The 57671-nt window shown below is 58.8% G+C and carries 47 protein-coding genes and 1 tRNA gene (1 of these 48 running past the window's edge); 23 read left to right on the top strand and 25 right to left on the bottom strand.

The window, feature by feature from the left end:
• The 6 genes from C8D82_RS16570 to C8D82_RS16545 all read right to left on the bottom strand — a co-directional run.
• Positions 1-203, bottom strand: the 5' portion of a protein-coding gene (locus tag C8D82_RS16570; protein ID WP_116885403.1) for a type II toxin-antitoxin system Phd/YefM family antitoxin. It extends 67 nt beyond the left edge of the window; only the first 203 of its 270 coding nucleotides appear in the window; its start codon is at positions 201-203; its stop codon lies beyond the left edge, outside the window.
• 71 nt (positions 204-274) lie between these two features.
• Positions 275-1741 (bottom strand): TerL, encoded by a 1467-nt coding sequence (locus tag C8D82_RS16565; RefSeq protein WP_116885402.1) that lies wholly within the window; start codon positions 1739-1741, stop codon positions 275-277.
• 2 nt (positions 1742-1743) lie between these two features.
• Complete coding sequence (locus C8D82_RS16560) at positions 1744-2145, bottom strand: hypothetical protein (protein WP_116885401.1); 402 nt, start codon at positions 2143-2145, stop codon at positions 1744-1746.
• Between the two features lie 2 nt (positions 2146-2147).
• Positions 2148-2591, bottom strand: a complete 444-nt coding sequence (locus C8D82_RS16555) for a hypothetical protein (RefSeq protein WP_116885400.1) — start codon at positions 2589-2591, stop codon at positions 2148-2150.
• Positions 2592-2709: 118 nt separating this feature from the next.
• On the bottom strand, positions 2710-2892 hold the full coding sequence (locus C8D82_RS16550) for a hypothetical protein (protein ID WP_116885399.1): 183 nt from the start codon (positions 2890-2892) through the stop codon (positions 2710-2712).
• On the bottom strand, positions 2889-3113 hold the full coding sequence (locus C8D82_RS16545; RefSeq protein WP_116885398.1) for a hypothetical protein: 225 nt from the start codon (positions 3111-3113) through the stop codon (positions 2889-2891). The genes C8D82_RS16550 and C8D82_RS16545 overlap by 4 nt, the downstream gene beginning before the upstream one ends.
• A gap of 364 nt (positions 3114-3477) precedes the next feature.
• On the opposite strand from C8D82_RS16545, the gene C8D82_RS16540 reads away from it, so the two are divergent.
• Positions 3478-3813: a hypothetical protein gene (locus C8D82_RS16540; RefSeq protein WP_133245244.1), complete on the top strand. Its 336-nt coding sequence runs from the start codon at positions 3478-3480 to the stop codon at positions 3811-3813.
• Positions 3814-3834: 21 nt separating this feature from the next.
• Complete coding sequence (locus tag C8D82_RS16535; protein ID WP_116885396.1) at positions 3835-4905, top strand: tyrosine-type recombinase/integrase; 1071 nt, start codon at positions 3835-3837, stop codon at positions 4903-4905.
• A gap of 191 nt (positions 4906-5096) precedes the next feature.
• Here C8D82_RS16535 and C8D82_RS16530 read toward each other — a convergent pair whose 3' ends face one another.
• Genes C8D82_RS16530 through C8D82_RS16515 form a run of 4 tightly spaced genes read right to left on the bottom strand, consistent with a single transcriptional unit; the run spans position 5097 to position 10938 of the window.
• Positions 5097-6626, bottom strand: coding sequence for a sodium:solute symporter family transporter (locus C8D82_RS16530; protein WP_116885395.1), 1530 nt, complete (start codon positions 6624-6626; stop codon positions 5097-5099).
• 16 nt (positions 6627-6642) lie between these two features.
• Positions 6643-9294 (bottom strand): FG-GAP-like repeat-containing protein, encoded by a 2652-nt coding sequence (locus C8D82_RS16525; RefSeq protein ID WP_116885394.1) that lies wholly within the window; start codon positions 9292-9294, stop codon positions 6643-6645.
• Between the two features lie 4 nt (positions 9295-9298).
• Positions 9299-9994 carry a type II secretion system protein gene (locus C8D82_RS21360; RefSeq protein ID WP_165833142.1) on the bottom strand — a complete coding sequence of 232 codons (696 nt, stop codon included), beginning with the start codon at positions 9992-9994 and terminating at the stop codon, positions 9299-9301.
• Positions 9991-10938, bottom strand: a complete 948-nt coding sequence (locus C8D82_RS16515) for a dihydrodipicolinate synthase family protein (RefSeq protein WP_116885393.1) — start codon at positions 10936-10938, stop codon at positions 9991-9993. The genes C8D82_RS21360 and C8D82_RS16515 overlap by 4 nt, the downstream gene beginning before the upstream one ends.
• Before the next feature lie 224 nt (positions 10939-11162).
• Between C8D82_RS16515 and C8D82_RS16510 the strand changes: the two genes are divergently transcribed.
• From C8D82_RS16510 to C8D82_RS16490, 5 genes are all read left to right on the top strand, one after another.
• Positions 11163-12083 carry a helix-turn-helix domain-containing protein gene (locus tag C8D82_RS16510; protein ID WP_116885392.1) on the top strand — a complete coding sequence of 307 codons (921 nt, stop codon included), beginning with the start codon at positions 11163-11165 and terminating at the stop codon, positions 12081-12083.
• Positions 12084-12261: 178 nt separating this feature from the next.
• On the top strand, positions 12262-13641 hold the full coding sequence (locus C8D82_RS16505) for a GntR family transcriptional regulator (protein ID WP_116885391.1): 1380 nt from the start codon (positions 12262-12264) through the stop codon (positions 13639-13641).
• Positions 13642-14478: 837 nt separating this feature from the next.
• Positions 14479-15270 carry a prepilin-type N-terminal cleavage/methylation domain-containing protein gene (locus tag C8D82_RS16500; RefSeq protein WP_133245243.1) on the top strand — a complete coding sequence of 264 codons (792 nt, stop codon included), beginning with the start codon at positions 14479-14481 and terminating at the stop codon, positions 15268-15270.
• A 9-nt stretch (positions 15271-15279) separates the two neighbouring features.
• Entirely contained in the window at positions 15280-17688 is a 2409-nt protein-coding gene (locus C8D82_RS16495; RefSeq protein WP_116885389.1) for a right-handed parallel beta-helix repeat-containing protein, read from the top strand.
• A gap of 150 nt (positions 17689-17838) precedes the next feature.
• Positions 17839-18729: an Hsp33 family molecular chaperone HslO gene (locus C8D82_RS16490; protein WP_116885388.1), complete on the top strand. Its 891-nt coding sequence runs from the start codon at positions 17839-17841 to the stop codon at positions 18727-18729.
• A 25-nt stretch (positions 18730-18754) separates the two neighbouring features.
• Here the strand turns inward: C8D82_RS16490 and C8D82_RS16485 are convergent, their stop codons facing one another.
• The 7 genes from C8D82_RS16485 to C8D82_RS16455 all read right to left on the bottom strand — a co-directional run bounded on the left by C8D82_RS16485 (position 18755) and on the right by C8D82_RS16455 (position 29247).
• Positions 18755-20065: a radical SAM/SPASM domain-containing protein gene (locus C8D82_RS16485; RefSeq protein ID WP_116885387.1), complete on the bottom strand. Its 1311-nt coding sequence runs from the start codon at positions 20063-20065 to the stop codon at positions 18755-18757.
• A gap of 163 nt (positions 20066-20228) precedes the next feature.
• Positions 20229-21572, bottom strand: coding sequence for an NADP-specific glutamate dehydrogenase (gene gdhA / locus C8D82_RS16480; RefSeq protein ID WP_116885386.1), 1344 nt, complete (start codon positions 21570-21572; stop codon positions 20229-20231).
• Positions 21573-21915: 343 nt separating this feature from the next.
• Positions 21916-22197 (bottom strand): HPr family phosphocarrier protein, encoded by a 282-nt coding sequence (locus tag C8D82_RS16475; RefSeq protein ID WP_165833141.1) that lies wholly within the window; start codon positions 22195-22197, stop codon positions 21916-21918.
• Positions 22198-23546: 1349 nt separating this feature from the next.
• Complete coding sequence (locus C8D82_RS16470) at positions 23547-25427, bottom strand: helix-hairpin-helix domain-containing protein (protein WP_116885384.1); 1881 nt, start codon at positions 25425-25427, stop codon at positions 23547-23549.
• A gap of 22 nt (positions 25428-25449) precedes the next feature.
• Positions 25450-26559, bottom strand: a complete 1110-nt coding sequence (locus C8D82_RS16465) for a DUF362 domain-containing protein (RefSeq protein ID WP_116885383.1) — start codon at positions 26557-26559, stop codon at positions 25450-25452.
• A gap of 71 nt (positions 26560-26630) precedes the next feature.
• Positions 26631-27773 (bottom strand): aldo/keto reductase, encoded by a 1143-nt coding sequence (locus C8D82_RS16460; protein WP_116885382.1) that lies wholly within the window; start codon positions 27771-27773, stop codon positions 26631-26633.
• Between the two features lie 13 nt (positions 27774-27786).
• Complete coding sequence (locus C8D82_RS16455; protein ID WP_116885381.1) at positions 27787-29247, bottom strand: MGH1-like glycoside hydrolase domain-containing protein; 1461 nt, start codon at positions 29245-29247, stop codon at positions 27787-27789.
• A 246-nt stretch (positions 29248-29493) separates the two neighbouring features.
• Here C8D82_RS16455 and C8D82_RS16450 point away from each other — a divergent pair, with 246 nt between their 5' ends.
• Genes C8D82_RS16450 through C8D82_RS16430 form a run of 5 tightly spaced genes read left to right on the top strand, consistent with a single transcriptional unit; the run spans position 29494 to position 33929 of the window.
• Complete coding sequence (locus tag C8D82_RS16450; RefSeq protein WP_116885380.1) at positions 29494-30042, top strand: hypothetical protein; 549 nt, start codon at positions 29494-29496, stop codon at positions 30040-30042.
• Positions 30039-30563 carry a hypothetical protein gene (locus C8D82_RS16445; protein WP_116885379.1) on the top strand — a complete coding sequence of 175 codons (525 nt, stop codon included), beginning with the start codon at positions 30039-30041 and terminating at the stop codon, positions 30561-30563. The genes C8D82_RS16450 and C8D82_RS16445 overlap by 4 nt, the downstream gene beginning before the upstream one ends.
• Positions 30564-31691, top strand: a complete 1128-nt coding sequence (locus tag C8D82_RS16440; protein ID WP_116885378.1) for a hypothetical protein — start codon at positions 30564-30566, stop codon at positions 31689-31691.
• The gene (locus tag C8D82_RS16435) at positions 31667-33004 is read left to right on the top strand and encodes a hypothetical protein (RefSeq protein WP_116885377.1); all 1338 of its coding nucleotides are present in this window, start codon (positions 31667-31669) and stop codon (positions 33002-33004) included. The genes C8D82_RS16440 and C8D82_RS16435 overlap by 25 nt, the downstream gene beginning before the upstream one ends.
• A 52-nt stretch (positions 33005-33056) precedes the next feature.
• Positions 33057-33929 (top strand): class I SAM-dependent DNA methyltransferase, encoded by an 873-nt coding sequence (locus C8D82_RS16430; RefSeq protein WP_116885376.1) that lies wholly within the window; start codon positions 33057-33059, stop codon positions 33927-33929.
• Here C8D82_RS16430 and C8D82_RS16425 read toward each other — a convergent pair.
• Positions 33913-34233 (bottom strand): phage holin family protein, encoded by a 321-nt coding sequence (locus C8D82_RS16425; RefSeq protein WP_116885375.1) that lies wholly within the window; start codon positions 34231-34233, stop codon positions 33913-33915. The genes C8D82_RS16430 and C8D82_RS16425 overlap by 17 nt on opposite strands.
• Positions 34230-35021: a patatin-like phospholipase family protein gene (locus C8D82_RS16420; protein WP_116885374.1), complete on the bottom strand. Its 792-nt coding sequence runs from the start codon at positions 35019-35021 to the stop codon at positions 34230-34232. Before C8D82_RS16420 ends, C8D82_RS16425 begins: the two co-directional genes overlap by 4 nt.
• 81 nt (positions 35022-35102) lie before the next feature.
• Here C8D82_RS16420 and C8D82_RS21355 point away from each other — a divergent pair, with 81 nt between their 5' ends.
• Complete coding sequence (locus tag C8D82_RS21355; RefSeq protein ID WP_165833140.1) at positions 35103-35276, top strand: hypothetical protein; 174 nt, start codon at positions 35103-35105, stop codon at positions 35274-35276.
• Positions 35262-35335: transfer RNA gene (locus C8D82_RS16410), tRNA-Gln, on the top strand. The genes C8D82_RS21355 and C8D82_RS16410 overlap by 15 nt, the downstream gene beginning before the upstream one ends.
• Before the next feature lie 349 nt (positions 35336-35684).
• Here the strand turns inward: C8D82_RS16410 and C8D82_RS16405 are convergent.
• Both C8D82_RS16405 and C8D82_RS16400 read right to left on the bottom strand, forming a co-directional pair.
• A complete protein-coding gene (locus C8D82_RS16405) occupies positions 35685-36611 on the bottom strand; it encodes a homing endonuclease associated repeat-containing protein (protein ID WP_116885372.1) in 927 nt (308 codons plus the stop codon).
• A 223-nt stretch (positions 36612-36834) separates the two neighbouring features.
• Complete coding sequence (locus tag C8D82_RS16400; RefSeq protein WP_116885371.1) at positions 36835-37377, bottom strand: hypothetical protein; 543 nt, start codon at positions 37375-37377, stop codon at positions 36835-36837.
• Between the two features lie 200 nt (positions 37378-37577).
• Here C8D82_RS16400 and dapA point away from each other — a divergent pair, with 200 nt between their 5' ends.
• The 7 genes from dapA to C8D82_RS16365 all read left to right on the top strand — a co-directional run bounded on the left by dapA (position 37578) and on the right by C8D82_RS16365 (position 48908).
• Positions 37578-38453 (top strand): 4-hydroxy-tetrahydrodipicolinate synthase, encoded by an 876-nt coding sequence (gene dapA / locus C8D82_RS16395; protein ID WP_206212524.1) that lies wholly within the window; start codon positions 37578-37580, stop codon positions 38451-38453.
• Between the two features lie 75 nt (positions 38454-38528).
• Complete coding sequence (ybaK, locus tag C8D82_RS16390; RefSeq protein ID WP_116885370.1) at positions 38529-39020, top strand: Cys-tRNA(Pro) deacylase; 492 nt, start codon at positions 38529-38531, stop codon at positions 39018-39020.
• A gap of 48 nt (positions 39021-39068) precedes the next feature.
• On the top strand, positions 39069-40763 hold the full coding sequence (locus C8D82_RS16385) for an N-acetylmuramic acid 6-phosphate etherase family protein (RefSeq protein ID WP_116885369.1): 1695 nt from the start codon (positions 39069-39071) through the stop codon (positions 40761-40763).
• A complete protein-coding gene (locus tag C8D82_RS16380; RefSeq protein ID WP_116885368.1) occupies positions 40763-42286 on the top strand; it encodes an ArnT family glycosyltransferase in 1524 nt (507 codons plus the stop codon). Before C8D82_RS16385 ends, C8D82_RS16380 begins: the two co-directional genes overlap by 1 nt.
• A gap of 142 nt (positions 42287-42428) precedes the next feature.
• A complete protein-coding gene (locus C8D82_RS16375) occupies positions 42429-43511 on the top strand; it encodes a GntR family transcriptional regulator (protein ID WP_165833139.1) in 1083 nt (360 codons plus the stop codon).
• Positions 43512-43551: 40 nt separating this feature from the next.
• Positions 43552-44703 carry a prepilin-type N-terminal cleavage/methylation domain-containing protein gene (locus tag C8D82_RS22375; protein ID WP_116885409.1) on the top strand — a complete coding sequence of 384 codons (1152 nt, stop codon included), beginning with the start codon at positions 43552-43554 and terminating at the stop codon, positions 44701-44703.
• Positions 44700-48908, top strand: coding sequence for a glycoside hydrolase family 127 protein (locus C8D82_RS16365; protein ID WP_116885366.1), 4209 nt, complete (start codon positions 44700-44702; stop codon positions 48906-48908). Before C8D82_RS22375 ends, C8D82_RS16365 begins: the two co-directional genes overlap by 4 nt.
• Positions 48909-48929: 21 nt before the next feature.
• Here C8D82_RS16365 and C8D82_RS16360 read toward each other — a convergent pair whose 3' ends face one another.
• Genes C8D82_RS16360 through C8D82_RS16345 form a run of 4 tightly spaced genes read right to left on the bottom strand, consistent with a single transcriptional unit; the run spans position 48930 to position 53634 of the window.
• Positions 48930-50273, bottom strand: coding sequence for an HlyD family type I secretion periplasmic adaptor subunit (locus tag C8D82_RS16360; RefSeq protein ID WP_116885365.1), 1344 nt, complete (start codon positions 50271-50273; stop codon positions 48930-48932).
• Complete coding sequence (locus tag C8D82_RS16355) at positions 50270-52825, bottom strand: peptidase domain-containing ABC transporter (protein WP_206212525.1); 2556 nt, start codon at positions 52823-52825, stop codon at positions 50270-50272. Before C8D82_RS16355 ends, C8D82_RS16360 begins: the two co-directional genes overlap by 4 nt.
• Positions 52826-52870: 45 nt before the next feature.
• On the bottom strand, positions 52871-53203 hold the full coding sequence (locus C8D82_RS16350; protein WP_116885364.1) for an STAS domain-containing protein: 333 nt from the start codon (positions 53201-53203) through the stop codon (positions 52871-52873).
• A gap of 17 nt (positions 53204-53220) precedes the next feature.
• Positions 53221-53634, bottom strand: coding sequence for an ATP-binding protein (locus C8D82_RS16345; RefSeq protein ID WP_165833138.1), 414 nt, complete (start codon positions 53632-53634; stop codon positions 53221-53223).
• 305 nt (positions 53635-53939) lie between these two features.
• Here C8D82_RS16345 and rbr point away from each other — a divergent pair, with 305 nt between their 5' ends.
• Both rbr and C8D82_RS16330 read left to right on the top strand, forming a co-directional pair.
• Complete coding sequence (gene rbr, locus C8D82_RS16340) at positions 53940-54515, top strand: rubrerythrin (protein WP_116885407.1); 576 nt, start codon at positions 53940-53942, stop codon at positions 54513-54515.
• A 2496-nt stretch (positions 54516-57011) separates the two neighbouring features.
• Positions 57012-57611: a P-loop nucleotide/nucleoside kinase family protein gene (locus tag C8D82_RS16330; RefSeq protein ID WP_207776164.1), complete on the top strand. Its 600-nt coding sequence runs from the start codon at positions 57012-57014 to the stop codon at positions 57609-57611.
• Positions 57612-57671: the final 60 nt, after the last annotated feature.

Genomic DNA, 57671 nt, shown 5'->3' with positions numbered 1-57671 from the left:
ATTGATTTGCGCAGCCGTTCGGCATTGGCCGGATTCCGCAACAGGTAGTCCGTTTCCATCAAAGAGGAGTAGTCCGCCAGCGAAATCATCACCACTGCGCAATCTCTGTTCTTGGTGATAATCACCGGAGCATTATCCCGGCAAACCGTTTCCATTGTCTGCGCCAGCTCTTTGCGGGCCGTCGTATAATTCAACGCATTCATAAATGCCCCCTTTCTGTACAGGATAATGTACAATGTTCCGGCAAAATATCAAGACCGGAACATGAAATATGTCACAAATACCCGTTCCAGCCGTTGCCGCCGGGAAGCGGCGGGGCGGTAAAGCCGTTCATCCGGTCCCGCTGTTCGCGCAATGCGGGCATGACGGTTTTCAGCGCGGCGTATTGCAGCGCGTCATGGATGTGGCTGTACTGATTTTTCTCCGGCGTATCTTTGAACAGGGTGCCGTCCGAACCCGGCTTGCGGTTGAACCGGTAGCCGGAAATAAAACCCTTGCGCAATCGTTCGCAGCTCGGATCAAGAACCAGATTCGGAACGCCGCCCGGCCCCAGCTGCCCCAGCAGGTCAAGCACCGCCTGTCGCCGCGGCTGAAAGTCATTCGTCGGCGCAGGTCTGGCCGGAATGCCGTTCATCGCCAGAATACCGAAGCAGCTCAAGGTGTCGTCGGCCTGCGCCCGCTGGATTCCCGCCGGATCTCCGACCGCCTCCACCGGCAGGCCCGCAAACTCCGGGGAACGCAGCAGCGGAATCACATCCGACAACAGGAATTGTTTCAGGCCGGAATCATCGCTGAACCGCTCCCGCAGCACCCGGAGCTGTCCGCCGAGCTGCTGGCAGAATACGCAGGCCGGGGTCAGCCCGAAGTCGAATCCCAGCAACAGCGGCAGGTTCCGGTGAATTTCCAGCGGCCTTGCGGCCACGTGGATATTTTCCTTGAACGTCGTGTAGACCGGGCGGTCCGCCGACAACGTTCCGTATTGCGCCATCAGCATCACGCGGATGTAGTTCGGATCGACGCCCGGCTTCGCCTGGCGCAGGTAGTAGTCGTAGCCGAGCGGCAGATTCTCGATGTTTTCGGCCTCCGGGTTCGGCGCGTAGACCCCTTCGGCGACTTCGAGGATGCCGCCCGGCTGGCGGTAGAAGCTGTAGCCCTCCGGCTTGTCCAGTTCCGCCATCTTGTAATACCAGTGGTCGGTGTCCGGCGGGTTCGTATCCATGATCAGCCCAGCCCAGGTGGTGGGCGCATCGGCTTTCGGCGGGAAACGGCCCGTCCGGCCGAGAATGCCGTTCACGATGGTCAACGGCACTTCGCGCGCTTCGTTGATCCATGCGCCGGTACACTCCAGCGAAAGCAGCTTCTTCACGTCGTCAGGGCGGTCCAGCGCCAGAAACAGAAATTCCGCCTCATAGGTGGTGCCGTCATCCATCGGCCCCCATGCCGTGCCGCTGTACGGCGCTTCGGAACGAATCGGGCAGCATTCGGAAGGAACCCATTCGGAAAACGTCTTGATCGTCGTTTCCTTGAGTTCCGGGTAGGTGTTGCGGATGATCACCCAGCGCGACCGGCGCACCCCCTCCCGATTCGGAGCCTGCTCACGCATCCGGAACAGCAGTTCAAAGATGCAGGCCACCGATTTCCCGGAACCGATCGGCCCCATCAGACCTTTCACAATGGCGCGTTTGTCGGCGTGAAACTTCGCACCGGTCGGCGACGGAACGTAAATTTTGTGGATGTCCATAGTCATTTTACTCCTAAAACCTTGCTCAAGGGATCAACACTTTTGCGCACGGCGGGCGCGGGCTGCTTTTTTTCCTCGATCAGCAGCTTCATTCCCTTGCGTTTTTTGTCGTCGTCTTTCGGTGCCGTCGCCGCTTTGATCCCGGCGATGTCGGCGGCGACTTTCAGCATATCCACCAGCGCCACCGGTTCGACGGATACGATGTTTCCGTGGTTGCCGTATACGATCCGTTTGATCTTGTCGGTCTGCGTCGGCGCGAGGGTAGCCAGATAATCTGGATCGTTGCAGCGGGAGAGGTCCAGCGCGGAATCGACGGCGGCCATCAGGCGGCGTAACGCCCAGCGCCGGACAGTATCGGGATCATATTTGCCAGTCGCGGGGGATGTTTTCTCTTTGGCGGTCATGGTCAGCATCCTTTCTTCGGCGACAGTTCCCCGGATTTCAGGCGGGCGGCCAGCTCCGGCAGCGGCAGATTCAGCAGCCGCGCCAGATGGCGGACGGAACGGCTTCGGGCGGCGTCCATATCCGGCAGGCGGGAGAATTGGGCGACGATGTTTCCGTCATGGTGGATCTCATAGGTGTAGGCGTTGTTGCGCAGGCCGATGTAAACGGTATGATCGGCGGCGACAAGACGGGCTTTCACCAGTTCGTTGAGATTGTACTCCCACGGCAGCGAAGCCGCCTTGAGCCGAAACCGCACGGTACGTGGCGCTCCCCGGAAGCTGACCGGCGGGCGCGGTTGAAGCTGACTGACCCGGAGCCGTTCGCAGCGGGAACAGTATACCTGTTCCGCCGGGACGTAGACGGCATGGCAGCGGGCGCATTTTGAAAAAAATGTGATTTTCTGCATGGAACCTCCTTGACTTGAATTTTCATGGCGATACTTTCAGTCCAGAGGTCTGCAAAATGCGTGTGGAACTCCTGTTTTTCCTGAATGCTCCGGTTCGCGGCCGGAGCATTTTCTTTGATCAGACGTTTCTGTCCGCTTTCAGTAATTCCCGGCAGCGCCCGCACGTGACGCGCTCGCGGCGTTCGGTCAGCAATGGCGCATGGCCGTGGAATCCGGCGCATAACGGACGGCCCTCTTCCGTTTCAAAATGAATACGGCGGCTTGGGGAATGTTTTTCCCGCTTCCTGTAGTTGCGAATCATCGTCTTTTCTCCTTGATTTTGCGTTTGGCAACTGTGATGATATTCTGATCGACCAGGCTTTGAACCACAAAATAGAGTTCGTCGTCAAAGCGCATTCTGTATTTTACGGACTTCCGGCCCGGATACAGCAGCCGCTTGCCGTAGCGGACCGTCAGCCATACCCGTTCCGGCGCCAGACCGCGTTCTTCAATCCGGCGGATTGCGTGGGAGGTCAATTGCATGTGACTGCCCCTTTGAAAAGTGTTCAAGCTCCGTTTCGCCCAACCACAGGGTTTGGTTGGACCCCGCCGCAAACCAGCTCAGCCGGTAAAGCGGTTCCCCGCCGGAGAATTGTACCGCCGTCACCAAAGCCCGGATGTCCCCGGCGATGGTGATTTGGTCATGCAGGCCGTATTTACTGGAAAATCTCATCGCTTCTCATCCTCGTGAATGTTGCCGACAACCTCCAGCGAATCCCGGTCCATACCAATCATCGGTGAATTGTGGCAGTCAAGATAACGTGCCGTTTTGCTATCCCATACCCGGAACTTGAATCTATCGCAGTTCATTCTTTTCCTCCTACGGCGTTATCAGCTTGAGCAGGAGATGAAACAGCGCCAAGCAATCTTGGATCAACAAAGGCGGGAGTTTGAAGCAAGAAATGGAGGCCGAATTTCTGCACTTCCAATAAGCTCTCCTGATTTTAGAGAGGTTATTGGTTATACGGTTACCACCGTTGACACGGTGATGCAATGTACTGTTAGAGAGCGGAACCGAGTGCAGTATATTTTTATGAAATTGGCCAATGGAAATATTTGGCAAATCAAATATGCTCCTTTGCCCGATATTATCCCCGGAAAAACTCAGGTCATTATATTTGAGAAAAATAGTAAAGAAATCAAATTTTTGATTAATGGAATATTTCTTCAAGTTGCTCGATAACTTCCCGATAATGAGAATAAAATGGCCCTACGAAAGATCCACAACACCTACTACGTGTATTATCGCGACGTTGACGGCAAGCTGAAAACCCGTTCATTGAAAACGACCGACGCCACGCTTGCCCGGCGGCTGCATGACGATTACATTCTCCAGTTGCAGGCCAAGAAAGGGCGCGCGGTGATCATGCGGGATTTTCCTGAGCTGAAACCGCCGCCGGAGCTGCCTAAAACCGCCACCGGAGAACATCAGCGCGGCGGCATGAAAATTGCCGATATGCTGGAATGTGCTTTGTCAAAACGGGTATTAGGGAAAACTCACTTAGAGGTTTGGAAGAGGTTTGCAGATCGGATCGGAGTGAAATATGCGGATCAGGTGACACCGGATATTGCTCAGGCATATTTGCAGAAATACTATTCAACTGGCAATGGCAAGACTTACAACAATCAGAAATCTATCTTGAATACCATTTTTCGGTGTTGCTTGGTTGAAGCTAAACTTTCCGAATCTCCTTTCCGCCCGATTGTCAATAAACGTGTAACTCATGTAGATAGCCATAGGAATCTGACGCTGGCTGAATTTGACAAACTGATCGCTGCTGCTTCTCTCGATGTCAAGGTCATGGCAATGTTGTCGCGCTGGACCGCACAACGTCTTGAAACTTGTGCCGGGATTACTCCTGCCATGCTGGATTGGGATCGCAAGGTAATTGTCGTTTCGCCCGGGAAAACCCGGCGGTTTCATAAATGGGTGTGCTGTCCGATTATGCCGGAGCTTGAGGCGTTTCTGAATGGATTGGGAATAAATAAATTTCCTCCATCAGTTTCTATTGTAAAGAGCTGTGGATATCTGAATAATCGTGCATTCTCTGTTAAGTTTTCCAGATTGCTTGATAAGCTGGGGATACATGATACGAAAGATGGGAAAGCCAGTTTTCACTCTCTTCGCGGAACCGCCATTACTTGGTTCAAGGAGCATGGCATAAAAGGGGAAGAACTGCGGCAGATTACGGGGCATGAATCAGATGAAGTTGAAGATATTTACGCTCGTGATATTGCTTCTGTCAGCCGCATTGCCAAGTCTTTTTCTGAATAAAATTGTATGTGATATTGTATGTAATAGTGTTGATTTGTGCTTGTTTTATGGGTTCTCATCCCTGCAACTGGGGTTCGAATCCCCATGGGGATGCCATTTAGCATCTTTAGTCATAACCAGCTTCATTTCAAACTCGCTTTCGGGGTGTTTGTGCGAAAAAAGCAGCTCCGGTTCCCCGGAGCGCTGTTCTTTTAGTGTTTCCGGGGGACGGGGGAGAGCGTCCAGACGGTCAGGCCGGTGAGGCTTTCCGTGACCGAAGCGGGACGGACGAGCGAGTAGGCGAATGCCGCCGCCAGCATCACCAGATTGCAGACGGGGCCAGCCATGTAGATGTGGATGTTCCAACGCAGCGGTTCCGGCAGCCAGCCGAAGTAGTTCAGGATGTTGTAGAAGCTGAAAAGCAGCGCCGCGTACATCCCGAAGAGAATCGCCCGGTTGCCGATCCGCGTCGTGAAAAAGCCGAGCATGAAGGGCATCAGCCCCGCTGAGCAGAGCAGCGCCCCGAGGATGTTGCCGAGGTCGTAAACACTTTCGCGCGGAATCTGCGAGATCCCCCATGCGCCGGCGATCATTACGATTCCGGCGACGCCGGAGGCCAGTTTGGCGTTGAGCAGTTCAAAGTGGTCGTTCGCCTTATGGCGGATCAGCCGCAGGCAGTCCACGGTCCAGATGGTCGAAATCGCGTTGATTGAACCGGAAAGCGAACTCATCGCCGCTGCAAGGCACGCCGCGATGATTACGCCGCCGACGCCCGGCCAGATCCGGGTCAGGATGAAGTGAGGAAACACGTCATCCGGCTTCATCCGGGCAACCGCAGCGGAGGGGAATACCTGATAGAAAGCGAAAAGGCAGGTTCCCATGAACAGAAAGAGCAGCCAGGTCGGCACGCACATGAATGCGCATACCAGCGTCGCCTTGCGCGCTTCGCGTACCGTCGGGGCGGCGATGTAACGCTGTACCACCGTCTGATTGCAGGAGAACTCGGAGAGGGCGCTGAAAATTCCGATCAGTCCCATCACCACGATAGTACGTTCGTCGAAACTGAATTCCATCGGACCGAGGCTGAATTTGTCGTACTGCATGCCGATGTCGAAAATCTGGGGAAGGCCGCCGGGCATCTGGAACACCACCGCCAGAATGCAGACCAGCGCGCCTCCGAGCAGGATCAGTGTTTGCACCACGTCGGTCCAGATCACCGCCTCGATGCCGCCGAATACCGTGTAGAAACAGGTGATTACTCCGAAAAGCAGGATTGCCGTTCCTTCGCCGATATGGAGCAGTTCGGAGAGCGGCAGCACCACCAAATAGAGGATCAGCGCCAGCCGCAGCAACTGTCCCAGCATGGAGTAGACCGCCGCGTAGAGCCGGATGCCGGTGCCGTACCGTCCCTCCAGATATTCGTAAGCCGTGGTGATGCGGCTGCGGCGGAAGAACGGGATAAAGAGCCATACCGCGATCAGCGCCACGACCGGCAGTGCGAGATTCGGCGTGAACCAGCGGTAATCCAGCACATACGCGGCGGCGGGCAGCGCCAGGAACGTGATCGAACTGATCGCGTTCCCGACCATTGAGATTCCGAGCGCCCAGCCCGGGATCCGGCGCCCGCCGAGGAAATACGCCTCGGTGTCGCTGTTGCGTTTCATGAAGTAGACGCCCATGCCCGCCATCGCGAGCAAATAGAGGACGACTACGCAGAGGTTGGCGATCGTTGCGGTGTTCACTTGCGTTTCCCCTGCATCAGTGTTTGGTCCACTCGCCGACCTTGACCGGCTTGAGCTGGCTGCGGTAGAGATAGTAGACTTTGCCGTCCTCCGCGCCGACGATCAGGTCCTCTTTTCCGTCGCCGTCGAGGTCGGTCGGGAAGAGCGAACTGTTGTGGTTGCCGAAGGCATACCAGTTCCCATCCGGCTTCTTCAGTGCGTACAGGGTGCCGAAGTGCGGCTTCTCATTGGTGCCGGTATTCAGGAAACAGCAGAGCGTCGCGTCGCGGGGCTGTTCCGTCCCCTTCGGCCAGACCTCGCGGTAGGCGTTGGCGAGATGGCCCCACAGGATGTCCCATCTGCCGTCGCCGTCCCAGTCGGTGATGGCGAATTTCGCGCGTCCCCAGAGCTGGTTCACGCCGCTGACCGAAAGCGGTTTGCCGGAGCCGTCGGTCAGGCGCACGATTTCGGCGATCTTCGCAGAACCCTTTTTCTCGGGAATCGCGACCGACAAATAGCCGTTGAAGTCGAGAAAAAGCAGCACCGGCATATTTTTATTCGCATAGTTGTATTTTGCCGGAACGATCGCCGGACGGCTGCGCATTGCAGTGACGAGCTTTTGGCCGCGATAGGTGAAAAATTCGGATTTCACCTGATACGGGTCTGCCGCTGCGTGCCGGTAGAGTTTGAGTTCGCCCTTGATATCGTTGGTGATGATGTCGTTGCGTCCGTCGCCGTCCCAGTCGCCGAGTGTCGGCTGCAGATATCCCCACTGCCGTTCGGCGGGGCCCTGGATGGAGCCGGTCAGCCCGGCCCGGTGGCGGACGGGGTTGCCGTTTTCGCGCAAATGCCGCGGAGTGCCGTAGACCAGCGGATCGGCGGTGCCGGGCCAGCAGATCAAATAGCCGGAGGCGTCGCCGGTGATCAGATCCGGGTATTTGTCGCCGTTCCAGTCGCCGCGCGCGGGAGTCACCAGCGATTCGGCCTGCAGGCTGCCGCCCTGCTGCAGGACGGCGGCTTCGGTGAAATCGCCGGGCTTCGTGCCTTTATAGACGGTGATCCGGCCGGTGTTGCCTCCGGCGATCAATTCCTCGCGCCCGTCGCCGTCGATATCGGCGGCGCGCATGCTGCAGATGATGTAGTTGGTCGGCATTTCCGGAGAGGCCAGCAGCGGGTGGGAGTCATAGGCGCGGATTGTGCCGTTTCCCGTTTTGATGCGGACGCAGTAGAGCTTGTCCACGTCGCAGGCGATCGCGAGGAAACGTTCGCCGCCGATGTTCAGCACGGCCGGGGCGGAGGGGAACAGCAGGGCTTTCACCTGAAGCGGGGTTTCGGGATGGTGGGTGCCGTAGAAAATCTGCTGCGGTTTGCCGAAATTCAGTCCGTCGGGAGCGGCCTGGCCGCGCGCCCAGAAGAAGTAGTGGATGCTCTCGCGTCCGAGCCAGTTGCCGGTGATGTCGTAGCCGCGTCCGGGACCGGAGTTCCGGTAGCTGCGCCCGTCCCAGATGGGGGTGCGGTCGGGAATGCTGTTCAGGAAGGCGTCGTGCGGCTGGGTGCTGAATACCAGGTCGGGTACGCCGTCGCCGTCGAGGTCGCCGATATCCCAGATGGCGGCGGAGCGGTTGCCGATTTCACCCGGATAGAATTTTCCGCCGACCGTTACCGGCGTTGCGGCGTTGAAAACCGGCGCTCCCGGTTTGCCGCTGTTGCGGTAATAGATCAACTGGCCGCCGAGCGGCGTATTCGCGCCGTAGGCGATCAGGTCGAACAGGCCGTCTTTTCGGAGGATGGTTTTAAACTCGCGCCCGCTGAGGGCGATATCCTCGCCGGAGTCGAAGACCGGGCTGCCGTTTTCAGTACGGTTCAGATTGCGGTGGAGTTTGAGCTGATGCCCGAAGAAATAATGCCCGGTCGGGTCGCTCTGGCCGGAGAGCAGCAGGTCGCGCGTTCCGGGGCCGCTCCACGGCACGACTTCGGCGGTCTGCGTGATCGGGCCGGTGATCGGTTCGACGGCGTCATCGGCGATTTTGAGCTGCGCATAGGCGGGGAGCGCCTTTTCATGCTTCCACGGGATTTGCGAACCACCCCAGTTCTTATTGAAATCGGCGAACATCTCTTCGCGGCTCAGCGCCTTTTCGACCAGCCGGACCCGGGCGATTTCCCCGTTGAGGCGGCGCAGCGGCGCCATGCCGCGCCCCGCGATCAGCCGGGTGAAGGGTTTCGCCTGCGCCGGACAGCGGTTGGAGGCGGTTTCGATGCCGTCCACAAAGAGGGACATCCGGCTGCCGTTCCAGACGACTCCCAGTTCAAACCAGTGCTTGAGCGGCAGTCGGAGACGGCCGTCGGCGGCTTTTCCCTGCCGGATATCGCCGTGGGCGTAAAGTTCGGCGTAGCTGCCGCGGATGCGCAGTTCCAGTGCGCTCCTGCCGTCGGCGGAATAGAGTGAGGCTACGCCGCCCGGGCTGGTTGCGGTGAATGCCTCTGCCGGGTAAGCATTCAGCCGCAGCCGGATGAGCAGCGTGAACGGGCCGGAAAGCGGCTTTTCAAGCTGGACGATCCTCTCTCTGGCGCCGGTACGGCACTCCAGCATTGTATTCTCTTTTTCAAAGTCGAGGTCTACCGCTCCGGAAAGCGGCAGGCTGCCGAACAGGACAAGCGCCGGAATCAGGCGGGAAAATCCGATTGTCATTCTTTTAGTCTCCTATCTCTTTCAGGCCGAAGTTTCTGCGGGTCCCCGCATTGTAAATCGTCGGATTCGGAACGCCGGTCACGTGCAAGTCGCAGTAGAGGATGTTGGGGCCCCGGTTCCGGTAGTGCCTGCGCCCGGCACGTCCCATCGGATAACTGGTTCCGTCCGTCGCTACCCAGCCGGTCACGGAAAAACCGCAGCCGTTCAGGTTCTTAGCCGCTACCTGGTCGGCGACCAGCAGCACTTCGCTCGGATTAGCCAGCTGTTTGAAGGGAATCGTATAGGTGCCGATCTGCAGTTTCCCTGCGGAAGTGAGGTCGCCGACCAGGCTCCGGTTGATGCCGTAGTCGAAGGTATAGGACATATCTCCCCACGGCACCAGCACCGTTTTTTCCACATAATGCTCCGTGACCGAGGGGCAGTACCACAGTTTGCTGTGCTTGGTGTTGACGCCGCCGGCAATCAGCATCCGATACCAGTTGTGCAGCGGCGAAGGACCGGTGGAAGGGGTGGGATAACTGGCATAGGCGTCGATATATTGCGCCTGCGCCAGCCCGATCTGCTTGAGGTTGTTGATACAGCTGGAGGCTTTGGCCGTCTCACGCGCCTGGTTCAGCGCGGGCAGCAGCATACCAGCCAGAATTGCTATGATTGCTACCACGACGAGCAGCTCGATAAGGGTGAAACGACATGTTTTCATATTGCGGTTTCTCCTGTTAATTGGGGTTGACTGTTGCGGGCGAATGCCTGTACGCCGGTGTGAAAGGCGCGCAACTGGATCATCTGATCCCGATCCAGTTCGTCGCAGGCGACGCGGCAGAAATCAGTCAGCGGTACGCCGCATTCGCGCAGGAACAGTTTGGCCGAGCGCGGGTATTTGAATTCGACGTGACGCTGGACCAGATTGAAAAACTGCTGCAGCTCCCGCGCCCGTGCCGTATCGGAACGGAAGCAGGCCGCCTGCTCCGCCAACAATCCCGGATAGAAATTCGCTGAAGTGCCGCTGTATCCGGCGGCTCCGAGCTGCAGCGATTCGAGGCAGGTGGTCAGGTGGGCGTTATAGAGCTTGAGCGGGGTTCCGGTGCACGCTACGAGCTTGGCCGCGATGACGGCGGCGTCGCAGCAGGTGTCTTTCAGGAACGCGAGCCGCTCTCCCGCCAGCCGCGCGAGTTCGCCGAGCAGCGCGGGGGAAATCAGCCGGTGGTACGGATGGGGGCATTCATACAGCCCGAACCGGATGCCGGCAGTGCGGCCGAGCAGCGTTTCAAACGCGCGGCGGAATCCGGCTTCATCCGCCGTCTCCGGCACGAGCTGGCAGGCCGGAATCACCACCGCGTCCACGCCGGTGGCGGCCATGTCGAAGACCGACTGCATTTTTTCCGCCTCGCTGTTGCCGAGAAAGGCGGAAGCCACCACCGGAACCCGTCCGGCGGAAACCGCGACCGCTTCACGTGCCAGCGTCAGCCGTTCTTCCGGGGTCAGTTCATACAGTTCGCTGCTCATGCAGACCGCGAACAATCCGGCCACGCCGTTGCCGATATAATATTCTAGCAGGGCGCGGTAGGCGGTCATGTCGAGTCCGCCGTCCTCCCGGAACGGAGTCAGCACTACCGGCCAGACTCCATCTTTGAATACAGGTTTCATCACAAATTTTCTCCCGTCGGTTTGATCTGTTTATATTATGACATGAAAACGCCCGGCAGGCAAGGGGAGTTGGTTTGCAATATTTTTTATGATTTTGCAATTTCTTTCATTGTTTATCTGAAATAGCCTGTTTGAAATGGAAAAACAATTTTTTTTGCAAAAACAAATTGCAATTTCCGCAAACATCATCTATACTGGAAACCGGAATCACGCAGGGAAAGGGAATGACCGGTTTCAGTGAAGTCAAATACAGAGTCAGGCAGGCGGCGGGAAAGGTGGATGATCCGTCGAGCTACCTGTCTGGCCGCCGCGGCGGTATGCCGGAGGAACCGGACAACATTCTGCTGTTCCGGCGCTGCCGGGAGCGGAAGATCAATGCCGTGACCGAGCCGGACAAGCTCTATCACCGCCGTTATGTGCTGACCGTGAATCTCGCGGCGGAGGGGTTGATCTGTGTGAATGAGAAATCGTTTCCGCTGCCGGTGGATTATGCGGCTCTGGTCTATCCGTATCAGTCGCATCACTATCTGGTGGATCAGAACAACTTTTTCTGGCTGGTGATCACGTTTGAACTGCATCAGGGGGCGCGGATTCCGAACCTGATGTACCGCAGCTCCGGGCTGGAGGAAATCCACTGGCGGCTGATCGAACGGATGCTGCAGCTTTACCTTGCGCCGCCGGAGTCGGAACACGGCGTTTCCGCGCGGCTGCTGCAGCGTTATCTGGGCAGCTTCCTGCTGGAGCTGAGCGGATGTACGGAGCGCATCGACGCTGACCGCCATTTGAGCGCGGACAATGCGAGGCTCCGGCTGTTTGAGGAGATCAACGGATATATTTTCCAGAAACTTTCCGATCCGGGGCTGTCGGTCGAGGAAATTGCGCGGCGGCATGAGATTTCGCCGGTGTTTCTGTACCGTTTGTTCAACAATATGGCCGGATGCAATCCGGGCGAATACATCCGCTGCATCCGCATCCGGCAGGCGGTGAAACTGCTGGAGAGCCGTGAGCTGCTGGTGTCGGAGGTGGCGGACCGGACCGGCTTTTCATCGCTGCCGGTTTTCAGCCGTTGTTTCCGTCGGGTAACCGGTGTTTCTCCAAGCGAGTACCTGCACGAAGCTCGGCGTGGGGAAAGCCGCGGAGATTGAACAACTGTTCTGCTCCCGGTTCCGCATTGCCGGGCGCCTTTATGGAACCTCTCTGACTAGGTTAGTTTGGATGGCGAAGTTTTATTTTCGATTTATTTCGCTTTTTTATACTGATTGCTCTTGACAAGGTCAATTGTTTTTGTCATAATATTAGTGTAAGGAAGCTCAAGGAAAAACGATGGCGGATAAAATCACAGAGGTCAGGGAGCATATCCTCGGCGGTTTGGAGTCCGGAGAACTGGCGGGCGGCGACAAGCTGCCGGGCGCCCGGGAATTCTCCGAACGGATCGGGGTGTCGCTGGCAATCGTGCAGAGCGCGTTCACGTCGCTGGTCCGGGAAGGGATTCTCGAAAGCGTTTCGCGCAGCGGCACCTTTGTCCGGCACGACTGGCGGGAACGGATTCTGCCCGGCAGCTTCGTATCCTTCCGCCGCTTCTGGCCGAACCTGATCGGGGAGTTCCGGGAGGCGATTCCCGGAATCGAACCTCTGAACAGTTTTGAAAAGGGGATGTTCGAGGTCCGCGCCACTCTCGACGTGCAGCAGAACCGGGACGAATATCTCGATCTTGCCGGACTGTTCGATGCGGAATATCCGGAAAAGGGTTGTTTTTTTGAGGCCCCCTTCAAAAACTTCCGCACCGTCGACGGCAGGCTGTTCGGGATTCCGCTGATCTTCTCGCCGCGCGTATTCTGCTATAACCCGGAACTGCTGGCCCGTCTGGGTTGCCCGGAGCCGCACTCCGGCTGGAATTTCGACGAATTTCTTGACGATGTCCGCATCCTGCGCAGGTCGCTTCCTCCGAACCGGATTTTCAACTGGAGCAACTATTCATTCTTCTGGATCAATTTTATTTTCCGGGCGGGAGGAAGCATCATCGATGGCGGCAAGGTCATGATAGATCATCCGCGCACTCTCGCCGGAATCTTCTGCGTCAAAGCGCTTTACGAGGCGCTGGGCGTCAGGGAGCTGAAGGTGGGCTGGGATTATGCGGAACATTTCAATGCGGGAGAGTGCGCTTTTCTGTTCGCCGCTCGCGAGGAGGTCGATTTCAACGCCCGCTGCCGGTGGAAGAACGTGCCGATGCCGCTGATTCCGGGCGGGGCGGACCTGACCGCGCAGGCTACCGACCTGCTCTGCATCCGCCGTCACAACGGAGATATCGAGCTGGCCGGAAAGATGGTCAGAACCATGCTTTCGGAAACGTTTCAGGATCGGCTCGGGGAACTCCGTTACGGGATTCCGATCCGTAAAACTTCGGCGATCAACAGCTTTGACGCGAATGACCCGCGCGATCTGCTGTTCCTGTCGGAGATGACCAAAATTTCCGCCGGATACAACATCGATTCCCCGGAAATCAGCAACCTGATCAGCAACGGGGTCTGCGAGATTCTCTATAATGGAGCCGATCCGATCGAAGTGACCACGGAACTTGGGAATGTGTTGCGTTCCGTGTTGCGCCTCAGAGCCTTTACGCCGAAAGCAGTCAGGAAGAATTTGCAGGATAAGGAAAGAGAGGTGGTGTGCGCCGGAGCCGCCGGAGAATTTTCCGCGGTGTAAGGTCGATTTCGCATAATGCCCAGCATGTTAAGCGGGCGGCAAGGTAACCGCTGCCGGGTACGGCGGCAAGGTGCCGCTGCCGAGTGCGCGCTCTACGCCCTTCGGGGTCGCGCGGCGGCCAGTACAGGCAAGCGAAGGTTGGTTGGCAAAGCCATTATACAGTATAATAAGGCCGAATCGCCATTTACGCGGCGCACAACAAGCGCGGTAAGCGCCGCGGCGGCAAGGTGCCGCTGCCGAGTGCGCTCTCTACGCCCTTCGAGGTCGCGTGGCGGCCATTTACGCGGCGCACAACAAGCGCGGTAAGCGCCGCGAACGAATGTGAGGGAATTACTTGCGGCAGCAAGTAACGAGGAACGATAGTGACGAAGCCGAACGTAGAGAGCGAAGCCCCCCTGGCGTAGTGAGCGTAGCGAACGATGAAGGGTTGGCCGCCGCAGGCGGACAAGTAAGGCCCGCTAGGGCCGCCCGCGAATGGAAGTGCTTCGCAAGTCAACGGGAGTTCCGAGGCGAGCGGGGAGGTCCGGAGGGCGATTGGCCCTCCGGAGCCATCTGCATAAGACGCAGCAACCAGTTTGTGACCGGTAACGATACGGAAAGGCAAACTAAACTTAAGTATAATTACATGATCACGTGCGATTGGAAAGCGGAGATGAATCTTACTCCTGCAGAGCGGGAGCAAGCCCTTCGGGCTCCGCACTCCAAGGTTGACATCGGACGGCATTGGGCCGGACAAGTAAACATAATATAAAAGTTGTTGCCTGTAATGGCCCTTAAAAGAAACACGACCGACTTACAGCGGAGGTAAAAATGCGTAACAAGATAAAGGACAAGCAAATGCAACGAGGAAAGCTGGCAGGGTACATCAGCAGGGCTGGCACGATGCGGCCAAAATTCACCCTTATTGAGCTGCTCGTGGTAATCGCGATCATCGCGATTCTGGCGGCGATGCTGCTCCCGGCTCTGAATCAGGCGCGCGAGAAGGCGAAAAGCGTCCAATGTATCAGCAACCTCAAACAGCATGGCACCTGGATTGCGCTTTACGTCGGCGACTTCGACGGATTCATTCCTGCCTGTGAGTTCCCCAATGTGACCACTTGGGACGGGTTTCCGCACAGCCATCCGTGGCAGAAATTTTTCATGGCGGGCTATATCAACCGCCAGACCTACTATACGCGGTCGAGAAGCAAGGTGACGTTCTGTCCGGCCTATGACAGCTTCAAGGGGACGCCTCCGTCGGATATCGGGCAGATCAGCCTGCCGGAATCCGGCGATCCGCTGACGCTGGGAACCTATGGATTCGCGGCGCGGGTGCTGGGATACAGCGCGGGCAAGACCAACAATAAGCAGATTCCGAAGATCGGCCGTTACCGGGCACCGGCGACCAAGCCGGGATTTCTGGATACCTATGTCAACAGCAACCAGATATTCGGCAACCACAGCAGCCTCTCTTTCTGGGGGCGGAGCGACTGGATCAACAAAGCTTCGCTGTATATCAACAACTGTCACGGACAGGGCCGGGCGAATGCGGCGTTTCTGGACGGACATGCCGCGAGCTTCAATATCTATGATTCGGATGACGTGCTGCTTCAGATGTTTCCGACCAATATCAACAATATGTTCCAATAGGCGGTCAGCATGAAAAAGAGCGTGGTTCTGCCGCTTTTTCTGGCGGCGCTGGGAAGTGCGGCGTTTGCAGCGGAGGTGAAATTCCAGAGCGGTTTCGAGAAGGGCCTCGAAGGCTGGGAGCTGCCGAAAAGCCGGGCGGAGGTCGGAGTCTCGGCGACGGCCGCTTCTGGAAAGCAGGCGGCGGAAATCCGTTTCGACCCTGCCGGAAAGCCGGAAAAGCGGCACAGCGGCGTACTGTGGTCGAAAAAAATCCCCGTGACCCGCGGCATCTATCGCGTGACCGGCAAAATCCAGCTTGCCGAGGGATACGGCGCCACGGTCGGAATCGAATTTTATAATGCCCAACACCGCAAGCTCGGCAACAACGGCTATCATTTCGGCAGTGCTCCTCCGGCAAAGGATGCGTGGCTCAATGTCGATTTCAAGGGGGCCGCTTTTTCGGATGAAACCAGCTACGCGATGGTGAAGCTCTATATTCCGTACGGAGTCAAGCAGCTGATCCGGCTTGACGACATCCGGCTTGAAGCGCTGCCCGTCGATCCGGCGCCGCCGCCGTGGGAGCCGCAGTACAAGCTCCGGCCGGAGGAGAAGGCGAAGCTGACTCCGGCGGACATTCCGGGGCCGGACGGCATCGTCTACCCGGATTTCACCTATGCCGGAGCGCGGGCCGACGTGCTGAAACAGGCCGGGAAAACCGTCGTCCGGCTGAAGGCGAAAGAGGGCGACGACATCTCCCTGCCGCTGCGCCGGGCCGTCGATTCGCTGCCCGATGACGGCGGCACGGTCGAGATTCCTGCCGGAAATTTCAAAATGAGGAATATGCTGCTCATCACGAAGGATTTTGTGACGCTCAGGGGGGCGGGAAGCGACAGGACCCGGATCGATTTCAACTATGACGCCGGCGACAACCGGGTTGACCTGTACGGGATCAGGAACGGCGACCGGATCGCGCCGAAACAGGCGGTCCACATCTACGCCCGTCCGGCGGGGCTGCGTTCGCTGAAGCTTGAAGTGGACGGCAGGGAGTTCGGTAAATTCACCCGCAGCCTGCACTCCGGCAACGCATCGCTTTACGCGAAGAACCTGCCCGGCTCCGTGAAGCCGGGAAAGCACCGGCTGCGCGGCACCGCCGAATATCAGGACGGCAGGAAGTTCACGGTGGAAGCCGAAGTGACCGTCGACGCCGCGGTCAGGCCGACCCTGCCGGAACAGGCGGCGGGCAGCTTTATCGCGTTTCGCGGCAGGGGATTCACCTACAGGGACTACCGGATTGCGCAGGACGGCGTGCGCGGCGAATCGTCGGTGGTGCTTCAGGATAAGAACCATCCGTTCAAGGCGGGCGATATCGTGGTCCTGCGGGCGCTGGAAACCCCGGAGCGCCGCGCCGTGACCGGCAACGCCTGCAACTGGGGCAATTTCCGCAGCACCCATCTTTTCATCAGGGAGGTGCAGGGGACGAAGCTGACTTTCAACCAGCCGCTGCGGCTCGATTACCCGGTGGCGGATAAATCGTTCGTGCGGAAGTTCGACATCGTGCGCGGCGGCCGGGTTGAGGGGATGACGCTCGAAACGAAATACGACTACTGGCTGAGCAGTGTGACCTTTGAATACGCTTCGGACTGCGTGGCGCGCGACCTCAAGGTGATTCAGTGCGGCCGCAATCCGGTCTATGGAGGCCACGCGAAGTTCTGTTCGATCCTCGACTGCGAATTCGACGGGAGCTGGTTCAACGGCGGCGGCGGAACGGCCTATGTCGGCTGGGACAACTGCTCGGACTGCCTGATCGACGGCGTGGTTGCCCGCCGGATGCGCCATGCGCCGGTGGTGCAGTGGGGGGCCTCCGGCAACGTGATCCGCAACGGCAGGTTTTACAACTGCGATTCGCAATGGCACGCCGGCTGGAGCACCGAAAACCTGTTCGAGAACTGCGTCGTGATCAGCGACACCAAAGAGTTCGGCGGCTACGGGAACGCGTTCTGGGCCTCGTCGCCGGAGGATGGCGCGCACGGGCCGAACGGGCCGCGCAACGTGGTTTACAACTGCGACGGCTATTCGATCTCCGACGCGGTCTACCTCGGCGGCATGAACGAAAACTGGGTTTTCGCCTGGAACCGGCTCCGGGCGAAGCAGGGCGTCGGGTTCTTTTTCAAGACCGCCAGTTTCGATCACATCCTGAAAGGCAATGTGGTGATTCTTGAGGATAAAAACTCTCCTTTTATCCTGTTTGCCACGCCTGATTGCGGCGGCGTGGAGCTGATCGGCAACACCTTTTCCGGCGGCAACGGCAAGCTGTTTTCGGGCCTGCACCGGCCGCTGGTGGAAAAGGATAACCGGATCATTCCGCTCGACACGAAACTGCCGCGCCCACGGCCGCAGGTTCCCTCGATCTACGAGTGGCAGCTGAAACATAAACGCTGAAGGAAGGGATTGCCGCCGTAAACCGGAAAACCTGTCGTTCGGGGTGTTGAAAAATTTTGTTTTTCGATTATAGTATTATTAGGATACTTTAATCAAATCCGGAGGCGTCGCGCCTCCGGAACAGCCCCAAGGAGAGAGAGGAGCGACAACATGGTGATGCGGGTGGAACCGGATTATCTGACCCGGGCGGTGGTGAAGACTCCCGCGATTCGCTTGGCGATCGGCAGCTTCAAAGATTTGACTTCGGAAGGTTTGATCCGGCACGACACCGACCCCGTCGCGGGGCGGTTGCTGGCGGGAGCGTTGAGTTCCGCCGCGCTGATGAGCGTGCTGCTTGACGATAAGGAAAAATATTCGATCCGCATCGACTATCCCGGCCCGGTGCGCGGGCTGCTGGTCGATGCCAATGCGGACGGACGTGTCCGCGGGTTGATCCGCAATCCTCATGTAATGGAGTCGGCGGATTCGGTGGAGGTCGCCTGCGGCGACGCCGACGCGACCGTGGCGGTGACCCGTTCCTGCGAGGGGCGCATCCTGAATTCCGGCGAAGTCAGGACCGCATTCATCATGCCGTCCGCCGCGCTCGGCTACTTCCTGTCGGTCAGCGATCAGGTCGAGAGCGAAATCCGCTGTGAAATCCAGCTCCAGCCCGACCCGAAAGCGCCGGTTCGATCCGCGTTCGGCGTGCTGATTCAGGCTTTGCCGGGGTGCGATGCGGAGGAGTTCGACGGAATCCGCAACCGTCTGCTGGCGCCGGAAGCCGGCAAAATCCTGCAGGATGCGATGCTGCTGGCCGATGAAAAGCTCCGCACGTTGCTGATGTGGCTGCTGGCAACCGCCGAAGTGCCGGAGTATGCGGCCTATCCCGTGGCCCCCGCGAAGTTCTCGTGCAACTGCAGCCGGGAGCGGATGCGCGATATGGCGCTGCAGATGCTCGGCCGGGACGACCTGCGCAAACTGTTCAGCGAGAATCCAAATCCGGCGGTCCGCTGCCAGTTCTGCCGCAACGAGTATCACCTTTCCGCCGAAGATGTGAAGTAACCGGGGACCGGGGATTTCGAAGCGGTTATTTTGAGAGAGTGGTGGTTTGGCCGGTCACCATCCGGAAGTAATCGGGCAACGTGCCGAAACCGGCTTCCCGACAGAGTTCGCAGCTGTGTTGAGGGGAGAGCGGATATTCTCCTGTTTGCTGCACTTTGGCGTTGATCGCGCCGGCGTGGCGGCGGATGAAGCAGTCGCGGCGGGGTTCGCCGAGAGCGTCGTTCATCCGCCGCCAGACGGTGGAGAGGGCTTCCCGCCGCAGGTTGCCGAAGCTGAGCGGAGTGAAGTCGCAGGGACATACTTCGCCGGCGCTGTCGACGTAGAGGTGCTGGGTTCCGCCGCCGCAGCCGAACAGCTCCGGGCTTTCGATCCGGTTGAAGGCGCAGACCTTGGGACGCGCGCCGCGCCGGTTCATGGTGCAGTGGAAGTCGCGGAGGAGTTCGATTTCGGCATCGGTCAGGAAAGCGCCGGAGTCGGCTCCGCGCATCCGGCCGCACGGCATCGGTTCGACGATCCGCAACTCTTGGACGCCGAGTCCGGCGGAGAGAGCGTGAATCTTTTCATACATGCGTTCTTTGACCAGCTCCGGCGAGGCGACGCAGCAGGTCATGGTGTAGAATTTGTGCCGGACCGCGAGCTTCGCCGCGCGGGTTACCAGATTGAAAGCGTCGGGATGGCCGCGGAATTGATTGAATTCGGCGGGATCGACGTGGTCGAGGCTGAGGCCGAGCGCCCACAGTCCGGCTGCCTTCAGCTCGGCGGCTTTGGCCTCGGTCAGTTCGCTGCCGGAGGTGAAGAGGATGGTGGCGGCGCCGCCGTCGGCGGCGAATTTCACCAACTCCGCCAGATCGTCGCGCATCATCGGTTCGCCTCCGGTAAAGCCGATGATCCCGACATCAAGTTCCAGCAGCTGCGAGATGACCGATTTCCAGAATCCGGTGGGAAGCCGGGCCGTCGGCCGCCCTTTCGCGCTGCAGTGTACGCAATTGAACCGGCACTCCGCGGTGACCGCCAGAAAGGCGGAGACCGGGCTCAGGCGGCGTCCGCTCAGCATCGCTTCAAACATCCGCTCGTACGCCCGGGACGGGAAGGGGGGCAGAAAGGAGTTGAGCACCCATCGGCGGTTGTGGCGCGTCAGGTTTTCGCCGTCGAGCCAGCGCGCCGCATAACGCAGCGTCCGCAGCCCCGGAATCCCGGCGGCGACCTCCCGGTCCACCTTTTCCGGCAGCCGCCGCTTCCCCGCGCGGCGCAGAGCCGCCAACACCCGCACCGGCACGCGCGTCACCTTCGGATCGGCGGCCAGGCGCAACAGATTGATCCACTGCATCGGACGCATAGGCTTCCCTCCCTCGGTTTTAAGTACGGTTTACCTTAGCACGGATGACGCCGGAATGCAATTCCGGCACCGGAAAAGAGGCAAAAAAAACGGACCGGAGAGGTATCCGGCCCGTTCGCTTGTTTCCATTTCACCGGCGCAGTTGCGCCGCATGAGCGGAAGATCAGATGCCGAGGTCGATCATCGCGTCGGCGACCTTGCGGAAACCGGCGATGTTCGCGCCCATCACGTAGTTGTCCGGCTCGCCGAATTCGGCGGCGGCGTTGCGGGCGGCGTTGTGAATGTTGATCATGATGCCGTGCAGCTTTTCGTCGACTTCTTTGGCGCTCCAGGAAAGACGCATCGCATTCTGGCTCATTTCGAGGCCGCTGGTGGCGACGCCGCCGGCGTTGGAGGCCTTGCCGGGGGAGAACATCACCTTGTTGCCGAGGAAGTAGGTGGTCGCGTCGAGGGTGGTCGGCATGTTGGCGCCTTCGCAGACGCAGAAACAGCCGCCGGCGACCAGCGCCTTGGCGTCGTCGAGGTCAAGTTCATTCTGGGTGGCGCAGGGCATCGCGACGTCGCACTTGGCGAGCTGCCACGGACGCTGGCCTTCATAATATTTCGCGCCGGTGAACTTCGCGGCATATTCCTTGATCCGGCCGCGCTTGACGTTTTTCAGGTCCTGGATGAACGCGAGCTTTTCAGCGTCGATGCCGTCCGGATCGATGATGCTGCCGTTGGAGTCGGAGACCGAAAGCACCTTCGCGCCGAGCTCGGTCGCCTTCTTGACCGCGTACTGCGCGACGTTGCCGGAGCCGGAGATCAGCACCTTGCGGCCCTCGAAGCTCATGCCGCGGGTCTTGAGCATTTCGGCGGCGAAGTAGACGGCGCCGTAGCCGGTCGCTTCCGGGCGGATGAGGCTGCCGCCCCAGTTCAGGCCCTTGCCGGTCAACACGCTGTCGTAGCTGTTCACGATGCGCTTGTACTGGCCGAACAGATAACCGATTTCGCGCGCGCCGACGCCGATATCGCCGGCCGGAACGTCGGTCGAGGGACCGATGTGGCGGTAGAGTTCGCGCATCAGGCTCTGGCAGAACGACATCACTTCGCGGTCGCTCTTGCCTTTCGGGTTGAAGTCGGAGCCGCCTTTGCCGCCGCCCATCGGGAGCGTGGTCAGGCTGTTCTTGAAGACCTGTTCGAAGCCGAGGAACTTCAGGATGCTGAGGTTCACCGACGGGTGGAAGCGCATGCCGCCTTTGTAGGGACCGATCGCGCTGTTGAACTGCACGCGGTAGCCGGTGTTGACCTGGATTTCGCCTTTGTCGTCGACCCACGGAATCTGGAAGACGATTGCGCGTTCCGGCACGACCATGCGTTCGAGGATCTTGTTCTTTTCATATTTCGGCTGCGCGTCGAGGAGCTTGCCGAGCGAAGCCAACACTTCGGTTACGCTCTGGATGAATTCCTTCTCATTGCCGTTGGTCTGCTGGAGATTCTCCAGCACGCGCTGTGCGTAGCTGTTCATAGCGGAAACCTTTCTTATCCTATTTGTAAAGTTGGAACATGTCTGAAGACAAAAATCCGTTCCATAAAGTCCAGCACAAAGCGTGCCAATCAATTCAATTGCCGGATTGGCAATGGATTAGGAGGATTCACCCGAATGATTCCTGTCGCCGCGAGTTACAAATTTGTTATTTATGGAATCAAAAGTTACATAAATGTAATTTATAAGGTTTCTTTATTTGAATTTTTCGCGAGGAAAATAGATTTTCATTCGGTATTGTTACAATTTTGTAATATCCATTGCCGTACACCCCTCCCGGCTCCATGTCGGCGGGGCGGGAGTGCGGACGGCGGCTGCGCCGGAATTACCGCGGCGGGAAATCGAATTCGTGCTCGAAAAGATCGCCGATCCGGTTGACGGCGGCATCCTCATCGGGGCCTTCCACCCGCAGCACCGCTTTGGAGCCGACCGTAAGGCCGAGCGAAATCAGCGTCAGAATGCTGTTCAGTTCGGTTTCCTGCCCGTCGCTGGTCTCCACCCAGAAGTGATGGTAGGGAAACTCCTTATTGATCGTATTCAGAATCACGCTGGACGGACGACAATGAATTCCCGCTTTGTTACGGACCGTGAAAACTCGCTCCTTCATCAGCATACCCCCTCAATTATCGTGAATATTATCGATTGTTGTTCTCAAAATACCACATATTCCGCAGGAAAGCAAACCCCATGCTCAATATTTTTCGATTTCCCCCTCAAAATCAGCATTGGCTTTTGCGACCGGGATGCCTCCGGCGGCGGGTACGGTTTTGAATTTTTACTGCGTAAAAATTACAAAACCGGGTTTATTATCTATCAGTTTATTTGCTCTATCGGCGGAACTCCGCCCCGGCACGTTGCCGGTCGGGTTGCAAGGGAGAAGCGCCTTGCCCGTCGGAGACACTTTGTGCGCTACTGCGCCCAGCTACCGGAGCCTGATTGAAAATCAGGCCGCGTAGCGCACAAGGTCTGCCGCCCAAAGGGCGGGCAGACCCGCCTGCCTTTAAAACGGCAGGCTTCCCCGGAGGCTTGCCTCCGGCGGCCGGTGGCGCTTCGCCCGCCGGTCCCCCCGACCGGGATGCCTCCGGCGGCGGGTACGGTTTTGAATTTTTACTGCGTAAAAATTACAAAACCGGGTTTATTATCTATCAGTTTATTTGCTCTATCGGCGGAACTCCGCCCCGGCACGTTGCCGGTCGGGTTGCAAGGGCGAAGCGCCTTGCCCGTCGGAGACACTTTGTGCGCTACTGCGCCCAGCTACCAGAGCCTGATTGAAAATCAGGCCGCGTAGCGCACAAGGTCTGCCGCCCAAAGGGCGGGCAGACCCGCCTGCCTTTAAAACGGCAGGCTTCCCCGGAGGCTTGCCTCCGGCGGCCGGTGGCGCTTCGCCCGCCGGTCCCCCCGACCGGGTAGCACCCGGCGGCGGGTACGGTTTTGAATTTTTACTGCGTAAAAATTACAAAACCGGATTTATTATCTATCAGTTTATTTGCTCTATCGGCGGAACTCCGCCCCGGCACGTTGCCGGTCGGGTTGCAAGGGCGAAGCGCCTTGCCCGTCGGAGACACTTTGTGCGCTACTGCGCCCAGCTACCGGAGCCTGATTGAAAATCAGGCCGCGTAGCGCACAAGGTCTGCCGCCCAAAGGGCGGGCAGACCCGCCTGCCTTTAAAACGGCAGGCTTCCCCGGAGGCTTGCCTCCGGCGGCCGGTGGCGCTTCGCCCGCCGGTCCCCCCGACCGGGTAGCACCCGGCGGCGGGTAGGGTTTTGAATTTTTACTACGTAAAAATTACAAAACCGGATTTATTATCTATCAGTTTATTTGCTCTATCGGCGGAACTCCGCCCTGGCGGCGGGAGTGTTGCTGTATGGTATTCTGCCTGTAAGGGCCGGGCCGATTGGAAAGCGGAGAGGAATCTCCGTACTCCCAAGACTGTTGCCGCAGTCAGGCGAAACTCTCTTAAATCCCCAGCGACAGCTGACCGTCCGCCTCTGCAATCGGCGCGGAAGCGGGGGACAGCATGGACAGAAATTCGTCGAGCGAAACCACTTTGACGCCGAGTCTGGCGGCCTTTTTGAGCTTGCCGCTGTTTTCGGCGGGATCGGCGGCGACGAGCAGCGACAGCGAGGAGGTTACATCGTCCGCGCTCCGGTAGCCGTGGGCGGTGGCGAGCTTCTCGTAATAGGAACGCTTCTCCGGCATTTTCCCGGTGAAGCAGACGGTCGGGATTTCGGCGGCGGGTGCGGCGGCGTGGATCAGCCGGACCGCGCCGAGCAGTTCGTCGAGGTATTCCGATTGGGCGGCCAGCTCCGAAACCAGGGCTTTGGCGCGTTCCGGGCCGATGCCGGGGATGGCGCTGAGCTCCTCCTCCGACATCCGGCGTAGGCCGGCGAAGTCGGTGTGGCTGAAGATCACCTTGGCGACGTTGGCGCCGATGTTCGGGATATTCAACGCGGCAAGAAGCTGGTAGTCGTTGACGATCCGGGCCTTCTGAATCTCCTCGATCAGGTTGGCGGCGGATTTGGCGGCGAAGCCGTCGAGCCTGAGCAGGTCCATCGCGGTCAGCTCGAAGAGGTCGCCGAGGTGGCGGACGCCGGAGTTTTCCATCAGCTTGCGCAAAGTGGGTTCGCCGAGCCGTTCGATGCCAAGGTTGCGGACGGCGGCGGCGAGCCGCTGGAGTTGGGTTTCGGGGCACTCCGGGTTGGGGCAGCAGAGTTCCGGGCCGCGCCGGACCAGCTTCGCGCCGCAGCTCGGACAATCTTCGATCAGCGGGGAGCGGCGCTCCTCGCCGGGGGTGGACGAAACGATGTAGGGGATCACGTCCCCGGCCCGTTCAACGGTCACGGTATCGCCGATCTGCACGCCCAGTTCGAGAATGTTCTGGATGTTGTGCAGCGTGGCGCGGCGGATGGTGGTGCCGGAGATTTCGACCGGTTCCAGCTCCGCCACCGGCGTCAGGCAGTTCTTGCCGAAGCTCCACTCCACGCCGATCAGTCTGGTTTCGCGGCGGATGTTGGTGAATTTGAACGCGATTTCGCCGCGCGGATGGTGGGCGGTGTTGCCGAGCGACGCGGAATAGGCGGAGTCGGCCAGCTTGATCACGATGCCGTCCTGCGGATAGGGAAGGGCTTCCAGCTGCCGCCGCAGCTCCTCCCACTTCGCGGCCAGCTCGGAATACTTCACCCGGAACGAAACCAGATTGTAATCCACCAGCGTGATCTTCGCCCCCTGAAGCTCCATTTCGGCGATCTCCTTGAGTCCCATGATCCCGGCGACGGCGTTGCGGGAGTTCTTGTAGACGCCGCCACCCTTCTTGCGGATATGCGAATAGAGGGTCTTGAAATCGTCGTCGCGGATCACCAGTTCGCCGCGCACCGGCCGGTCCACTTTGCCGGTGTGCCCGGCGGTTTCCAGCTCGACCAGCGGCAGTTTGTCGGTGATGTTTTCGCCGAGTTCGCCGTCGCCGCGCGTGGAGAGAACGCGCCCGTCGAAGTTGGCGGAAATGCCGTCGTATTTCGGCTCGACCAGCAGCTCCTCGTCCTCGCTGCGGGCGAACTTCTTCGCCCACTCCAGCACTTCTTCGAGCGAATAGGCCTTGTCCAGCGACAACATCGGCCGGAGATGCCGCACCTTGCCGGAACCGGCAACGGCCGGGGCGTAGACACGGGTGACCAGTTCGTGATCCGGTTCGAGCTTCTGCAGTGCGCGGATGAGTTCGTCGTAACGCGCGTCGGGGATTTCAGGCTCCCCCTCGTCCCAGTAGCGCCGGTTGTGGTATTCGATCAGCCGGATCAGTTCGTCGCGGTCCAGCTTTTCGGCGATGAAGTTTTTCGTATCCATGAAAAGAACGCTTTCCGTGCCGTCAGACCGTGACGAGTTCGTAGGAGCGGGTGCCGAGGCCGATCTTCACCGAATGCTCCAGCTGAAGCTCCCAGTTCGTGGAGGGAGAGACATCCCGGAAGTGGTCGTGGTGATGACTGCCGTGCTCCGCGAGCAGGCTGTCGGGATTCGGGGCGCGGCTGTTCACCGCGTCCGCGCAGGCCTGGTCCAGCGCGACCGGGTCGAACGAAGCGAACATGCCGATGTCCGGCACGATCGGCGCGTCGTTTTCCGGGTGGCAGTCGCAGAACGGCGAGACGTCCATCACCAGACTGATGTGGAAATGCGGCCTGCCGTGCACCACCGCCAGCGCGTATTCGGCCATCTTGCGGTCGAGCAGTCCCTCCTGCTGCCCCCAGGAGGGCTGGATGGCATCCTTCGGGCAGACGCCGATGCAGCGGCCGCAGCCGACGCACTTCGCATGGTCGATCTCCGCCTTGCCTTCGGAAAACGTCGGAGCGCCGTGAGCGCAGATGCGGGCGCAGGCCCGGCTGCCGATGCAGAGCGTCCGGTCCACGGTCGGCTTGCCGTCGCAGTGCTGCTCCATCTTGCCGGCGCGCGAACCGCAACCCATGCCGATGTTCTTGATGGCCCCGCCGAAGCCGGTCATCTCATGCCCCTTGAAGTGGGTCAGCGAGATGAAGATGTCGGCGTCCATGATCGCGCGTCCGATCTTCGCTTCGCGCACCAGTTCGCCGTTGGGCACCGGAACTGCGATGTCGTCAGTCCCTTTCAGCCCGTCGCCGATGATCACGTGGCAGCCGGTCGAATACGGAGTGAAGCCGTTGAGGTAGGCGGTTTCGATGTGTTCGAGCGCATGTTTGCGCGAACCGACGTAGAGGGTGTTGCAGTCGGTCAGGAACGGCCTGCCGCCGAGCTTTTTGATCTCGTCGGAGACGGTACGGGCGAAGTTCGGGCGCAGGAAAGAGAGGTTGCCGGCTTCGCCGAAGTGGATTTTGATCGCGGCGAAGCGGTCCTTGAAGTCGATCGTGTCCATTCCGGCCCGTTTCAGCAGCAGAGCCAGCTTCTGCTGGAGGTTCCGCCCGCCGGGCTTGACTCTCATATCGGTAAAATAAACGTCCGCTTTTTTCATGATGGAATTTTCCTGCAGGTTTCCTGATTCGTTTTACGGAGTAAGAAATATAGCCGCGCCGGCCGTTTCTGTCAAGCGCCGAACAGCGTCGCGGCCCGTTTCATGTTTTCAATCACCGGCACCGCGAAGGGGCACCGCTTCTGGCAGCTGCCGCAGCCGATGCAGTCGGAGCCGTGCTTTTTCAGAGAGCGGTAATGCTGCGCGATGCCGGGCGGGATGTGCGCTTCGTCGAGCCGGGCGATGTCCAGGTATTTGTTGACCGCCGCGATGTCGATTCCGGCGGGGCAGGGCTGGCAGTGGCTGCAGTAGACGCAGTTTCCCTTGAAATCGTTGCGGCGGCTGCCGACGACCGGCGCGTAGTCGCGTTCGCTTTCGGAGAGGTCGAGATAGCCGACCGCCTCCGCCACCTGCGCCGCGGACTGGCAGCCGATCAGCGTTGAAACCACCGCCGGGCGGGTCAGCGCGTAGTGGATGCACTGCCCGACGGTCAGCGGTTCGGCAAACGGCGTGTGCTCGCGCGACAGCAGCTTGCCCGCGCCGAGGGTTTTCATTACGGTGATGCCGACGCCGCGCTGTTCACAGAGCCGGTAGAGGTCGGCGCGGACCGGATTCATGCCGGTCATGGAGCCGGCGGGATCGCCGATCATGGTTTCGAGGTCGGTCTCCGGCGGCATCATATCGAAGGCAGGGTTCACACTGAACATCAGCAGATCGACCACGCCGCTCTCGACGACCCGCCGCGCGGTGACCGGATTGTGGGAACTGGCGCCGATCGCCCGGATCGTGCCTTTGCGCTTGAGCTGCTGCGCGTACTCGAGGAGGTCGGATTCAAAGACGCTGCTGAAATCCTCGGCGGAGTCGATGAAAAAGAGCATCCCGAAGTCGATGTAGTCGGTGTTCAGGCAGCGCAGCAGGTTTTCAAAATATTTCCGGCAGGTCGCGAGGTCGCGGCTGATGTCGTACTGCCGGTTCAGGTCGACCGAGCAGATGTGGCCCTGAATCATCATCCTGTCCCGCCGTCCGGCCAACGCGCGGCCGATGTTGGAACGCACCTCCTCGCCGGGCATGAAGAGGTCCATCAGGTTGATGCCGTGGTCGAGCGCCGCATGGATGGTCTCCTCCACCGTCGCGTAGGGCTTGTTGTCGAGGTGCTCACTGCCGAGCCCGATGATGCCGGCGGAAAGGCCGGTTCTGCCGATTTCGCGGTATTCCATGGTCTGGTCTCTTTCAGTAGTTCAGGAGGTTATGGCCGGCGCGCACGTCAAGCTCGCGGCCGTTGACGGTCAGCGTGAAGGGCCGGTCGGAATCGATCTCGACGGTTCCGCTGCCCTGAGTCAGGAAATCGGCGCGGATGCCGCCGAAGGTGACATTTTTCACTCCGTGGCGTCCGGTGTGCTTGATGCGCCAGGCTGCTTTGCCGTGAGCTCCGTCGAGATCGAGCCCGACCACGTTTTCGATCATCAGGCTGATCGGTCCGAGGGCGGACCAGCCGCAGAAGTCGGTGCGCACCGGTTCGTCCGCTCCGACCACGCGTTTGTTGGTGGCGGGCTTGCATTCGGAGGGCGAGTAGCACTCCCAGATGGTGTGCGGCGTACAGTTGCGGTAGGTTTCAAGCTGGAGCCGGACGGTCTTTTCGGCGGCCTGGTCGGCGATGCCGGTGAAGCCGTACTTTTCCAGCGCCTTGATCGCCATGTAGGAGAGCGGCAGCCAGATGCCGCCGCGCCAGTATTCGCCGAGCGGGTTGTAGGCGGAATCGTTGCGGCTGACCGACGGGAACGGGAAATCGCCGCCGAAAATATTGTGGTCCACCGCGGCCAGCGCGAGTTTCCCGGCCTGTTCGGCGGTGCAGGCTCCGGCCAGCATCGCCCAGTAGACGGCCGGAGTCTTCACCTCGATGAAGCGGTGCGGCGCGGTGCGTTCGATGTCGTAATAGAAACCGTCTTCGCGGTCGTAGTAGCGGGAATTGAGCAAGTTGCAATAGCTGAACCAGAGAGTGCGGAATTTCGCGGCGCTTTCGCCGAGGCCGATCGCTTCGGCCATCTCGAAGATCAGCCGCGCGGAGAGCGCCTGCTGGGCAAGCGCGTCGAACCAGTACATCGTCTCATAGTTGCGGCTGTCGGATTCGTCGGCGGAGACGCCGCCGCGCGGGGTGTTGTCCATCCCGTTCGGATTGCCGCGCCACAGATAGCCGAGCGGTTCGCGCTGAAGCCAGACCGCTTCGCCGCCCCACGCGGGCCGGTCGCCGCGTTTGAAGGCTTCAAAGAGATCGAAATACCGTTGCAGCCAGCGGTGGTCGGCGAGCACCTTTTTCAGCCGTTGCCGGTCGCCGGTGACCCGGAAATTCGCGTATTCGGCCCACGCCGGCAGCGGCGGGTTGTCGGGGTGGTGGACCAGCAGCGTCGAGGGTTCGCCGTCGAGCATCGGGCGATAGAAGTTTTCCAGACTGGCGACGCCGGGAAACGCCTCCGGGGCGTACTTGCAGAAGTGGACCATGAAACTGGTGTCCCAGAGCCAGATCCGTTCCTTGTCGAACCCCTCGTCCATATAGGGGGAGACGGGAGCGCCGGCGCGGGTCAGCACATGTTCCCACGCGAGTTTCCACGCGACATTGTAGAGTTCGACGAAGCCGGGTTCGGAATCGAAGACCAGTTCCGGAAGCCGGGCGGCCGGAAAGGAGTTTGCCGTCATGAATACCTCCAATATTTCCAGGAAAGCTGCCTCTCCTTCCGCGAGGACCGGAACGCCTGCGGGAAAGGCGCGTTCATTCTCTTTACTGCTGTTATTTCATTGTTGCTTTGCAGGAATATAACATCAACCGATGATACTGTCCAACATTTTTTCATCGAAAAACGGGTTGATTTTTCAATTTCCGGCGGTTATATTCGCAACAGGGGGAGAATGCGCAGAGATATTCGGCACAAGGGGGAATGGAATATGAAACGGTATTGGGGACGGTTGGCGTTGGCTCCGATTGCCGGAGCGTTGACGGTCTGGGGGCCGGTGCCGCTGATGGCATGGCGGGGAGCCTTGTGCTTTTTCATGCTGACGCTCGCGCAATTGCCGTTGAATGGAAATCCGCAATGGGGACGGCGCTGGTTCTGGCTGTTCGGAGTGGCCGGTGGCCTGGCAGCTGCTTGGACGGTGGGAATCGTGCCGGAGATCAGATTTTATTATATGCCCGAGTTGGCGGTGATTCAGATGCCGTTTCCGGTTTTGACCGGTTGTCTGGTGTATGGAATCGGCTGGAATTTCTGTGAATTTCGTCTGAAAAAACGTTGGTGCGTTATCGCCGGCGTTTATCTGACGGCGTGTGCGGCGCAAGTGATGCGCTTTTCCCTCACTTTCGGTTCCGGGAAATTGGCCGGTCTGCTGAGCTGCATGATATTGGCGCTGCCGGTGACGCTTTTATGGCTGGTGTTGATGGCGGTCGGTGGCGTGTTTGCAAAACAGCGGGCCGGAGAAGTCGCGGAGGAAGTCCGATGATCTGGATTCGCCTGATTCTGGCCGCATTTCTCGGAGCGGCCTGTTCGCTTGTCGGAGGAGGTGCCGGGATGATCCGCGGCGCGGTGCTCTTTGTGCTGCTGACCTCCGGGATCCGGCTGGTTCACCGCTGCCGGCTGGTCTGGGCGGCGCTGCTTTGCGGAAGCGTGGCCGGCGGAGTCGCCGCCGCCGTTTTCTGCCGGATGCCCGCAGGAGCAGTGGAGATCGGCAATGTTCAGGTGATCGCGGTCTGCCTGCTGTACGGAATCGGCTTCTACTGGGCGGAATACCTGTCGCAGACTTCGCATTTCCCCGGAGCGATTCTGGCGACGCTGGTCGTGGCGGTAGCCGCCCAGCTTGTGCGTTACGGCCTCTGGCAATATGGCGCGGACCAGATGGAGGCCGGAGTGCTGACGCTGTATTTCGCGGTGATGAACGCCGTCGGCGTGGCTGCGGCGTGGTGCGTGACCATGCTCTGCCGGAATCGGGACGGGATGCTGTTGGAAAAGAAAAAGAGAGAATGAATGGTGAGGAGAAACGCGATTGAAATTTTAGCAGCGGCGTTCCTCGGAGCGTTCTGCAGCTTTCTCGGAGGGCCGTCGGCGGCGGCGCGCGGCGCGCTGCTGTTCGGTATTCTGGCTGCCGGCTTGACGGTGACGGAAAGGTTGCGGGGCCGGCGGCCCATCGCCATCGGCGGACTGTTCGGGGCGGCTGCGGGAGTGGCGGCCGCGTTGATACCGGAGGCGGGCGGATGGCTCGAAAGGGCTGAGATGACCGGGGTATTCCCGCTGAACTGGGGGGCGGTGATCGGCGCGGCGGTTTGCGGCGGCGGCTGGTTTGCGGTGCGGGAGCTGGATCGGCGCTGCACGCTTTCCACGATGGAATCGTTTGTGCTGTGTTATCTGGTCGCGATCGGCGCTTTCATTCTGAAATCGGCGCCGGACTGGTGGTTTCCGGGAGCCTGGCAGAGAGCGGTCGCCGGTTCGGCGGCCAATTCATTGCCGGTGGCGGTCTGCTGGATGGCGGCGGCCGGAATCGGACAACGGAGAAAGAAGCGGCAAATTCAGTTTGTACGCCCCGCCTGCCGTTGGGAGTGGGGCGTGATTCTGGCGGCCCTGCTGCTGGCGGGCGGCGGCGCCTTTTCGTTGCCGGTTCTGATGGAAAACCATATGTTCGACCAGCCGCTGATCCGGTTTGCCCGGACGCGGCATGATCCGGCGGTGTTGCGCGGGCTTTCCGGGATCCTGACCTGCAATGATGCGGGATTTCAGATTCGCGATGGGATTGTGACGGAACTGCCGCAGCAGAGTGTGGAGGCGGCGTACAGGGGAGAAAATCGCACGCCTTATCCGGGCGGGAAACTGGTTTTGCGGGGGAAGAGCGTCTGTTTCCGGCCGGTTGACGGGAAAGAACGCGAATTGTTCCGGCTGCAGCGGCAGTCGCCGCATCACGCAATTGCCGCCACGCGGGACGGGACATTTGTCTTTTATACCGACGATGTCACTTCGGAGCTGGCCCCCTTTTCGGTTCTGGTGGCGCGGCGCATGGCGGATGGCCGGGAGTTCCTGATCGGCCGATGCGGATTCCGGTTTCGGAAAAAAGCACTCAAATGGCGGGAGGTGACAATATGGTCTCATTCGGTTCCATTCTGATCGCGGCATTTTTCGGGGCGCTCAGCAGCCTGCTGGGAGGTCCGGCGGCATGGGGGCGCGGCGCGCTGCTGTTCGCGGCGCTGGCGGCGGGTTTCCCGCTGGTGAAGCGTTTGAAGCTGTGGCAGGCGGCGGGGGCGGGAGCCGGAACGGGCGCCGCCGCCGGATTGCTGATGCTGCTGTGTCCGGATTGGGGCGGTCGCTATTCGTTTTCCGCGGCGGCGGGGGCGTCGGTCATGGTTGTGGCCGGAGCCGCCGCATACGGGGCGGGCTTCTATGCGGCCTGCGGATGGATTCGGAGGAGGAAATTCACGAACCTCCAGCGGTTCACCCTGTTCTGGCTGGCGGCGGGCGCCGCGTATCTGGTGAAGATGCTGGCGGAGTGGGGCTTCTCCGGAATCTGGCTGGCCGGGGCCTTCGGCGCGGTGGCCAACTCATTGCCGGTGGCGCTGTTGTGGCAGTTCTGGTTTCTGATCGCGACCGAGGCGGACGAACTGCCGGAACAGAGGCCGCCGGAACACCCGTGGATTCTGAACACGGTTTCAACTCTATTGGTTCTGGGGACCGTCCCGTCGTTTTTCGGCCTGATGAACTACAGTCTGCACGAGCCGGCCTGGCGTTTTCAGGCCGGGCACTCTGACCCGGAGGTGCTGCAGGGAGTGACCGGCACACTTTGCGTTGAAACGGCAAACCGGCAGATCAGGAGATTTCGGATCGAGGATGGCGAGGTGCGGGAACTGGAGGCCTTGCCGCCGCCTTTCGCGGCGCTTTCGCCCGACGGCAGCCGGGAGGCGCGCTGGGAGAAAGACCGGCTGCTGGTGACGCCCGCCGGCAGACCGGATGAGATCAGCGAAGAGTGGGGATGGGAGGGAAAGGCCGGTTACAAGGATATCCAATGGTCTGCGGATGGTCGCGAACTCTGCTGGCCGGGAGCCGATGATACTTTGTTCCGCTTTGCGTTGGAGGGGATGGAGGAACCGGAACCGTTCGGCTCCGGCAGGACGCTGTGCCGCTATCCCGGCGGCTGGCTGACGCTGCGGGAACAGACGGTGTGCGCGCTTGCATCGGGGCAGGAGCGGGAGCTGTTCCGGCTGCGCCGGTATTATCCCGCTTCACTTGCCGCGACCGCCGACGGCAAAGTGGTGTTCCATACCGACGGGATCGGCTCCGAAATTTCCCCGAACGGCGGGGCGGTGATCGCCCGGCGGCTCTCCGACGGCAAAGAATATGTGGTCGCCCTGCTCGGATATGCGTTCGGCAAGTACCCGCTCGACTGGCGGGAAGAAATAAAATATAACAGGGAGGATTCCAGATGAGCAAGTATGTGATGTATGCCGCGGTTGCCGTGGTTGCGCTGTGCTGCGCCGGATGCGGCCCGATCTGATGGGGCGCTACCGCAACTGCCTGAAGCTGAACTGGCGGATGCTGGGGCACCTGCTCGCCGGGCGGCTGCTTTCGGGAAAGGAGGTGGCCGCGGGATATGACCGGCTGGCCGCCGGGTACGCCGAAAACTGGCTGTCGCGGCTCCGGCCGGTGACGGAGGAGATGTTCGCACTGCTGCCGGAACAGGTGGCGGGGAATATCCTCGACCTCGGCTGCGGCACCGGTTTCACCACGGCGGAGCTGGAACGCCGCTATCCGGCAACGCCGGTCCGGGCGGTCGATATTTCCGCCGGAATGGTCGCGGAAGCGGAGCGGCTGTGCCGCCGGGGCAATTTCACGGTCGGGGATATGCTCGAATTCCTGCACCGGGAACCGGACGGCTCCGCCGGGCTGATCGTGTCGGCGTGGGCGCTCGGCTACAGCGATCCGCCCCGGTTGATCCGGGAGGCGGCGCGGGTACTTTCGCGCGGCGGCGATCTGGTGTTCGTGGTCAACACCCGTGAAACGCTGCCGGCGGTATTCCATGCGTTCCGGCGCACGATGGCGCGCTTCCCGGAGCGGACCGGCTGCGCATTGTTCCCGAAATTTCCGAAAGGCGGGGCCGAATTGGCGGCGATGCTGGTGAAGGCCGGATTCCGGATCGGTTTCGCGCGGGAGGCCGCCTTTGACGTGGCGCCGCCGGAAGGTGTGCCGGTTCTGGAGTGGCTGCTCAAAACCGGAATCCTGGCCGGTTTCGACGCAGTGCTGCCGCTCGGGCGCGATGCGGAGGTGGATGGGTATTTCACCCGGGAGCTGGAACAATGCGGCCTGCCGCTTGCTCATCATTACGTGATGATGGCGGCTAAAAGGGCGGATTGACGCGCCCGAAGAAACGTGCCAGCGCTTTGCATCTGGTGATCACGGCGGCGTCGAGGATTGCCATGATGCCGCGCGCCGAGTAACCGGCGAGCGCGATCGCGGCGGTGCGGAGGTTGTCGCTGGCGATGTACTCCTGTCCGAGCCAGTGTGCGAGAAATCCGGCAAAGACGGCGATCAGGACTTCCGTGACGCCGGTTTTGAGGTTGTACGGTTCATGGCGCGCCTTGCCGACGAGGGTGCGGATGAAGCCGCCGAAACCGGCGATGCAGGCGACTCCGGCGAGGTCCCGGATCAACTGTTTCATGCTTTTTCCCTCCTGATGATTTCGGCGGCGTATTCGCGTGCGTGGGCGATCAGGCGGTATCCGTCGGACCAGTCCAGCAGTGAAGAGGGAAAGGGGGGCGGCTGGATCACGGTGACGTTGGGGAGCAGATGCCAGCCGGATTCGTAGAGCTGGGTGACTTCGCGGTCCATGGTGGCGAATGCGGCGGAAAGGGCGCGTCCGAGCCTGCCGCGCGGCGGTGCGCCGGTGACGTCGTCGTTGCAGAGCAGGATGTAGATATGCCGGTAATCGGCGATCTCCCCGATGCGCGGAGTCGGCACGAGATTTTTCACTCCCCCGTCGACGAAATGGTCCGGGCCGATCTTCACCGGCTCGAACACCTGCGGAATGGCGGCGGAAGCCATTACGGTGACGGCGGTTGCATCGCACATCATCGGGGCGTAATCGGGCAGGCGGGTCACGGCGACGCGGACGCGGCGGCGGGCTTCGGTGGTGAGGCTGCGCCGCAGGATGCCGTACATTCCGGCGGGATCGAACAGGTGGTCGACGCGCATTCCGAACAGTGCGAGCAGCTGATGGCCGATGCAGGGGCGGAACAGCTGTTCGACCGGAGTGTTCCGGATCAATTTTTCCAGCCCGGCGCCGGAAAGCCCCGATGCGTGAAGAGCGGCGACACATGCTCCGGCGCTGCAGGCGTTGTAACGGTCGATCCGGATTCCGGCAGCTTCGAGCGCCTGAAGCATGCCGGTGGCGGCCTCGATCTGGCGGCATCCGCCGCCCGCGATCACGGCGAGAACGGGATTGGACATGACAAATTCTCCTGTTGAACTGAATGATCTCTGTTTGAACTCCGGCAGTTCAGTTCTCCGCAGTCATACTGATCGCCGGGAATGGAGCTGCCACAAGGAGATGATTTGTCAACATTTTCAAAAGCCGGAGCCGGAGAACTGCGCAACGTCTGCAAAAAATCTCAAAAAAGCGAAGAAAAAGATGGAATTTTTCGCAAAGATGGATTATTTTTAGAGCACGGCAGTGTCCATACTGCCGTTAACCCCGTGGTGTAATGGTAGCACAACTGGTTTTGGTCCAGTTAGTCTAAGTTCGAATCTTGGCGGGGTTGCCACTAGAAGCTGAGCTTATTTTCTTTCAAAATTGCGTTATGCAATCGCAGTATACCCATTGTTTCAAGTATCATTGTAGATAAAATTGTAATCCTTCCCCGTTGTTTTATATTCAATTGTATCAAAATCTCCCGGTATGATAACTTGGGTAAGATCATTGTGACCACAAACGGTTTACTGCTTCCCGCGCAGCGGATGTATGAGCGGGTGGGGTTCCGGGAAGTCCGGCGGCGCCGGAGTGACGGTTTCTCCGGAGAATTCATCGATTATGAATATTCCTGACAACCGCCGGAAAGAGCAGCCCGCCTTCGGATTTGAGGAGCCGAACGGCAGGCTGAGCAGATGAATTGATTACTTTTTCTTTTTCGCAGCGGTCTTGACGGGTTGCGCTTTGGCCGCCGGAGTCTTTGCGGTCTTGGCCGGCTGCGCCTTTACGGCTTTGGCCGGTTTTGTCTTCACTGCCGCTGTTTTGGCCGGCTGGGATTTGACTGTCGCCGCCTTTTCTGATTTGGCGGCTGTCTTCGCCGGCTGGGATTTGACTGCCGCTGCTTTTTTGGGCTGCGCCTTGGGAGCTTTTACCGCTTTGAGCAGCGCCTGTTGTTCTGCTTGCTGCTGTTGCTTTTTCTGCAATCTTTTCTGCCGCTGTTTCTCGTTCCGCTCCTGCCGCTTGCGTTCCTCTTCCTGCAGCGCGGCCTTGCGGGCTTCCGCGGCAAGCTTGCGGCAATTGATATGAATGCCACAAACTTCGCGCGCCCTGACCCAGCTGCCGTCACCCAGTTTCTTCATGCCGGAAGCCAGCAGATACTGGTACTTATTCCGCATGTAGGTATAGGAGAGGCTTTCCCCCCTCTGATAGAGGCGCCGGATCTCTTCCTTGAGCTCTTCCGGAGTCTGGAGACGGCGCAAACGTATGCGGCGGTATTCCAGACCCGCCGCGCGGATTGCGTTGCCCCAGTTGCCGAAGCGTTTCAGGGCCGCCATGTAGAGAGGGCGGTGGTCGGTCTGGACGAATTTCGAGGAGAGCGGAGAGTGGACCTCGCTGAGCTTGCGGATCTCATTGAGAACGCGTTCCCGGTTCCAGGTGCGGTATTTGCGAATCTCCTGATAGGAGAAACCGCAACTTTCCAGCGTGTTGCACCAGGAGCCGAAAAAGCGCTCCGCCGCGGCATAGACATCCGGATACGTGGTGGCGTAGTAATGTGAGTTCAGGGGCTCCACCCCTTCGCGTGCAAGGATATGGCTGATGATTTTCTCAGAAGTCCAGCGCCTTTGGAACATGATATTTCTCCCGATCTCGTATCAAAACATGAATTTCTCAATTGAAAAGAGGGCCGATGTACTTTTCCATCAATACAATGGCACACTATACAAGTAGCATTTATTTTCATCCAATTCAATCCGGAAAACCGAATATTTCATAAATTTTTCCTGTTTCCTCCGGAAGTGAAACCGGATCTCCTCCATAGAGCAATTTTAATTGAGGAATATTTGGAAAATATAATTATTTGCCGCTGCTCTCCGCCGGAGCCGGTTTCCCGTCGACTTGCGATACCTCCGCCGCTGTTGCCGGAGCATCGAGGTATTTCAGAAATTCGGCCCGCAGGATACGCTTGTAGCTGATCACGGTAGAATTGTCGTTCGGAGTGCCGCGCACGCTGCCGTAAGTCAGGTCCACATCGCGGTAAATCTGCGCCCAGCTGCGGGTCGAATCGTCATAGTCGAAGGAATTGGCGAATTGCGGATTGCCGTTTTTCTGGATTTCACCCGGCACCACCTGCTGCTCCGTGATCAGGATCGCGTCGGCTCCGCTTTTTTCGGCTTCGCTTTCGAGTTTGGCCAGAAGGCGGTCGCGGCTGACGTCCTGCGAGTCGCCGGAAGCGGTCGCCTGGCCGAGCACCCGGTAGGGCTGTCTGATCCTGGTCGCGTCGGTGTAGACCTTCACATGGGTGGTCGGCTCGGCCTCCCGGACCCCTTCATACTGGTACGAGATGCACCCTGCCGCCAGAAACAGCACGGCGAAACATAAAAGAGCGAAATGCTTCATTGAAAATTCTCCTCTGTTCGATCATCGATACAAGTCCATCCTTTAAATTAGCCGGGCAACCGGTTTTTTTCAAATCAAATCATGGAAAACATATTGATTTTACGGTCGTTTCGCATTATCTTATAAAGGAATGGATACCGTATGTTTCAACCACGGGGAGCCGTACCGGGCCGTCCCCGAATTTTTCGGAGTTTGACAAAATGATGGAATTCAAAGGCGTTTACACGGCGTTGATCACCCCTTTCCGCAACGGAGAGATCGATTGGGATGCGCTGCGTAAGATTGTCGAACTGCAGGTCGCCGGGCGTGTGGCCGGGCTGGTGCCGGTCGGCACCACCGGGGAGTCGCCGACCCTGAGCTGCAAAGAACATCTCGAAGTGATCCGCCGGGTGGTCGAATTCGCCGCCGGCCGCTGCCGGATCATCGCCGGAACCGGCGCCAACTCCACGGCGGAAGCCGTCGAGCTGACCCGCGAGGCGAAGGAACTCGGCGCGGATGCGACGCTTCAGGTTACGCCTTACTACAACAAGCCCACCCAGGAAGGCATTTACCGCCATTTTTCCACGGTCGCGGATAAAGTGGGATTGCCGGTGGTGCTCTACAACGTGCCGGGACGCAGCGGCGTGCCGATCGCCGAAGCGACCGTCGCGCGGCTGGCGAAGAATCCGGTGATCGCCGCCGTCAAGGAGGCCGCGGGCAGCGTGGACCGGGTTTCGATGCTCAAGGATATCTGCGATATCACCGTGCTGAGCGGCGACGATTCCCTGGCGCTGCCGATGGTTTCGGTCGGCGCGGCGGGGGTGATCAGCGTTTCGTCGAATATCATCCCGGCCGAGATGTCCGAAATGCTCGACCTTGCGCTGGCCGGTGATTTCAAGGGGGCGCTCAAGCTCCATCAGAAGTACTATTGTCTGTTCCGCGACCAGTTCGTCGAGACCAACCCGATTCCGATCAAGGCGGCGATGGCGATGGCGGGCATGATTGCGGAGGAATACCGGCTGCCGCTCTGCGAACTCAGCCCCGAACACCGGGAAAAGCTGGCCGCCAGCCTGAAGCGGTGCGGCATCCTGAAGTAATCCGCTGAAGGAATGCAGTTGAACAGGGTATTTTCGCTCCGGCGGGAATATCCTGTATTTTTTTGAGGTGAGACGATGGCGAAAAACGACAAGACCAATGTGATGCGGATTCTCGATCAGGCGAAAATCCCCTATTCCCATTACACCTATGAACACCGGGAAGGCGAGGCGGTGGACGGCCTGACGGTTGCGGCTTCGATGAACCAGCCGCCGGAGCGGGTGTTCAAGACGCTGGTGACGCGGGGCGCGGGCCGGGATTTCTTTGTTTTCGTGATTCCGGTGGCGTGCGAACTTGACCTGAAGGCGGCGGCGCACGCGGTCGGCGAGAAGTCGGTCGAGATGATCCATGTCGCGGAAATCAACAAGGTCACCGGCTATATCCGGGGCGGCTGCTCGCCGATCGGGATGAAGAAGCAGTTCCGCACGGTCGTGGACCGTTCCGCGCTGGAACAGCGGACGATCATTTTCAGCGCCGGGCGCATCGGTTTTCAGGTGGAGGTGGCTCCGGCGGATCTTGAGAAGCTGATCCGGTGCAGCTTTGCCGGAATCGTCCGGCGTGACTCCTGACCGGAGAGCGGTTTCAATCAAATATTACAGTTTTAAGGATGGCGGATCATGGTGGTTGGGGAGAAGGCGAAAAACAGCGCACGGAATTTCATTGAGAACGAAAAGCCCTTTCATCTGGGCTTCCTGCCCACGGAGCAGTCGAATCCGTTGACGGCGACGCTGGAGACGGATTTCCGGCGTTCGAGCCGGGCCGGGGTGGAAACGCTGCTGAAGCCGGACCGGGACGTTGCAGAGATGGCGAAACGGGTTCTGGCGGGCGGAGAGTTCCGCAGACTGGCCGAGGCCGGGGAGCGGGCGCTGGAGCGGGGCGGGCGGCTGGTCTTTTCCGGTTGCGGCGCGACCGGGCGGCTCGCGATCCTGCTGGAGAGCATGTGGCGGAACGGCTGCATCGAAGCCGGCCTGCCGGAGCTGGCCGACCGCGCGGCGAGCATCATGACCGGCGGCGATTATGCGCTGGTGAAATCGGTGGAGTTCTTTGAGGATTTTGCGAGCTTCGGGCGCCGCCAGTGCCGCGATCTCGGAGTCGGACCGAAGGATTGCTTCATCGCGATCACGGAGGGCGGCGAGACCAGCTCCGTGCTGGGGACGCTGGCGGAGGCGGCGGAACGGGGGGCGGAATGTTTTCTGCTGTTCAACAACCCTGCCGGACTGCTGGCGGAGAAACTGGAACGGTCGCGCAATGCGATCCGGGACCCGCGCGTGACGGTGCTGGACCTCTTCTGCGGGCCGATGGCGCTGGCCGGTTCGACCCGGATGCAGGCGACCACCTCGGAGATGCTGATCGCCGGGGCGGCGCTGGAGATTCTGCTGTGCCGCCGTTCCGGGAAAACTCCGGCGGATTTCACCGCCGGATTTGAAGCGGTGCTGGATCAGCTGACTGCGCCGGAGGCGCTTGCCGAACTGGCCCGCTACATCGATTTTGAGGCGGAGCTTTACGCGAAAGGCGGCGGCGTGACCTATTTCGCGAACGATTATGCGCTGGATATCTTCACGGACACCACGGAGCGCTCCCCGACTTTCATGCTGCCGGGATTCATCCGGGCGGATGACCGGATTTCTCCGGCGCCGTGGGCGCGGGTGGCCGATCCGGCGTTGTCGACGCCGGAGGTATGGGCGCGGATTTTCCGCCGCGCGCCGCGCTGCCTGAACTGGACTCCTGACGATTACCGGGCGATGGGGGCGCCGGAATCGGTCTGTGCAAAGCCGCCGGTGATCGGCGATGAGGCGTTCTACGCGTTTCCGGTGGGGCGCGAGGTGCTGGAGGTTCCGGCACGGCGTTCGCCGTCGTTTGCGGTCGGTTTCCTGGCCGGGCCGGAAGCCGGAAATCCGGCTTTGAAACGGCGGATCGCGGAGGCCGGGCAACGGTTCGACGGCTGCCGGCTGCTGACGATCGGCGGCGGGGAGGGGGATTTCATGATCCCGTGCGCGGCGGAGCCGACGCCGCTGCGGCTCCTGGAGCATCTGGCGGTCAAACTGGCATTGAACGCCATTTCGACCGGCACGATGGTGAAGCTGGGGCGGGTTTCAGGCAACTGGATGAGTTTTGTGGCGACCAGCAACAAGAAGCTGATCGACCGGGCGATCCGGCTGATCGCTGAACTGGGCCGCCTTGAGTACGCCGACGCCGCGGAACGGGTCTTTCAGGCGATGGAGGAGGTCGCGGCGCTGCCGCCGGATGCGGCCCGGCCCTCGGCGGTTCAGGTGGTGCTGGCCGATCTGAAGCGGCAGCCGGGAGAAAAATAATGGAGAATGCAACTGCTGTCGGAGCGGGTGTGCAGGCCTGCGGCTGGCTTTCCTCCCACCGCTGGGTGCTGTTTGCCGCCTGCGGGCTGTTCCTCTGCTTTGTTCCGTGGGGAGTGGACCCGCATCATGACGGACTGATGTTGAAGTCGGCGATGGATGTTGCGGCCGGCCGGGTGGTCTTCCGGGATTCTTTCAACCAATACGGGTTGCTGACGTCGCTGCTGCAGGGGGCCGCGGTCTGGTTTTTCGGGGCTGAGATTATAGTGCTGCGGTTGTTGACCGTGCTGTTTTACGCGTTGTCGGCGATGGAACTGGACCGGCTGTGGTGCCGGTTCCTGTCGGAGCCGTTCCGCTGGCTGACATTCGGACTGTTTCTCGGGCTGGCTCCGTTCTACGTCTGGATCATGTTGTCATGGTCTTCGGTTTACGCGCTCTACTTCATGTTGCTGGGCGGAACGCTGATGGTTCGTTATCTGGAAGGCGGCGGCCTGCGGCTGTTGTTCGGCTGCGGTGTGGCGGCGGGAATCGCTTTCGGATTCCGGCAGCCGTGCGGTATTGTGATGGTGCCGGCCGGCATCCTGACGCTCGGATTGGAGGTGTGGACCCGGCGGCTGAAGTTCCGGGAGGCGCTGTACCGGTTCGGCATATGGAGCGGCGGCGTGCTGGTGTTCCCGGCGTTTCTGGCATTGTACCTGACCGTATTCGGTGCATGGCGGGACTACTGGCGGCAGTGCTGGGTCAATACGGCCCGTTTCAGTCAGGACGCGGGAGGAGACCGGATCACGGACCTGCTGAGCTGCCTTTTCCCGGCCGACTCCGTATTTTTGCTGTTTCCGCTGGCGGCGCTGGGCTGTTTCGGATGGATGGTGTGGCGGCTGTGGCGGCGGCGGAGCGGGGAGTGGCAGTTGCCGTTCTGCGCCGCTTTGCTGGTCGGGCTGGCTTCATGGCACCAGTATTATCCGGTTCCGTGCCTGCGGCATTGTTATTGGGGAGCGATTCCGATGTTCGGGGCACTGGCTTTTGTCGCGGAACAGTGGTGGCGCAGCCGGAGAGGGCGCAACCTGCGGATTGCCGGGCTGATCGTGCTGCTGGCCTGGCCGGCGGCCGCCGCGGGATGGAGGATCGGGAGCGCCGTTCTGAATTTCAGCCGTATCGATCAGAGGGCGGTGGAGGCGCCCGGTTTCAGCGGCTTGAGGGTGAATGCTTCCGAAGGAAGACTTTTCCAGCGGTTTGCCGCCGATTGCAGAGCAGTGCCGGAGCGGCTGCGGGAGCGGCCGTGGCTGAATCTGACCCAGGATGCGCTGTATTGCCGTTTCTTCCCGGAACAGCCGAATTTTCACCCGATGTTCGTGAACTGGGGATATCAGGTGTACCCGGATTATCCGGGTTGGGCCGGTAATTTCGTGCGCAGTTATCAGCCGGTGGTGATAACGGAAAATCCGTCGCCGTTTCCCGGCTACCGGACCGTTTGCGGTTTTACATACCGGGACCGGAAAATCTACCTGTCGCTGCCGCCGCTTTGAATTCCTTTCAGGTGAAGAGGGGGGCTTCGTACAATCGTTTTTCCGATATTTTCGAAAAAAATTTGCTTTTATACTTGTTTTTACATTGGCTTTGATTCATAATATATGTATCGAAAATATTATGGATGAAAGATACAAGTGTATGAGCGCCGATAAAATTTACCAGCAGGTTGCAGCATACCTGAAACAGAGCATCGCTTCGGGGGAGCTGAAGATCGGGGATGCGATCTATTCGGAAAACCTGCTTTGCGAGAAGCTCGGGGTTTCGCGGACTTCGGTGCGCAAGGCGATCCGGCTGATGATCGAGGAGAATATTCTGGTCAGCCGTCAGGGAAAGGGAACTTTCGTCAAGGGGAACGGCGGCGGAGTGCTGCACAATGCGCTCTGTCTGGTCAATCATTATACCCGGGCGATGCGTTACGATGTGACGGACCATTACTATACCGACATCATCTATTCGACGGAGCGCGCGACCCGAGAACATGAGATGGAGTTCCAGATTTTCAGCCGGGTGATCCGCACGGCGGAGGAGGCGCTGGAGCGGTTCAGCAAATTGAAGTTCGACGGACTGCTGGTGGACGGCTATTTCCAGAACCACTTTGAAGAGCTTGATTTCTTCCGCCGGATTTCTCCGAATCTGGTGGTGGTTGACGGACACCCGGGCGAAACCGGACTGCCGGTTGCCGCCCCGGATACGAAAGAGGGTTTCCGGCTGCTGCTCGGAGAGGCGGTAAGGCGGGGAGGGCCGGTGGCTTTCCTGTACCACGACCAGCAGTCGCTGCACCGCTGGCGCGCGGATGGATTCCGGGCGGCGGCGGAGGAGTTTGGAGTGCGTGCGGAGTGGCTGAATTACGGGCAGAATATCACCGCCGACAATTTCCTGAATCTCGACCATTATCTGTTGATCCACGATACGCTGCGCCCATGGCTGGCTCCGGAACATTTCGGCGGGACGATTTTCTGTTCCTGCGACTACGGAGCGGCGAAAGCGCTGCAGGTGTTGAAACGGTACGGTTATCACGCGCCGGAGGATTTTGCGGTGGCCGGTTTCGGTGGAGTGGGATTTTCCTGCTATACCGAGCCGGAGATCACCACGGTGAAAGTCGACTCCGACCGGCTCGGCCAGAAGGCGGTGGAACTGCTGATCGATCAGATCAACGGCGCGGTTCCGCCGGGGAAGGATTTCCTGCTTCCGGTCGGGCTGCTGAAGCGGGGTTCCCTGTGATGCGGAATATATGGAATAAGTGAGTGAAAGGGAGAGGACAATGGGAAAGAATCGGAATTTTACGCTGATTGAGCTGCTCGTGAACACAACTTGTAAAATATACAATCTATCCCCGTATGCCGCACTGCGTAAAAGAGAGGCGGCAAGGTGCCGCTGCCGAGTAACGGGATGTGCATCGTCACTGCGTTCCTCCTACTTATCCCGCCGGGGAGCTCTGCTCCCCCGGCCCCTCGTTCCCGCTCTGCGTAAAAGAGAGGGGTTCGGGGGAGAGAAAGCGGCGACTTGCGTCGCGTCTCTCCCCGTACCAAATCTCTCCAACATTTTCCTTACTTCTTGCAAGCTCTCACGCCTCCGCCAATGCTCTGCAAGCGGCAAGTCGGAGCAAAAACGTGAAGTTGTTTTTCCGCAAAAAAGCGGGAAGACAACTTCACGTTATTGTGAATCTTCTTCCTCCGCCGAGCGACCGCTGCTCCGCCTGTCGACCGTCCCGTACCCGGCACCGGCACCTTGCCGGACGCAGGGGGTGCGGGGGGCGGCGGATACGCCTCCCGCATCGGGCCACGTAAGGCCATTCACGCTTATTGAGCTGCTCGTCGTGATTGCCATTATCGCAATTCTGGCGGCGATGCTGCTGCCGGCGCTGAACCGGGCGCGGGAAACGGCGAAGACCTCCGGTTGCCGGAACAACCTGAAACAGATGGGAACCTTCATCCTGCTCTATGCGGACAGCCATGACGGCCGTCTGATCCGCTATATGCCGAATGGGGGCTTATGGACCAAAACCAACCGGGGAGAGCTGTTTCTGGCCGGCACGATCGACAAGGCGATGGCGGCGAAGCTGCTGAAGTGTCCTTCCGACCCGGAACCTTTTGCGAATGCCGGTGATACTTCGATGGTGAAATCAAGTTATGGGCTGAATGCGCTGATCGGCGGCAAGCGGCAGAGCTTTACGGCGCATCCCTCACGGATCTGCGTACTGGCGGATACGGCGGCAGGCAATCCGGATGACGGAACGCCGATCCGGATGGACCCCAATGTCGCCAAACAGCGCAACCATCTGCTGTACGGGGCATTGCGCCATGCAAATTCGGTGAATGTGCTGTTTCTGGACTGGCATGTCGCCTCGAAAAGCAATGTGGCGGAGCTGGCGGCGGCGTCGGCAGGGGTGAAACTGTTCTGGGGATTGGAATGATGAAAACGCTGATTGGTGCGGCTTTGTCGGCTGTTGCGATCATTGCGGCAGCGGTGGAAACGGAGTTGTGGAAACCGGGCGGTGAGCCGTTCGCGGTCAACGAGTTTCGGAATGGCGTGCTGCATCTGAAGGACGATACCGGCGGCAGGTCGAACAATCGGCTGTACCGTCGTTTCACGGGAAAGGAGTTGACGCCGTACCGGGGCAGGCGGGTGGTGTTTTCCGCCCGGATCCGGCAGTTGGCGGCGTCGCGGGCGAACTCGGTCGGTTTGACGCTGGATGTGAAGGCGCGCGACGGCAGGACTGTCTACCGGAGTGCGCGCATACCGGTGCGCGGCGCGACGGAGTGGATGCCGTACAGCGTGACCGCCGACATACCGCCGGACGCCGCCGCATTCGGTGCTTCGCTTGACTGTGCAAACGGTTACGGCAGCACGGCGGAGGTCCTGTTTGCGGAGGTGCGGCTGGAACCTGCCGGGGAGGAGGCGGCCTGGAATACCGGGACGGGCCGGTTGATCCGTTTGGAGCGCAATCCGCTTTTCTGGCGCTGGAACGCCGCTCCAGGTGTCCGGGCGGAGCTGGACAAAACGGGATTGGCGATCGCTTCGCCGGGACGGGTTGTACTGGCTCCGGCCGACGGCAAGCCGGTACTGCTGGCCGGTTCCACGCCGGATCGGGCGGAACTGAAAGTGGAGGTTGCGGAAGCGGTTCCTTTCCGGGTGGAGTTCCTGAGTTTCGGCAAAAGCAACCGTACTGTGGAGGTGGTGCCGTCCGCCGATAAGACCGGAGGCGGGCGGGCCGTGATCCCGTTGGAGCGGTTCGGGCCGTTTCACGATCTGGCGAGCTGGGATGGGCTGGCGGTGATCGCGGATGCGCCGCTGACGATCCGGTCGGTCACGCTGAGCGGGCTGGACCGGGCCGCCGAAGTCGTCAACCTGTTGCCGGACCCGAGTTTCGAGGAGGGAACGGAGCCGGCGGTGAATTTTAACCTGTGGGGTGATTACCGGCCGGAAATCACCGGAAAAGGCTTCCGGTACGACGGCAATGCGTTTCACGGCAAACGGTCGCTGCGGATCGAACCGGGCGGGTTTTTCAGTTGGTTCGCACATGATATGCGCGGCAAAGGCGCGGTGTTCTCGGCGTGGCTGCGCGGCGAACGCGCCGGGAAAGCGGAGCTGCTGCTTCAGAATATGGTGATGGATCACCACGGCGCGGCAGCCGCTCCGGTGGTGCGCGGCAGCGTGACGGTTGGAACGAGTTGGGAGCGGCGATCGGTCCACTGCCCTCTGGCCGGGAAGATGTCCGCAGTCGACTTCGACCTCTATCGGGCGGAAATTCGCAACACCGGCACGGAACCGATCTGGATCGACGCGGTGCAGTTGGAGCAGGATTTTGCGGAACCGCGCCCGTTTTCGCCGGTTCGCGGCTCGAAATATCACTATAAAATCGCCGAGACGGTTTCACTCGAGCAGTATCCGGGAATGCGCATCTCTGCGAATACCCGGCAGGGAGAGGTGGTTCTCAAGGTTGCGCCGCCGCCTCCGCAAGCAGTGCCGGTGCGGGGCGGTGTGCCGTTTCCGGCCGGAGAGTTTTTCGACGCGTCCGAAGCGGAGCTGCTGGACCGGAACGGGAAAACGGTTCCGGCACAGTTCACCGTGCTGGCCCGCCGGCCGCGCGACGGCAGCATCCTGGCGCTGGCGGTGGATTTTCAGGCTGCGGACGCCGGGCCTTTCCGCCTCCGTTACGGCCGGGGGATCGTCCCGGCGGCGAAGCGCAGGCCGCTGGCGGAGGAGCGGGAGGGCCGGATCAGGATCGACACCGGGGCGCTGCAATTGACGCTGACCCCGGACAAACCCTCTTTTCTGGAGAACGGCGATGCTTTCTTCGCGGTGAAGACGCCGGACGGCAAAATCCATCGCTCCGCTGCGACGCTGGTGAAACTTGAGGAGAACGGGCCGGAACGCTGTACCGTATTCCTGCGCGGCGACGCGTTTCTGGCGTGGGAACTGCGGCTGACCGCATTCCGGAGTCAGCCCTATCTGGAGATCGACTGCTCGTTTGAAAACAACTTCACCGAAAAAGACCCGCTTTACAGACTGGTGCGTTCCATCTACCTGCAGTTGCCGGGAGGGGCCCGATACCAACTGGACGGTGAAAGCGGCGCCGCACCCGCCGAATTCGTGCAGCGGCTGGCCCGGACTGGCCGCTTCACCGCCGATGTCGCGGTCCGCCGGGACGGGCGTGAGGCCATACTGCCCGGCCGCCGCCTCTCCGGCGAAGCCCGGAGCGGCAAGGCCCGTTTGCGGATCGACGAACTCTACGAGCAGTCGCCGCGCGGTTTCGGCTTTGAGCCGGGCGCGGTGAAGCTGATGCTGTGGCCGGAGACGGGAGTGAATCCGCTGGATGTCGCCGCCGGACTCTCCGGCACGATGCGGAGCTGGTACGCGCCGGATGGCGGCGCGCTGCCTCCGGCCCGCCGGCCGCTGCTGCAGCCTGCCGCCGACTGGATTCGTAAAAGCGGAGTATTCGGGGACTTTCTGACCCGGGAAGAGGCGGCGGCCTTCCCGCGTTCCGCCGCGATGATCGACCGGGTGTTCGATGCGGCCCGCAATCACGCCGCCGTGACCGGAATGTTCGGCTTCGCGGATTACGGCGATTTCGGTACGCGCAACTTCTACCGCAACCATGAAACCTCCAGTGTGCGGAACCTCTGGACCCGCTATTTGTCTTCCGGCGATCCGCGGGATTTCGCGCTGGCGGAGAGCCACAGCCGCCACATGCGCGATATCGACCAGTGCCATATCCGGCGCGGAGCCACGGCGGTTCATCCGCACAACTCCTGGAGCAACCTGACCTATAATTTCCACACCGGCCACTTCTGGATCACCGGCGTGGTCTGGCACTATCTGTTGACCGGCGACCGCCGTTCGCTGGAAAGCGCGCTCTCCAGCGCCGCGGTGCTGGTCCAGAAGTCGGCGATCCGGTACAAGGCGGGGCGGGAACGGCACCGGATGATTTTCCATCTGGCCGAACTTTACGAACTTTCCGGCGATCCGCAGCTGCGCGCCGCGTTTGAACGCCAGTACGGCTGGGGCGGCGCTTCCGACGCAGACAGCTACTACGGCGGTATTGCCCATGAGGCGCTCGCCAAATTGTACGAAGTCACCGGAGATACACGGTATCTTGAACGGCTGGACCGCGAAGCCGCGGAATTCCGCCGGATCAACAGCAAAGAAACGGCGCCGATGCCTCCGGACCGCACTGCGCGGCCGACCCGGTCGGGAAGCGCCAACGAGGGGCGGGCCGCGATGATGCTTTTCGCGGGGGCGATGATGGCGCGGTGCAGCGGCGATCCGGGATATCTGACCTATTTGAACCGGGGCGACGGCGATCCGCTGCTATGGCATCTGCTGGCCGGGAGTTCGCGCGACAATTCGCTGGCATGGGCTTTGCCTTATCTGGCGGCGATGCGGCAGTTCGGCCTGCGGGAGAAGCCGGCCATGCCGGAACGCTACGGCGACCTGAACCGGCTGGCCGGCCGGATGCAGATCGGAGGCGACCGGCCGTTTGAGCTGGAGCTGACGCCGGGGCCGGACGGGATGGCGGTGCTGGATCTTTACCGGATCCGCAGCTTCCGCTACTGGCAGTTCAAGCGCACCGACGACCGGCTCTCCGTGGTGGTCACGGACCGGGCCGGCCGGAAGCTGGCCGGTCAGACGCTTTACGCCAACGACGTCGCCGAACACCGCCGGATCACGGTGCCGGCTCCGGGCGGAGAACCGGTCCTTGCCCGGATGACGTTTCACAATGACTGCTGGGGCGGCGTCGGCAGCCCGAATCCTTACCGCATCCGTGCCGACCGCTGGTTCGGGACGCGCACCACGGTGATGGTGCCGCTGGTCTTTACGATCCGCGCGCCGGAATCCGGGCGACTGGCGGTGGATTGGCGGTGGAAAAACGCGCGCAACTCCCGTTCCGGCGAACCGCTGGCGGTCAGTCTGGAAACGCCGGAAGGAGAGCCGGTCGTCCGGGAAATCCATATCCTTGAAGCCGAACAGCCGGAGACGAACGGCAATTCCTTCCGGCGGACCGAATTGGAAATACCCGCGGAATTCCGCGGGAAGCTCCTGCGCCTGTCGCTGCCCGACCTGAAGTGGATCGAGTGGAAGCTGGACGGGCTGGACGACCCGTATTTCTATGAATAAGGCCGCCCTCTCCAGGCGTTCTTACGGTTCGCGGATGGCTTCGTCGAGCGATTTGATCAGCGGGTGGATCACATATTCGATCACCCGGCGGCGGCCGACCCGGATCTCCACCTGCGCCTCCATGCCCGGAATCAGTCGGAAATTCTCCGGCACGCCGCGCAGTTTGACCTTGTCGTCGATGTCGATGCGGGCGCGGTAGTAGGTGCGGGTGGCTCCCGCCTCGCCCTGCTGCCGCTGGAAAGTGTCCTCCGAAATATTGCGTATCGTCCCCTCCAGCGTGCCGTGCTTCTGGAACGGAAACGCATTGAGCTTGATCCGGCAGCTGGAATCGGTATGGACCTTCGCGATGTCCTTGGGTTCGATTTCAGCCTCCAGCTCGATTTTGCTGTCCAGCGGCACCAGCGTGATCAGCGCCTCCGCTTCACGAACCGCCGAACCGACCGAAAAGGCGGCGATTTCATGCACCACCGCGTCGCACGGCGAGCGGAGCCGGTCGTAGGAGTTCAGCTGCACCGCCTTCTCGTAGGATTTCTGGTTGCTGGTCAGCTCGCGCTGCACCTTGACCAGCTCTTCGGAGATGGAGTTGCGCCACTCCTCGATATAGGAGTTCTTGCTGGCGACGGCGGTCTGCTCCTGATGCTTCTGTTCGACCAGGGAGTTGCGCAGCTTGTCCACTTCGCTCTCCATCTCCATGCGGGTGATCTGGATTTCGAGGGTTTCTTTCAGTGAGATGGCCTTCTTGTCCAGCAGCTTGGTGTAGATCTGCTCGATCTTCTTGACAGCTTCAAGCCGTTCGGTCTGTTTTTCGAGGCTCTCCTCGGTGCTGTGCTGCGAGGCCTTGATCTGGGCAATGCTCTGGTCGTAATAGCGGATTTTCTCGTCGTAGAACTTGCGGCGCTGCTTGTAGATCGCCAGCTGCCACTCGACGTCCTCGTTGGCGGTGTCGCCCGGCTGGTAGGGCTGGTTCTTGAATTCGGCGAGCAGGCGGTTGAACTGCGCGGTCAGCGTCGAAACCTCCGATTCGAGCCGGGCGATTTCGGCGAGGTTGTTGACCGGGTCGAAGTGCATCAGCACCTGATCCTTCTTGACCACGTCGCCGACTTTCACGTCGATGCTTTTGATCACGGTCCGTTCCAGCGGCTTGATCACCACCGGCGGAGTGTCGGTGACCAGCTTGCCGGTGGCCCCGACGATCACGTCCACCTGCGATACGCAGGCCCAGATCACGGCTCCGGCCAGAAAGAAGAAGGCGCTGAATACGCCGACCCGCGCGGGCCACGGCAACCGTTCGTTCTTGATCTCCAGCGCGTCCGGCTGGAATTCGATCGCTTTGGAATTGAGGCGCTCCTGTTTGGGCTGGCTCATCTTGCAAGGTTCCTTTCCATCTGCTGGCGCCAGAAATCGCGGTAGATGCCGTCGTGCGACAGCAGTTCGCGGTGCGGCGCGAAATCGGTGCGTACGCCTTTATCCAGCACCAGGATTTTATCCGCGCCGCTGACGATGCTCAGGCGGTGCGAAATGATCAGCACGGTGCGCCCCTTGGCGATGGCGCCGAGGTTTTCCTGAATCACGTTTTCGCTTTCCGGGTCGAGCGCGCTGGTCGCTTCGTCGAAAATCAGGATCGACGGATTGGTTAAGAGAGCGCGGGCGATCGCGAGGCGCTGCTTCTGGCCGCCGGAGAGGTTCGAGGCGTTTTCCTCAAGCATGGTGTCGTACCCTTTGGGCAGCGTCTGCACGAAGTCGTGGGCGCCGGCGAGCCGGGCCGCGTAGATGATCTCCTCAAGCGTCGCGTTGCGCTTGGTCAGGCAGATGTTTTCGCGGACGGTGCCGTTGAAGAAGTAGTTCTCCTGCAGCACCACGCCGATGCTGGAGCGCAGGTGGGATTTGTCGATTTCGCGCAGGTCGATGCCGTCGATCTTGATCAGGCCGGACTGCACCGGATACAGCCCCTGCAGCAGCTTGGTCAGCGTGGTCTTGCCCGAACCGGAGCGCCCGACGATGCCGATGGTCGAACCGACCGGCACGTCGAGGTCGAGGTTCCTGATCACCTGCGGAGTGTCGGGACGGTACTGGAAGGTCACGTTTTCAAACGAGATATTGCCCTTGAGCGGGTTGCGGACGCCTCCGCCGGCGGGTTCGACCGGGGTGTTCATCACCACGCCGAGCATCCGCACGGAAAGCGCGACCTGCTGGTATTCGTGGATCAGCCCGACCAGCCGCACCAGCGGGCCGGTCACGCGGCCGGAAAGCATCTGGAACGCGATCAGCGCACCGATGCTCAGCACATGGTCGAACACCAGCGACGCGCCGAGCCAGATCACCGAAACCGTCATCAGCATTTCAAGCATCTGGCTGATGGTGCGGGCGGTCATCGAAATCTTGCCGACCCGGAAGTAGGACTTGATCGCGTAGGCGGTCGAATCGTTCCACGCCTTCTCCTCGACCGGTTCGATCGCGAGCGACTTCACGGTGCGGATGCCGTGGATGGACTCGACCAGCATGCTCTGGCGCTTGCCCTCCGCCTGGTAAAGCTCGTTCAGGCGGATCTGGAAAGGCTTGATCAGCGTGGCGATCACCAGCGCCATCAATACCGAATACCCCAGCACCACCAGCGTCAGCTCCACGCTGTAGAGCAGCAGGAACGGGATGAACACCACCAGGCTGAACAACTCCAGCACCGTGAAAAAGAGGTTCCCCGACAGGAAGCCGCGGATCTTCTCGGTCTGCTGCATGTGCTTGAGCAGCACCCCGGACGGCACCCGCTCGAAAAATTCGATCGGCAGCCGCATCAGGTGCTTGAAGGTCTTGGTCGCGGTCGCGATGTCGATCTTGTTGGTCGCGAAAAGCAGCAGGTAGTTGCGCAGATATTCGAGCACCGCGTTGAAGAGGATCGCCGCGACGATGCCGATGCCGAGCACGTTCAGCGTGTTGTAGCTGTTGTTGACCAGCACTTTGTCCACTACGATCTGGAAGAACAGCGGCGTGATCAGCGCGATCGCGTTGATCATCAGCACCGCCAGCGCGATCTGGCCGAAGATGCCCTTGAGTTTCAGGAATTCCGGGATGAACCAGCGCAGTCCGAAAGGCTGGTCCTCGTCGGCGAGTTTGTAGACGCGCTTGAGCAAGATGCCGCTGCCGGAGCTGGTTTCCTCGAACTCTTTTTGCGCCATGAAGTTGAACTGCTGGCCGGGGTGTTCGGCCTGCCAGGCGGGATCGACCACCGCGAGGTCGTCGCCCTCCTCCCGGCGGCGCATGCCGCAGATCACCCGGCGGGTGCCGTCCTTCTTGAGGTCGATCAGCGGGAACGCCTGCCCCATTCCGGCGAAATCCTTCCAGCGCAGCCGGACCTTTTTGGCTTTTAGCTGATAGTCTCCGGCAATCTCCAGCAGTTGCGGCACCGAAACCTCCTGCTCGCCCGCCGCATAATCATGCAGCAGCCGCCGGATGTCCATCGGCACGTTGTGGTGGCGGCCGATCGCGGTCAGCGCGAAAAGCCCGCTGTGCTTGCGGTTGTCCACCGCCTGAAGTGTTCGGAAGATGATCACCGCGTCGCCCAGACGGGGACGCAGCTGTTCGGTCGGCACGTTGAGCATGCCGCCCTTGCCCTGTGCCAGCGGGTCGAAGAGGGTGACTCCCGGCCCTTTGAGCTGCTGCAGGTTCACCGCGCAGACCCAGCTGCCGCTCTGAAGCAGCAGCAGGGCGGGACCCGCATAGGTTTCCGCCAGGTCGGCGGCGTTCTTATGCTGTTCCGGACTCAACTGCAGCGCGGCGGCGAGTTTCATCAGTCCGGAGGACTGGTCCGCCGCGAACTCCTTCTGCAGCTCCGGCGTGATCAGCGCGTCGAAGTTGATGTCGCGTTTGAGGTTGGCTGAAAGGTAGCGCAGACATGCGATACCGGTTACGTTCACTGGTTCCACTGGATATTCCTTTCTGGAGGCGTTCCTGACCGGTGCGGAGAGGAGCTACTGCAAGGCGGTCCGGGCGTCGTTCAAGTCGCCGCAGATGGTGAAAATCGTCGAAAAGCCGCTGATGTCGAGGACTTCGCGCACTCCCGGCGCCGGCTCCGCCAGCGCCAGTTTGCCGCCAGCGGCCCGCAACCGCTTGGCCATCAGCAGAAATACCCGCAAACCGGCGCTGCTCACGTATTCCAGATCCCGCATAAGGACGATCCAGCTGCCGCCGCGGGAGAGTTCCTCGGAAATTTTCTGTTCGGCCGGGCCGCTGGTTGCGGAATCCAGCCGTCCCGACATGGTCAGCACGGTTACGCCGTTTTCGGATTTGAAATCAAGTTCCATGTTCCTACCTGTTCGTTTTATTCTTTGTCGATGCAGATCGACAGCACGTTTCTGTTCTCTTTGCGTTCGTATTCCATCGACCTGACCAGATTGCGGGTCAGGTAGATGCCCATGCCGCCGATATCGCGCTCTTCGATCCCGGCTTCCGCCGGAGCCTGCGCTTCGAGCGGATTGAATTCGTGCCCGTCGTCGCTCAATACCAGCCGCAGGTCCTTCTGATTGAACCCCACCGAGATTTCGATCGTCCTGGTACCCGGTTCGTCGTAACCGTATTTGATGATATTGGTCGCCATCTCCTCCAGGGCAAGATCGAGCACATACTGCGTTTTGGGACTCAGGTCCTCATATTCCTTCAACTGCCGGATTTCCGCCGCCAGCTGCATCAGCTTGCCGATATCGTTGGGCAGATGAAACAAAAATTCTTTATACATTGACAATTCTCCGGTATTATTTCCGGCCCGGGTCTGTATTTTATATCGTTGACCGGGATCTCCGTTCCGCTTTCCCGGAACTTTCATACCCTACACCCTGCCGGCTCGATTGACAAGTCCGAAAACCTTTCCGTGATTTTTTTTTATCAAAAAATTTCAGGAACATACTTGCCTTTATGACTATATGTGGTAAATTCTTATATGGATCGGTTGAGGAGAGTGCCGAATCCGGAGAAAAAGAATCCGTGTTGTCGTTCAGCGACGGGAACGCGTCAAATTCATAACCAACCAGAGGAGAATGTATGATGAAATCCATCAAAGGAACCGAAACCGAAAAGAACCTGTTGAAATCTTTCGCCGGCGAATCTCAGGCCCGCAACCGCTACACCTTCTTCGCCAGCCAGGCGAAAAAAGAGGGGTATATGCAGATTTCGGACATTTTCACCGAAACCGCCAATCAGGAGAAGGAGCACGCGGAGCGGTTCTTCAAGTTCCTCGAAGGCGGCGACCTGGAAATCACCGCGAGCTTTCCGGCCGGCGTGATCGGCGACACCCGCGCCAACCTGATCGAAGCCGCTGCCGGCGAACACGACGAATGGTACAACCTGTATCCGGCATTTGCCGCGAAGGCCCGCGAGGAGGGCTTCCCGGCGATCGCGTATGTATGGGAGCATGTGGTCGTCGCCGAAAAGCAGCATGAGCACCGTTATCTGGGCCTGCTTGCGAACGTCGAAAACGGCACGGTTTTCAAGAAGGACCATCCGGTCGTCTGGCGCTGCCGCAACTGCGGCTACCTCCACGAGGGGACCGAAGCGCCGGAAACCTGCCCGGCCTGCGCACACCCGCGCGCCTATTTCGAGATTCTTGCCGAAAACTGGTAAGTTCTGTTTGCCTGAAAGGTGAACGAAACCGCTTTCCGGCCAGCCGGAAAGCGGTTTTTTCATAAGCGATTCGTGTCTGGAATGAAACGGCAGCGATCGGCCGGAGCATGGATTGTTCCGTCAGGCTATCGCTGATTTTTCTGCAGCTTCAATCGATTGATCAATCAAACATGAATTGATATGAGATCCGGGGCTGTACGGCAGGCATGGCTTTCGCCGGTCTGCCCGCTTGATCGCGGGTTTGCCATTTTACGGAAGTTCCCATCCGGCAGCGATAGCAAAAAAACGGATGAATTCTATTCCGGGACTTGTACTTGGGAACCAATGGGATATAGTAATTCAAAGATTTTGTGTGCCGAAGAAGATATTCTGCTGCTGATGTTACACTGCATTCCTTTTTTTAACAAGGTGACTTCATGAGAATTTTTGTTAAAAAAGAAGCGATGTGCTTACTGGCTTGCTATTTATGGCAATATCGCCGACTTTGTAGTCTTGCTTTTGACAATCAAATTTCATGGCTAGAAATAACAAAGTATTACCAGTCGAATTATCTGGATCGCAATATTTATGTACTCGAAAAGCTGCATCGATTTTTGCATGATCATTCATGTGCAGAACATATTAAAATAACATGTCTTGATCATATCGGTTATACTATTTGCAATGGTATATATTCAGTTATCCCCTCCAGACATTTGGGAAAATATTTTAGAAACCATATTGATTTCTGTTGTATTAGCAAAATTTTTCATGTCTTTATGGTAACCAATAGAATATTCAATGATAAGGAATACAGAGGGTGGCTTGCGAAGCACAATTTCATAATTGCATACATATTAATTGAGATAATTGACAAGCAGACGAACTGTTTGAAGGTCATTCGTTATTTCCCGCACATTGAAAATATTGGATATTCATATTCGCCTCCGATGTCTCCTGACATAATTATGAGAAAACAATTTAAAAAATCGGAACAGGAAATTCTTTCGGAAGATTGGTTTAGACCGTGATGTTATTCCATAGCAGAACCTCAAAAATCAATGTGTTACACAGCTTGGGATATCATAAATACAGATGTATGAAAATATCAAGGTGATTTATGAGAATTTTTATTAAGAAAGAAGCGATTTGCTTGTTGGTTTGTTATTTATGGCAATATCGCCGACTTTGTGTTCTTGCTTTTGATAATCAAATTTCATGGATAGAAAGAACAAAATATTACCGGTCGAATTATCTGGATCGCAATATTTATGTACTCGAAAAGCTGCATCGATTTTTGCATGATCATTCATGTGCAGAACATATTAAAATAACATGTCTTGATCATATCGGTTATACTATTTGCAATGGTATATATTCAGTTATCCCCTCCGGATATTTTGGAAAATATTTTAGAAACCATATTGATTTCTGCTGTATTAGCAAAATTTTTCATGTTTTTATGGTAACCAATAGAATATTCAATGATAAGGAATACAGATGGTGGCTCGCGAAGCACAATGCCATAATTGCAGACATATTAATTGATGAGATAATCGACAGGCAGACGAACTGTTTGAAGGTCATTCATTATTTCCTGCACACTGAAAATATTGGATATTCATATTCGCCTCCGATGTCTCCTGACATAATTATGAGAAAACAATTTAAAAAATCGGAACAGGAAATTCTTTCGGAAGATTGGTTTAGACCGTGATGTTATTCAATGGCAGTAGTTTTCGGCTATGGGGTTACTGTGATTTTGTAAAACCTTCTATAGCTTCAGTAGATTAATCAAATATGAATTGATATGAGAGCCGGGGCTTGGTACGGCAGGAATGGCTTTCGCTGGTCTGCCCGCTTGATCGCGGGTTTGCCATTTTACGGAGGTTTCCATCCGATAGTGATAACAAAAAATGGATGAATTCTATTCCAGAACTTGTGCTTGGGAGCCAATGGGATATAGTAAATTAAAGATTTTGTGTGCCGAAGAAGATATTCTGCTGCTGATGTTACACTGCATTCTTTTTTAAACAATGAAAGTCATGGAAATTAATAAGGTGACTTCATGAGAATTTTTGTTTAAAAAAAAGTGAGATGCTTATTGATTTGTTACTTATGACAATATCGCTGACTTTGTTGTCTTGCTTTGGATAATCAAATTCCATGAATGAAAATAATAAATTGCTTTATTTATTGAAATATCAACGCTATTTCAAGGAGCATAAGCGGTTTATTTGTGTATGCTAGTAAAAGGTATATTAATAATATCTTATGAGTGTAGACGAGCAGGCTGAGAATATGTTTTCTCGGTTGGTAAAGGAATGTGCTGACAGACATTGAGTGACGGAACTGCTGAAAGTTGAAAATCAACTTTTATGGGTAAGAAATAAACAACATTCAGGCGTGTGTACGGGAAGTTCTAGAGCATGAGATAACGTATTTATGGGCAGTAGGCGGCGCTTCTGCGGTGTGTGGGAGTGCCGCTTAGACCTAAATCAAAGACAGTTCTGAGGATTGAAAAAGCCTATACTTTCGTGTATAATTGAGGAGAAAGATCAGATAAAGAAACCGGAATTTGGAGATAAGATATTAATGGATTTTCAATTAGATTATCAAAATCGCAAACCCTTATTTATAACGTTAGCAGGATTGCCGGGAACAGGTAAAACCACCTTGGCAAAATCATTGGCGAAAAAATTATCTCTGGTATATCTTCGTTTAGATTGTATAGAGGTACCATTTTGTAGATATAATGCAACTTCAGGTTTAAAAGGAGAAGGGTATGATGCAATAGTAAATCTTGCAAGAGAAAATCTTAATTTGGGGTTAAGTGTAATCATTGATACAGTCAATCCATTACATTTGACCAGAAAATTATTTCGAGATTTAGCTAAGGAGTCTAATGTAAAACTCTTGCAGTTTGAATTGAAAACAAATAATTTGTTGTTACATAAGAAACGAATAGAACAACGAAAAGCCGATATAATTGGTCATAATCTTCCTACTTGGAATAAAGTGTTAAATGTAGAGTATGAGGAATGGGATGAAAGTATAGATGGTTTGGTAACTGTAATTTTTAGTTATTGTCCCAAATTTTGTGAAACACACTTGTAGTTTCCAACGCCGATAACGACGTTGCCGATAATTTGCATACGTTTTTGCCAGTAGTCCTCC

The sequence above is a fragment of the Victivallis vadensis genome (assembly GCF_003096415.1).
Taxonomy (GTDB): Bacteria; Verrucomicrobiota; Lentisphaeria; order Victivallales; family Victivallaceae; genus Victivallis; species Victivallis vadensis.
This window is presented reverse-complemented; position numbering and strand designations above follow the sequence as displayed.

Coding starts and splice junctions, on each gene's coding strand:
- C8D82_RS16440 (WP_116885378.1), top strand. CDS start 30,564: ATGGTGAGGAGAAACGCGATTGAAATTTTAGCAGCGGCGTTCCTCGGA.
- C8D82_RS16475 (WP_165833141.1), bottom strand. CDS start 22,197: ATGAAGGAGCGAGTTTTCACGGTCCGTAACAAAGCGGGAATTCATTGT.
- C8D82_RS16430 (WP_116885376.1), top strand. CDS start 33,057: ATGCGGCCCGATCTGATGGGGCGCTACCGCAACTGCCTGAAGCTGAAC.
- C8D82_RS16490 (WP_116885388.1), top strand. CDS start 17,839: ATGGTGATGCGGGTGGAACCGGATTATCTGACCCGGGCGGTGGTGAAG.
- C8D82_RS16435 (WP_116885377.1), top strand. CDS start 31,667: ATGGTCTCATTCGGTTCCATTCTGATCGCGGCATTTTTCGGGGCGCTC.
- C8D82_RS16465 (WP_116885383.1), bottom strand. CDS start 26,559: ATGAAAAAAGCGGACGTTTATTTTACCGATATGAGAGTCAAGCCCGGC.
- C8D82_RS16505 (WP_116885391.1), top strand. CDS start 12,262: ATGGCGGATAAAATCACAGAGGTCAGGGAGCATATCCTCGGCGGTTTG.
- dapA (WP_206212524.1), top strand. CDS start 37,578: ATGATGGAATTCAAAGGCGTTTACACGGCGTTGATCACCCCTTTCCGC.
- C8D82_RS21360 (WP_165833142.1), bottom strand. CDS start 9,994: ATGAAAACATGTCGTTTCACCCTTATCGAGCTGCTCGTCGTGGTAGCA.
- C8D82_RS21355 (WP_165833140.1), top strand. CDS start 35,103: ATGGAGCTGCCACAAGGAGATGATTTGTCAACATTTTCAAAAGCCGGA.
- C8D82_RS16450 (WP_116885380.1), top strand. CDS start 29,494: ATGAAACGGTATTGGGGACGGTTGGCGTTGGCTCCGATTGCCGGAGCG.
- C8D82_RS16485 (WP_116885387.1), bottom strand. CDS start 20,065: ATGCGTCCGATGCAGTGGATCAATCTGTTGCGCCTGGCCGCCGATCCG.
- C8D82_RS16350 (WP_116885364.1), bottom strand. CDS start 53,203: ATGGAACTTGATTTCAAATCCGAAAACGGCGTAACCGTGCTGACCATG.
- C8D82_RS16515 (WP_116885393.1), bottom strand. CDS start 10,938: ATGAAACCTGTATTCAAAGATGGAGTCTGGCCGGTAGTGCTGACTCCG.
- C8D82_RS16360 (WP_116885365.1), bottom strand. CDS start 50,273: ATGAGCCAGCCCAAACAGGAGCGCCTCAATTCCAAAGCGATCGAATTC.
- C8D82_RS16385 (WP_116885369.1), top strand. CDS start 39,069: ATGGTGGTTGGGGAGAAGGCGAAAAACAGCGCACGGAATTTCATTGAG.
- C8D82_RS16510 (WP_116885392.1), top strand. CDS start 11,163: ATGACCGGTTTCAGTGAAGTCAAATACAGAGTCAGGCAGGCGGCGGGA.
- C8D82_RS16525 (WP_116885394.1), bottom strand. CDS start 9,294: ATGACAATCGGATTTTCCCGCCTGATTCCGGCGCTTGTCCTGTTCGGC.
- C8D82_RS16405 (WP_116885372.1), bottom strand. CDS start 36,611: ATGTTCCAAAGGCGCTGGACTTCTGAGAAAATCATCAGCCATATCCTT.
- C8D82_RS16380 (WP_116885368.1), top strand. CDS start 40,763: ATGGAGAATGCAACTGCTGTCGGAGCGGGTGTGCAGGCCTGCGGCTGG.
- C8D82_RS16445 (WP_116885379.1), top strand. CDS start 30,039: ATGATCTGGATTCGCCTGATTCTGGCCGCATTTCTCGGAGCGGCCTGT.
- C8D82_RS16455 (WP_116885381.1), bottom strand. CDS start 29,247: ATGACGGCAAACTCCTTTCCGGCCGCCCGGCTTCCGGAACTGGTCTTC.
- C8D82_RS16545 (WP_116885398.1), bottom strand. CDS start 3,113: ATGCAATTGACCTCCCACGCAATCCGCCGGATTGAAGAACGCGGTCTG.
- C8D82_RS16420 (WP_116885374.1), bottom strand. CDS start 35,021: ATGTCCAATCCCGTTCTCGCCGTGATCGCGGGCGGCGGATGCCGCCAG.
- C8D82_RS16555 (WP_116885400.1), bottom strand. CDS start 2,591: ATGCAGAAAATCACATTTTTTTCAAAATGCGCCCGCTGCCATGCCGTC.
- C8D82_RS16535 (WP_116885396.1), top strand. CDS start 3,835: ATGGCCCTACGAAAGATCCACAACACCTACTACGTGTATTATCGCGAC.
- C8D82_RS16565 (WP_116885402.1), bottom strand. CDS start 1,741: ATGGACATCCACAAAATTTACGTTCCGTCGCCGACCGGTGCGAAGTTT.
- C8D82_RS16550 (WP_116885399.1), bottom strand. CDS start 2,892: ATGATTCGCAACTACAGGAAGCGGGAAAAACATTCCCCAAGCCGCCGT.
- rbr (WP_116885407.1), top strand. CDS start 53,940: ATGAAATCCATCAAAGGAACCGAAACCGAAAAGAACCTGTTGAAATCT.
- C8D82_RS16460 (WP_116885382.1), bottom strand. CDS start 27,773: ATGGAATACCGCGAAATCGGCAGAACCGGCCTTTCCGCCGGCATCATC.
- C8D82_RS16425 (WP_116885375.1), bottom strand. CDS start 34,233: ATGAAACAGTTGATCCGGGACCTCGCCGGAGTCGCCTGCATCGCCGGT.
- C8D82_RS16365 (WP_116885366.1), top strand. CDS start 44,700: ATGATGAAAACGCTGATTGGTGCGGCTTTGTCGGCTGTTGCGATCATT.
- ybaK (WP_116885370.1), top strand. CDS start 38,529: ATGGCGAAAAACGACAAGACCAATGTGATGCGGATTCTCGATCAGGCG.
- gdhA (WP_116885386.1), bottom strand. CDS start 21,572: ATGAACAGCTACGCACAGCGCGTGCTGGAGAATCTCCAGCAGACCAAC.
- C8D82_RS16400 (WP_116885371.1), bottom strand. CDS start 37,377: ATGAAGCATTTCGCTCTTTTATGTTTCGCCGTGCTGTTTCTGGCGGCA.
- C8D82_RS16500 (WP_133245243.1), top strand. CDS start 14,479: ATGCAACGAGGAAAGCTGGCAGGGTACATCAGCAGGGCTGGCACGATG.
- C8D82_RS16495 (WP_116885389.1), top strand. CDS start 15,280: ATGAAAAAGAGCGTGGTTCTGCCGCTTTTTCTGGCGGCGCTGGGAAGT.
- C8D82_RS16560 (WP_116885401.1), bottom strand. CDS start 2,145: ATGACCGCCAAAGAGAAAACATCCCCCGCGACTGGCAAATATGATCCC.
- C8D82_RS16345 (WP_165833138.1), bottom strand. CDS start 53,634: ATGTATAAAGAATTTTTGTTTCATCTGCCCAACGATATCGGCAAGCTG.
- C8D82_RS16540 (WP_133245244.1), top strand. CDS start 3,478: ATGAAACAGCGCCAAGCAATCTTGGATCAACAAAGGCGGGAGTTTGAA.
- C8D82_RS16375 (WP_165833139.1), top strand. CDS start 42,429: ATGAGCGCCGATAAAATTTACCAGCAGGTTGCAGCATACCTGAAACAG.
- C8D82_RS22375 (WP_116885409.1), top strand. CDS start 43,552: ATGGGAAAGAATCGGAATTTTACGCTGATTGAGCTGCTCGTGAACACA.
- C8D82_RS16470 (WP_116885384.1), bottom strand. CDS start 25,427: ATGGATACGAAAAACTTCATCGCCGAAAAGCTGGACCGCGACGAACTG.